The organism is Pseudomonas frederiksbergensis (genome assembly GCF_001874645.1).
GTDB classification, from domain to species: Bacteria; Pseudomonadota; Gammaproteobacteria; order Pseudomonadales; family Pseudomonadaceae; genus Aquipseudomonas; species Aquipseudomonas frederiksbergensis_B.
Genome location: NZ_CP017887.1, coordinates 115,344 through 169,794 on the forward strand (window position 1 = coordinate 115,344; position 54,451 = coordinate 169,794).

Consider the following 54,451-nt stretch of genomic DNA (forward strand, 5'->3'; position numbering starts at 1 on the left):
TTTGGCTTCGCACATAGCCCAGATTCGCCAGACCACCCACCGACGCCACGGTATCAAACAACCCGACAAAGCCCATGCGGATATCGTGCTGGTATTCACCACTGAAGGTTTCATGGAAAGCTCGACGGAACATCTTGATGGTTTGCCCCAAGGGGCCTTGCTGACCTAGAGCCACTTCGTTGGCAAAGTGGCGTGCAGCTGCTGCGCCCCTACTGAAACCAAAGGCATCGAAAGTAAGACTGATGATTTTAGAGTCAGGATTGGTCTGGAAAAGTCGGAAAATTCTTTTTGAGATTTCACGAAAAGACTCCTCTACTTTGCCACTCACGCCCGTTGCGCCGCGTCCCATGCCAGCGCCCATCATGCTATCTGCTTGACCGGATGAAGTTCCTATCCCATCAACGTAAAGCATCCGGAACACTTCGCCTTGTAGCTTGGATTCTTCCGTTTCTTCGGTGGAGTAGTACAAATCGCTGAGTTTTTTTATGTTCGACTCATCATTTGCATAGCTGCTATCCGGGTCAGCCATATACGGCCTGCAGCTGGCGTCCAGGTCTTCAGGCTTGATGGCATGAGTTGCGCCGCACAATTGCCCCAGCGCGCTGTTGTTCGCGTTGTTCAACGTACCGTCGAAGAACACGCCGATGCGCAAGGTGATACCCACGGGCTTTTCTTCGTCCAGTTCCTCTTCTTCTTCCTCTTCTTCTAAAACCGAGTCGTCAGCGGCAGTGGCCGGTGTGCGCGCAGTTGCCGCACCAGGGGGTAGGTAGCTGGAAGGTTCAACCTGATGAACAGGCATCGGACTGACAGGGGCAACAGGTGCAGGAGTGAAGCTGTTGCCGATGATGATGGTCGACGACCCACCGGTGATGGTGTCGCCATGAGTGCCTTGCGAGCCAGTGACCAGGGCGGCCTGACCATTGATCTTCACCGAGGACATGGCCCCCATCGTCAGCACACTGCCGCAGGTGGTGCAGTCAGTTACGCGTGCTGCGGATAAACCATCGAAAAAGACATTAGGGGAACCTGAGTCGATTGCAGTTGCGCCACAGCGGGGACAACTGACGGTATCGGTCTTGCGGGCAGCGGGTTTGCCGGACATTGCCGACCTCCATATCAGCACATTGAAGGGCTTGGACCATGCCGACAACCAAAAGTCCCAACAATCAGATAATTCTGAAAATAACAAAACCGAGTGCAACAATTTGTTTCCGGCGTACTGCTTCGATCCACTCCTTAAGAATGTGCTCTGTGAACACTCCAAGCCCTGATAGTGGCGGTTTCGTGGTTGCAGCACTGAACTATTGATAACGAGGGCAGCGAGGCGCTTGATCGCAGGCTGCACAAACCTGAAGGACAGCTACCCTCGGGCTCGCAGCACCTCGACGGGTTTTCAGCTCCCAGTATCGATTCCAAAGCGCAACAACTTGTGTTGTCGCCAAGAGTTTTACCGGTAGATAGGTGGTAGCACCGTAGCCGGTGACTCTGATGTAACCGACGGGCGAAACTGGGCGCCGATAGCCCAAGAGTGTTTGTGATTCGCGCTCCAGGATCACCCTGTACACAGAGAGCTGAATAACATCGCGCATGTACGCCGCAGCCTTCTTGCGACGCTTCGTGTCAACAACAAACAGAAACCGGCCGTTATCGAAAACCTGATCGCAGCGCCCATGCAAAGGTACGGGCATGGTGGTACTGAGATCTCTCTCCGACATGACCACAGATGCGCTCCGCAGCTCAGCGGGCAGCGGCTCTCTCCAATTGGTCAGGCGTGAACTGTTTTCTTGTCTCATGCACCTATCATCCCACCCCCATGGACAATGCAAGCTTTCAAGGTCTAACACTTGGCTAGAACATTGGCAGGTAGTTGCGTTTTCCATGCAGATGCAATGATGAGGACGATTACCCACTGGATGGAACTGCTATGACCCAGACAAAACACCCACGCTCTGTATCAGCTACAAACCTATCGAAGCTTGGCCACTGCGAAATGCTCGTAGTCTTGGGTGAAGTCGCTGCACAGTCCGCAGCGTCTCGCGCTCGAACTCAAGCAGGTAACAAGGAGCACGATCGTTTCCATATTAGGGCCAGCGTGAACGCAGCCCCCCCTGTCAGGGGGCGGATTGGAGCGAAGAACATCGACTAGACGGGGCATCGTACCCTCCAAATTAGGAGGTGTACGTGACCCTGATGAACCTGTTGATCGTTGAAAGTCCGACCAAAGCGAAAAAGATAGAAAAGTTTATTGGCCCTGGCTGGATGGTCACGGCCTCCGCGGGGCACATTCGAGATCTGCCCTCGAACGAAATGGGCGTTTCAGCACCAGACTTCCAACCCGAATACGTCGTTTTGCCGGATAAGGTAAAGACCGTTGCATGGCTGCGAAAACTCGTCAAAGACGCTGGCACCGTTTATCTGGGTACCGACCTCGATCGCGAGGGCGAAGCGATAGCCTGGCACTTGCTTCAGGCACTCAAACCCAAGAAATATTGGCGAGTCACCTTCAACGAGATCACAAAAAAAGCGATCCTCGACGCTATCAAATCTCCCCGTGAAATCGACATCAACAGAGTCAAGGCCCAAGAAACCCGAAGGGTGCTTGACCGAATTTTCGGATACTACGTCTCCCCCTGGCTGACCAAAATCGCCGGGATTGGTAGGAGTCTTTCGTCAGGCCGCGTGCAGTCTTCTGCACTGCTGTTGATCGTGCTACGTGAAAGGGCCATTCGTGACCACGTCCAGATCGAGCATTACCGCCTCGACGTGAAGTTTCACATGAATCTCAGTGGGGCTCCCGGTGGATCATCTAAAACATGGACCGCGACATGGGAATACGGCCCCCTTTTCAAAATGCTCGAACAAGAACCACCGGCACACTTCACGGACAAAGCCTTCATCGACCGGTTGGCCATGGCCATTCAACAGCAACGAGGCTTTACCGTACAGAAAGTCGTTACTCGCAAGACTTACCGAAAGCCCCCTCCCCCATTTACGACGTCCACGCTGCAGCAGGCCGCATCCTCCCGGCTGAAAATGAATCCAGATGAAACCATGAAACTGGCACAGTCCCTGTTCGACTCCGGGGCGATCACCTATCACCGCACTGACAGTCTGAACCTCAGCGATGAAGCATTGGCCGCGATTCGCGATTTTTTAACGAGTTCTGGGCAAGCTATTCCCGACTCTCCAAATACTTGGGAGTCAAAGGAAAGTGCCCAAGAGGCGCACGAAGCGATCCGCCCCAGTGACATCGAAATGCGCCAGTTTGGTGATGATCCATACTCGCCCGACGCCCAGCTCTACCGCCTAATCTGGATGCGCGCTGTCGCTAGCCAGATGAACCCTGCTGTCTATGATTCGACAAAGGCTGTGCTGCTGAGCGATGTTGCGCTCAAGGGTCACCAACAACCGTTTCTGGCCAAGGGACGAGTTCTGCTTGATCCCGGCTGGATGGCCCTCACTAAAGGGGATGAGACAGAGGAGGAAGGTACCGTCCAGGACAATGAATCGACAGCGCCTCTTCCCGCGTTGGTCGATGGCCAGCGCTTGACGGCACTTTTACCATCAGTCGAAACGCAAAAAACACAGCCCCCTGCCCGCTTGTCCTTGGCCGGACTCGTTAAGGAGATGGAGCGCCTCGGTATCGGGCGGCCAGCTACCTACGCAGCCACCCAGGCAGTCCTTGAAAAAGGGGCTACATGGAAGTAAAGGCCAGGATGATCTACGCGACAGCACTTGGCGAAGCTGTCGCAGATGTCTTGCAAGACTACTTCTCTTTCATCGAGCTCAATTTTACGCGGCAAATGGAGGATGGCCTCGATCAGATCGCAGCGGGCAAAGCAGGTTACAAAGCTGTCGTGTCCTATCAGTACAACATCCTGCAGGCCGAGCTGGCAGCCGCCTCTAATGCTGGATCGACTCAGGCCTTTGTCGATATGCGCGCGGATCTCATCCCCTGTCCTGTGTGCTCCGATGGAGTGTTTGTTCGTAAGAAGGGCGGAACCGGCCACTTCTATTCCTGCAGCCGCTATCCCGACTGCAGCGCCACAGCACCTGAAGCCAAGGGGAAACGTGGTGAACCGCACAGCCCTGACTTGGACCGCCTGAAAACCGGAAATGAGCCCAAGGCAGAGGTGGTACTCAGCGAACAGAACTGCCCTAAATGCGACAAACACAAATTGGCCCTCAGAGAAGGGACTCGGGGGCCATTCTGGGGATGCACCGGTTTCAAATCACGCCCAGCGTGCAAAGCCATTGTCCAAGATCTGGATGGCATCCCAGATATCGAGAATTGGGTTGAGAAACCCAAGCAACCGCGCAGAACCTCAAGAGGTGCCGGACGTTGAAACTGGAGGTCGAGATTTGCCTTGAGGCTTCAAGCAGCGTCGGCATTGGAAAAAATGACATCGCTCGCAAGGCCACATCTCTCGGGGGCACAGTCCGAGAAGTCCTCGATCTCTGGGAGCGGCTGGAAAGGCGGTCGCTCGGACTGTCCATCATTCAGGCGATAGTAGGAAACCACCTGTACCTGATGGTCCCAGGCACAGGCTTGTCTATCGCCATGGATGGGGTTGGCATTCGGTTACCATCCCCGGAAGAGAGGGCTGCATTTGAGACGGCTCTCCAATTGGGACAGGTCCAGATCGCCGTGATCCATCACATGACACAGAGCCATCTGATCCTACACCAGGCAACGGGGATTCCTCTGGCAGGGATGGACGGGTTTAGCTCCGAACGGAGTTAACCAGCCAACTCCTGCCACTGGTAATTCTGCCAGTCCATTATTTGGCATCCCTGACCAGGTTGGTGGGATTCAGGGGCTGGAGACGCCTTCCAGAATCGACCTTTGTCATCCGCACGGTCAAATACGAACCGGACACGGCCACATTTCCCCATGGTCACGTAGGTATCACTCCAGCGTTTCAACTTCCCACCGCTTTTAGAGATGTCACCAGCAGCGACTCTCTGCCCCTGTCCGGATACGACGACAGCCTCTAGGACTACCGCCCCAGTCCCAATTTTGTCGAACCTCAAAAATGCCCCGTCACGCTGCGGAACATTAGGAGTCGGTTGAGTGCAACCTGCTATTGAAAATCCAATGGGGATCGCCAGAAGAATCTTCAGGTTCATCACTGCTCTCGTCAATGCGGAACAAAAGCGACCATGGTCGCCAGTATCCCAGGAGGTCGCAGTTTGAGTTGAACAACGATTCAAGAAGCACCGTAACTGCCCCTCTCAAGGGGGGAGCACCTCCAGGTCGGGGGGCGTTGCGCAGTTGCGTTTTTGAGGGCGCTGATAGGCTTTGAGTATTACGAGCTAATAGGCAGATGAACATGAAAAAGCAGATCACGCTGACCCAGGAACAAGCTGCAATCAGGGAGTATCGAGGTCGGCGCCTGCGCATCCGTGCCTTTGCCGGTGCTGCAAAGACCACGACCCTGGCTGAATATGCGGAGGCGAATCCGAGAGAGCGGATTCTCTATGTCGCTTACAACAGGGCGATCCGTGACGAAGCGGCAACCAAATTTCCAAAAGGGGTGGACTGTAAAACTGCCCACCAACTGGCGTACCACAGCATCGGTCGAAGCTATTCTGGAAAGCTGACCCAGAATCTCCGGCTGACGGACATCGCGAACGCCGTGGACACACGTAACTGGACAGCCGTCAAAGACATCCAGGAGACGCTGACCAACTACCTGAACAGTGCTGACCTCGATATCGGAGAGCAACATTTCAATCGCGTCGAAGCCGGTACTGAACTGTCCGGCAAAAAAGCACAGTACCGCTCCTCGGTAGTCGCTGGCGCCAGCATGTTGTGGCAGCGAATGATCGACCTCAACGACAAAGAAGTAAAAATAACCCGACGGGTATTTCAAGTTGTGGCAAACATCGTACCCAGACTTGTCCAATCGCTATACGACAATCCTCGTCGATGAAGGTCAGGACCTGAATGCGTGCTTGATTGATGTAATTTTCAGACAGAAAGCCAAGGTGATCATTTGCGGCGACTCGCACCAGCAAATCTATCGCTTTCGGGGTGCGGTAAACGCCCTGGACCACTCGGCGATGGATGGCGTTGACGAGATGTACTTGACCAGCTCTTTTCGCTTCGGCCCAGCCGTGGCTCATACCGCAAATATCATCCTCTCCTACAAAGGTGAGGAGCTCGAAATCTTCGGCGCGGGACCGGCCACCAAGGTGACGCGCAAACTTCCTGATGATATCGATCACCATGCCGTGCTGCACCGTACGGTGATGGGCGTTATCGAGAACGCCCTGATGCTTGCTGCCCATGGGCACAAAATATTCTGGGTTGGTGGCTTGGAAGCCTACAAGTTTTCCGAGCTCGAGGACCTCTATCGCTTTAGCAAGGGCGAGAACAGTGAGATTCGTCGGCGCCAACTGCTCGATGAGTACCGGGACTTCCAAGAGTACCGGGTCATTGCGGAGGAATCGAATGATCGCGAGATGGAGCGCTCGGTCAAACTCATCGACACCTACGACGATCTGCTTGAGCGCCTGGCTGAGCTTCGTCAATGCTCAGTAAAAGAAGAGTTCGACGCAACCGTCACCCTAACCACCGCTCACAAAGCGAAGGGCCTGGAGTGGGACGCTGTGAAACTGTACGAGGACTTTGCGGATCCGCTCGATCCAAAAATGGAACCCGAGGAGCGGGATGATGAGCTGAACTTGCTTTATGTGGCGATTACACGCGCCATGCAGATCCTGGCGCTCAATACCGTTGTGATCGGACTTATGGCGGATTTCGTTCAGAAAAGGGATCGACGAGCTCCTGTTGCTTCACTCGGGTAACCGGTTTTCGTATCCGCGATAATCTACCCCAAATGCAGGGCGGGTAATCCCGACATGTCTCTGCATATCAAACCTGGCCATAAAAACTCAGGGCTCCAGTAGACTAGAAACACTTGACCCTACGGAGCTTTAGAGTGGCGTCCTTACGACCTTCGCAACTGAGCTATGAAACACGGGCCGACGGCGGGCCCTTTCTTGATTTTCAGTTCTACACTGAGGACCAATTCCCGACAGAACATGCCGAGGAGGCGCACTCGGCTGATGTCTATTTTAGCGACCTAGCACCTTCCGATAACTCTTCACCTGATTCCTGGCATCGGATACTTACGGTGAACGCTGATACGGTTAGGATCTGGCCGATCCATCAACATGCTGGGTCGGCGAATTATGGCCTTCCGAAATACGGTTCTATCACAGAGATCTGGCTCACGAGACCGGTCGTTTCCCCCTACATCATCCCAACGTCAGAAGACACGCTAAACGCTCTTCTTGAAGCGCTACCTGAGGGGTTTTACCAGGATTGGCGCTCTGGGTTGGGGCTTCAGTGGGAATATCGATTTATCCTTGAGTCTATTGCCAGTATCCATGGTGTTACAGCTCTATGTATTCACGGGGGAAACGGACGAAGAGATGCAAAAATCGATGGAGTTTTCTACATCCTGGGTATTGAACGGTACCAGGATATTCGGCAGAAATTATCCCGTCTGACAAGGCGGTATCAGCGAGAAGCCCGTGAAAATAAGCAACTCGTTTGTTACGGCGGATTGGTTCACGCTGCGGATCCTACCAAGTACCCAGCAAAAGCTAAAAAGCTCCCCCCTGATCTACTAAGTGAGTTGCTAAACCAAGGGAATAGAGCTGTACCGCTGTCTGCAAAAGACCGGCAAACAGCGACTGCGTTAGTACGACATAACGCACGAGAGATTTCGAAATCCGAGCCGAGAGTACTTCTCCAGCTCCAAGCTGAGATTGAGCTAGTCACCCTTGGCGATCTGATTGAGCAGTTCAAGAGCCTCATGGCCACAAGACACATCGAGGGTAAGTGGCAACGCTTCCTTGGCGACAACCCATTCATACTGAATATGGCATTTGCCTATCCAATCAAAATAATCTGTGAGCGCCCCTACGTCGGAAACAAAAGCTTCAACGATAAGGGAGGAAACTACAGCGATTTCCTTATCGCAGCTCGCTCGACCGGGAATCTAGCTCTAATCGAAATAAAACGTCCCGATACGGATCTCTTAGCCGGAAAGCCTTATCGCGGAGGTGACACGTATGCACCATCAACTGAGCTAAGTGGTTCTGTGGCACAGATCATTGCCCAGCGCGCGAGCGCGCAGCGGGAAATCTTCCAGCTCAAGGATGGCCTCGAAGATGAGGTTCATGATCACTCCATTTCAGCAATCATCATCGTGGGCACTACCCCCGCCAAGAAGGTCGAGAGACGCTCATTTGAGCAATATCGGAATTGCCTAAGGGATGTGAGGATAGTGACATTCGATGAGCTGCAGCAGCGCCTGGTGGATGTACATAAGGCCCTAGCAGCGGAGAACCAGCATGCCCCAAGGACGTATCAGGAACACTTGCCGTTCTAACGCATACTTCTTGCCCGATCATTGACGATGAGAGTTATGGGGGAATCACATATGCAAGATGCAGCTGCCGCCTTTGTCAAAGCCAAAGACCTTTTCGATGAAGAGGGCCGAAAATACGTTCCAGGCAATTGGAGAGAACGGCTGATCAGAAAGCTGAAGGGGTTTGATCCTCCTCCCAGAAGATGGACAGCAGTGCACCCAGCAAAATTTGTCATGCAGGTACTCCCATTTTCTCTGACCTATTACGACTACGAGAGGATGCAGCCTAGGAACCTGAATCCGGACACAATTGTGAGCGGAACCTACAATGATTACTCCCCAAATGACCACTTCAGGCCAACACCACCCGACGAAGTCATGGACAAATCTGATGAGCTCGCCACTCTGGAGGAACGGCACCATCACAACTCGCCCAGGGTTTGCAGAGTCGGCACCCTCCCCCTTTTCATTGCTCTGGAGGGTAAAAATAGGGTTGAGCTGTTCAAGAACGCCGGGCGACAGATGAAGGCGCTAGTCACTGATGTTTTCTACCCGGCAGCTGACCAGCTTACGTTGCACCGTTCGTGGCCGTTTGGAATTTACAGCCTGAGCTACAAGGGTGAGCGCAAGGTCCTGCCGCTACCCGACGCCGTATTGCCACTTTTGGAAAAATATGGGGTAAATCCAGCACCGAAGCCACTGGTGTCGTTAAAGGATTATTTTGAATTAGTCGATGCGCGCCAAAATATCTGCCGTGATCAGATGTCAAATTGACTGCGATAGTGACGTTGCCGTTTCCCGATCTTGCTACTTGCTTTTCTTCACAAGCTTTATTTAGCCATGACAACATAAAAATGCGCCCTGGTATCGGCCAGAGCGCCTTACAGCTGTAAGCTGGATCCCTACAAGTTACTGACCGTTAGCCGAGGGCAAACCTGCCTCTACCGTCGCGGCTTGAGCACTAGCCGATGCACTTCCGGCTTCAGGCTGTGCGTCTGCCGAGCCCTCAACCGGTTGGGACTTACGCTGCTCGTGTGCATCGATCATTCCAGAGATCGTCGCAATAAGCTTCTGAATCGGCAATGCACCGGATACCAGTTTTTCCTCACCGGTCAGGCTGTCGATGATCAATGTTGCCGGTGTACCAGTCACCTTGTACTTCTCGGCCAGCTTCATATCCGCCTGGATCCGCTGGTCATACCGCCCACTTTTCAGGCAGTCCTGGAACTTGTCTGTATCGAGGCCAATCCCCGCGGCAAATTCGTCGACGTCAGGGATACCCTGACCGTTACCGCGCGTCTTGTTGAACATTTCTTCCGCGGCCACCCAGAAGCCCGCGGCCCCACGTTGCTCCGCTGCACACTCAGTCATCACCGCTTCGCGTGTGGCGGCTGGGTTATGGAAATCGAGAGGCATGTGCCGCCATTCCCACTTAACGTGGTCTGGAGCCTGATCGACTAACTTTTTCGGGGTCTCATGGTAGCGCTTGCAGTAAGGGCACTCGAAGTCGGAAAACTCCATGAGGGTAAAACGCGCATCGAGCTTTCCGTAGATCCGGCGCCCTTCCGGTGCGTCGTTTACGGCCAGGTCCTCGTATTTGGCGAGCTTCTTGTTGACCTCAGCGGCGAACTGATCAGCCCGATTGAGCTTGATACTCTTGGCCACCATTTCGTTGAATTGAGTCTGGTTGTTCGCGATGAACGGTGCAGTCGATTTCCAATAGAGAAAGGCGCAAGCAGCGGTAGACAACGAGATCACCACCGACACACATGCCGTTCCGAGAAGGGCTTTGAAGGTCATATCGAAAGATCCATGATTAGGTGCAGGAAGAGTAAGAGCCAGACTCCTGTTCCACTCAGGCAATTGACCCCCGCCGTGGGGGCAAACCGCCCTCTCCTGCCCAATTCACTGGGTACAATCAAAGGGGGCACAAAGCTGAGCGACCCATTTCGGGTAACTCACTCAGAGGAAGCGCGAATGAACAAAGCTGAACTGATCAATGCAATCGCACAAAGTGCGGACCTATCCAAAGCGGTGGCGGGTCGTGCGCTGGACGGACTGACCGAGACCATTACCAATGCCTTGAAGGCGGGCGATACCGTAACCCTGGTCGGATTTGGTTCGTTCCAGGTGAAAAGCCGCGCGGAACGAGAAGGCCGTAATCCAAGCACAGGTGAACCGATTACAATCGCTGCGGCACAAAAACCAAGCTTCAAAGCTGGCAAGGGCCTGAAAGACAGCGTCAACTGAATACCTGGGGGCCTTGATCAACCTGGGCCCCCGACCTATCGATCTACGCCACCCTCAAATGTTTCTCGCGCAGCTCCTGACGTTGTTTGGCTTCAATACACAGGGTAGCTGCAGGTCGAGCAAGCAGACGTTTAATCCCAATCGGCTCCCCGGACTCCTCGCAATAACCAAAGCTGCGATCATCGATCCTCTCCATTGCCTTGCGCAGCTTCGGAAGGTTCATGCGGTCACGATCGAGCATTCGAAGCATCTTTTGCCGCTCCTCCTCGACCGACGCCTGATCAACGTCATCAACAGGCTTCTCCAACGCAGATAGAGCCTTCAACCCACTGCTGACCCGCTCGTTACACTCCTGCAGCTGGGATTGGAGTAACGCCTTGAAAAAGACAAGGTGAGCGTCGTTCATGTAATTTGCCTCACCAGACGTCAATAGCTCTTCTCGTGTCATGACAGACTCCACACATGGAAAACCAGCACTGATCGTAGGGGGAAGCGATTCCTGGCCAGGTGTTGAATTGCCCCCAGGGAGGGGGACGTTTGAGCCGGTGGTCTTTGAGAAAGGTCGCGAACATTGGTGCATTGTTCGGGAAGGCTATTGGAGTCGTAATGGTGCTCAAAGCGAAGTTTGCAGTCGTCTGGCTGAGTGTTGCAGTGCTGGGAGGCTGTGCCTCATCCATCAAAAATTTCTCAACTGAAATTACCTTGGCAGGTGGCCGTGCGACAGTTCTGCAGACGTCCCCCTTCCCCCTTTTGGCGGCATTCAAAGAACATGCAGAAGAATCATCGACGCTCCGCGTCTACATCGAAGATAACGGCATCACGGCATCAGAATCAAAGAGAGCAATCAACCCTACCCCCAAAAGACTGATGCTGGTAAAGCTGGCCCTTACCGATCCAGCCCCCTCTGCGTATATCGCAAGACCCTGTCAGTACGTCTGGAGCGAACGTTGCGCACCAGCGGAATGGTCAGAAAGGCGCTTCAGCTCAAGCGTCATCACCAGCTACCAGGAAGCGCTGGAGTTTCTGAAAGGTATCCATCACAACCAAACATTCGAGCTGGTGGGCTATGGGGGAGGCGGGACTGTAGCGTTACTGCTGGCAGCGACCAGAACTGATGTGATCCGGGTCCAGACATTGGGGGGAAACCTTACTCCCACAACCTGGAGCAGGCTCCACCAGATGGCCCCTCTAAAGGGCTCTGTCGATCCGATAAAATTCGCGAAAAAGCTGCAGATCATCCCACAGCGCCATCTGGTGGGGAAAACCGACTTGGAAGTCCCCCAGGCGGTCGCTGAGGCCTACATGATTGCACTTCCGGAGGCGGACTGCCTGGACGTCACCTTGGTAGAAGCAGATCACTCTCAGGGGTGGGAAGAAGCTTGGGGACGATTCCGGGACCAGCCTATCAGATGCCTGAAGCCCGATTTCGTCCCTCCCACTGCTTCGGTGCCAGACCAGGAAAGCCAGGCCGATGAGGGTGAGCCCTTCAAGAGTGACCTCAGCTTCGAATGAGGATGGGGTCGCCATTCAGTGAGCGTAAAACTTCAGCTTTGGACGTTTTGGCAGTTGTCTTCGCAGTTTCGATGAGGCTCAAGCGGAACTTGTCGAATAGCCAGGTGGGAATCAACCCCGTCATGAAGGTACAAGCAACATTGAACTGCTCAATCAGCCTACCTTTGAGCACCTGACGTCCCGAAGGGGAGATAATTCGGCCTTCATCGGGATCGAAGACAAAGAAAGCGAAGCCCTCTTTGTTGGCGATCTCGAACCGTTCCTTGAACGCGTTCAGCGCGGCTTCAGCTGAATCCGCCGAATTGAGCCCCGCCTCGACCTGGGCTTGGTAGATACCCGGTACCAGCAAATCCTCTTCCATTGGCTCGCCAATCGGAAGTACCGCGATGTGCAGAGTCTTTTCCTTTCTTGCGTTCATATCCTTGACTACCTTTACGAGTTAATCGGACAGTTGCGATGGGTCTCAAACCTAGAATGACATCATCAAAAAAAACGCAAGCGAGATGATTCAAATGCCACAAAAAACCCCACTGTCAGAGTGTGACGGTGGGATTAAGTGCTTATTGTTTCGTTACGACGGCCTTTACTTTCACTGGCACATTTTCCCTCGCTTCGATCTTAAGCGGGGATCTGAGCGCTGGAACATCATTGATTGGGTTAACGGTAATCTGCACCGTCGCAGGGAGGGACCATCCGCCTTCTTTATCCATAGCCCGATATGACAAGGCCGTGGTTCCGTTCCAATCTTTATATGGCGTAAATGTCAAAATATCACCATCAATTTTACCAGTACCTTTCAATGTTGGTGATTGACTAACCATCTCAAATGTGAAAGGTGGCGAGCTATCAATATCTGTAGCAGTCAATTTCACTGTGCCTGGCGTGTCTTCATCAGTCGCCAGGAAAATATTATTTACTACAGGCACATCATTAACAGGTGTAACGGTAATAGTAACTGTTGCAACATTGGACTCTGCGCCTGCTCTATCTCTTATCTTATAGGTGAGATAGGTCGTACCAAACCAGTCAGGTGCTGGAGTAAAAGTTAATCTATCCCCAGTAATCGTCGCACTTCCGTGCGCAGAGTTTGGAGGCGTAACGATGTGCCAGGTGTGACTATCACCTTCAAAGCTAAGATCAACATCAGAAACAGGTAGGGTTATCGTTGCAGATGTATCCTCAAGCAGCGACATGGTTTGGTCGGACGCCGATGGAGCATCATTAACTGGTGAAACAGAGATAGGTATCGAGTAAGTTAGTGAACCCCCACCACCAGCATAAACAGCATTATAATTTAGGGAGGTTGAACCGTTCCAGTTCGCGTTAGGAGTAAACACTATGGAGCTGCCGCTCACGTATGCGCTGCCATTAGCTGGCTGCTGAGTAATCTGGTAAGTAAGCCCTGGGTAAGACCCAATATCTACTGCTTTAGGGGTGTCTTCTTGCGTGCTTAATGCTACTTGAGCTCCGACATAAACACTCACATACCCCATGTTTGCCGAAACCAAGAATGGGTAGTTGTCCCTTGTGCACGCATACGTAAACCCTGTTGTACCAATGAATGGTCCGTTTGGATTATATACTAACAAATTCGCCCAATATGAAGCAGAGCCAACGGAGGGCTGAGAGTAAACAGCAGCAACAGGAGTCCCTGGGGTATTTGCGCATAATGCACCGCCCCACCCTTGTTGTCCTTGGACTGTATAGATGTATGTATTGCTAGTTATCGGGTGTCCTGCCGGGTTCATTGAACCATTAATGCTGAAATTGTATGTTACCGGCCCAGATGCAGCACCGGTCGAGTCATAAGCTTGAACAACAATCGAGTCATTCCCGGTAAAGCCATGTAACGGGATATAATAAATTGAGCCTGCCAGGGCAGTAACCTTGCCATATGTTGGTCCCCTTAAAATCGATACATTATCTTGAATCGCACCTCCGTCTGGATCTCGAAATAGTGCTGGAACAGGGCCAACCCAGTTTTCAAACCGCCCCATCTGAATATTCGCCGGATTCCCGAGGGTGCTCACTGGTGGTTGGTTCGCAGACGCTTGTGAACTCAATGTCGAAACCAACAGTAAACCTAAAACAGAAAGCACGCCTAGCGGTTTCGATGCAGTTATAGGGTATTTGATCATAAGGCGAACCAATGGCTAGTTTAGGATTAAGTAAATTTCAGACGTTCATAAACATGATGATGAAGGCTCGCCTAACCAATTAGCGCCTGTGATTGCCCCCTCGACGGGGGTTAAAGCACCTCTAATCTATTACCGGTTCGGGTCAAGCTGCCTGCATCGGGCACCGTGATCGGAAGGTTTTCGATCCGGAGCAAAATAAATGAGGGGCCAAATGGTGAATAGCAAAAAAACCGAAATCTGGATTCACAGTTACAACGCAGAAGGTGGCCTCAGACACGCCTCAAAGGTTCATCCTCGCGCATTCAATTCTGTTAACACCAAGGATCTTCAATACCGTCGTTGGCTGCAGGAACTGTTGCGCGGAGCCCCTGAGTCCCCGTTGGCTCTGTACATAAAATGCACTCGGTTTGTTGATCTCGCGAAGACTGAACACCGTGAGAAGGCGCTGACTCCATTGCCGTTTGTTTTTCTGCACTACCTTCGGGAATCCAGAGGGTGGACCGTTCCTCAACCAGGCTTGCCAGTCCTTAATCTGATCGCGTTCGATTGGCAGACAGCCGGAGGAAGCCAGATGGTTATTCCTCACTCGGTTCAAAGCTCAAAAGCACTCGACCAAATTGAAGTGGCTGGCCTTTTGACCGAAATATTTGAAGATCTCAAAAGCGCTCGACCCGACTTATTACCGAAGACCCTCGCTGAAACCGCCTGACAAAGGCCCCTCATTCACCCTGCCTTGCGTTTTCCTCGCTCCGCGTACCTTGAGTCAGATTTCTCCCACCACTCCTGATCACCAATAGCCCCCGACACGGGGGCTAACAGATCGCTACGCAGGGGGGGATCGATATTCAGAATAAACATTGTCGGCTCTCCAGCAGTGTCACGCAGCCGAGCGACAGCAACCTCAAGTTCTACGGAAGCAATGCCTATGAGTGAGATCTTTTCGACACAGCGACCTGTCATGGCTGCCATGCATGCATTGCAGCAAATGACCAATGCCAGCGGTTGTTTCTCTATTTGCTCGGACCCGCAACGCCGCGGCGATTTTGAACAATCTCTCGGCACAATTTATACCGAGCTTGGGCATCTGTTTTTTGAGGAAACCGGTCCATCTGAACTCGGCCATTTCACAAACGAGACGATTCGCCAGGGCATTTGCAACCCAGGGATCTTGCTGACCGAACTGATCAGAAATTTCATGCTGGCCTACGCCGATAACGACCATCAGGGATCGGCACGGGCTGTATTCGAGGAGCTCGATGCCATTGCCCAGTCTGTCAGGGAACGTCGTGCCCCCGCTTTGAAAGTTGCGTTGTCCGAGTTGGACGATCGGCCACCGACGCCCCCCTCACCGACGGCAAAGATCCTGCCGTTTAAAACACGTCCAGTTGGGAGTTGAGCAGTTATGACGGTCCAAGAAATCGGTTTGCTTTTTACCATCGCAGTGCTTTCAGTCCTTTTGAGGCGTGTTTACAGCAGGTTGGTCGCGCAGAAGATGCTCTGCGATCAGTTCTCGCTCGAAAGACAGCACTTACGTGAACACCTGACCGAGATCGTTATGCACGTAGAGCGTTTCAACGGAGGAGTTCATTACCGAATTCACGAATGTCGTGAAACCACCGAGGCCGTACTCAAGCGCGCCCCGCATGTATTCCGCGAGGAAACAGGTTTGGTCCATTGGTTAAGTGCTGCTGACCAGTTCCTTACAGAACTTGACCGAATCGTGCTCATCGATGGCCCCCTGGCCTCTGATATCGCCAAACGGTCGGAGCTACCGACTGAAAGACACCCGGCGACGATTTACGACCGAATCAAATACGGACCCGCGCTCGTTGCCGGTGATCGGTAGCACTTGCGTTTTTTCAGCTGGATGGATGATCGCAGTGGTTCACTCCACCCACGCTAAAGGGACAATCTATGCCTATCAAACACGCTGTGATCCACCAGATCGACAAGAAACCAGATGGTACTCCGTCAGTGCTTCATGCTCGGCAAACTGAACTGCCTGAGTCCGCTGCAATGGAAAACCTGCTAGGTGATCTCAATCAAGCCTACAACGCCAAAACTGGTAAGGGATGGGGCTTCTTCCACGCAGAGTCGGGTGCATATCCATTTCGCTCCTGGCTCGCCGCCTACTTGGATGGACACTCGAACTTCATCGCTTTCAGCCGGCTAGCTGTAGAGCATCTACAAAAGCTCATGGAAGAGTCCAACCTGACGGTAGGTGGCCATGTGCTTTTTGCTCACTATCAACAGGGTATGACCGACTACCTGACCGTCGCGATTTTGCATAACCGCGAAAGCATGGCCATGACGGAAGTTCTCGACGTCACCGAAGTCCGACATGTCGATCTTGATCAGTTGCACCTCGCCAGCCGGATCAACCTGTCCGAGTGGCATAGCAACAATGAATCCAGACAGTACATTTCCTTCGTAAAGGGAAAAAAAGGCAGAAAAGTCTCCGAGTATTTTCGAGACTTCATCGGCTGCCAGGAAGGTATCGACTCACCTTCTGAAACTCGGACGCTGCTCAAGGCCGTTTCGGACTACGTCGTCAAACAGGAACTGTCAGCGGACGAGGTCAGTGAGATCACTCACACAGTCATCAACTACTCCAATAGCCAAAACAAGCTCAGCGAGCCCGTTTCCCTTTCTGAGCTATCACCGCTGATCAATGAATACGAACCCCAGGCATTTTCCGAGCACATCTCTACGGGTGACTACGGCCTGTCACAACAGATCCCCGTCGACAAGAAGACACTGGACAAATATGCCCGCTTCGCTGGCCGCGCTGGCGGACTCTCGATTGCGTTCGAATCTTCCATGCTGGGCAACCAAGTCGAATTTGACCCAGAACAAAACACCCTACTGATACGAAAGCTCCCCAGCGCCCTCGCTGACCAGCTTCGACGCAGTACCTCAAAAAAATAACGCTTTAAAATTTCCATCAATCGCCAAGAGAGATCATCAATGGCTACTAAAGTGCCTCAAACTCAACTGTTTCAGCATCGCAAGCAGCAACTTTACGTTCCTAGTTTGATTTACCTCTTGGGCACTGCAGGTGCCCTGGCTGCCACCTGGTTGCTGAAGCATCACCTCGAATCGGTTCTACCAATTATTCCGTTCTTCCTGGCGCTATTTATCCAGCAGAGCGGAGCTCGTGAGGATCTGACACTGAAGGCGCGGGTCGGAAACGCCATCGCGCTTACTATTCTGGCAATTGCCTGTGAGATTTTTTACCAGGCAGCAATCGGTGTCGATACACCCACTGCATACTTTTTTTACCCCTTCCTCTGTGCAATTGGGCTTCTTGGTGACACCGCATGCCGCTGGATCGACCAGGCTGAACAAAACGACAGTCCATTTGTAAAGATACTCGGCATCGCCATCTTTCTGACTGGAATCGGGATTGGCCTATACGCGCTGTACCTGAAAAACGTCTGAATCTGAGCTAACGACATAAGAGGGCCTTCGGGCCCTCTTGCGCTTTCTGCATGCCCAATATGCTTTCTCACGAAGATCCACATACAGAGAACAGACGGCAGCCATGAACGACATCATTAAGCCTCAGCAACCCAAGGATGCCTTTGAGCGCCTGGAGAAATTTCAGTCTCTGTCGGCTGGCCAGTTCTGGCGGGCATTGATGGGTATACCGAAGTACGCAATTCAGCAAGACATGGTCCTGCTGATCGAATCGATCGCCTGGGTAGACAATCAGCCTCATACCATTTCTGTCCGTGCGCATCCTGATCAGTACGGTCAGCATGTGAAAGTGGAGTGGACTGATGAGCAGGGTCAAAATCGCCAAGGCTACGTCACATGTGAAACTCATGAGTTTCGCATATCGAGCTTCCTTCAAAAGTTTGAATTCGAACCAGCCCACGAGCAGATTCGCCAGCGAGAGTTAGCCGCCGCACAAGGTCGCGTTTTCGCTCTGCAGCAGGATCTGGTGGACACGCAGTCGAGCCCGGAAAAGATGGCAAAACTCATCGCTGCAGGGCTTGAGGAGTCCGCGCGCAAATCTGCAAATTCAAACCCTGCAGGTCAACTACCTATCGCAATTGACCATACCGCTCGTGTTCCACAGAACCTCTCCAGCTTCCTCTCCTCCGGCATCACTGAAAGCTCGATCGCAGTAATGAAGGCTCAGGCTGAAAGGTCCCACGCGATTGCAACGATTCAGGGGAACTGGATCACTACCAAAACAAAAGAAATCGAGCAGGCCATCAAGCGCATGACCCCGTACTTTGATGAGTATGGGGCCGCTGCGCTGGCCCACACTGAAGAAGTGAGGGTCTACGTCGACAAAATCATGGCAGGCATCAAGAGCCTCGATCTGTACATTGGCAAAGACGTTGAAGTGACGACTCTTCGCAAAGGCGCCAGCGCCTGTAGTTCGAATCCTCTGACCATCATGCAACGAAAGCTGATCATGGTTGAAGAAATAGCCGTATTCACCCACGTCGATGAAAGCTCTGATCACCGAGACTTCAAAGGCATGAGCCTGCTGCTGGGGTCTAATCCTGAATTTGTGGCTCAGATCTTTCCCACCGAACGCTGCATCGTCTGTATGTGCAGCACCCGACGTGATGTCTATTACGAAAACACCTACGAGAGCCTGCAGCGCAATCGCACCAACCACGAGGTTTTTCTTCTGGTCAGGGATGGCGAAAACATTCATTGCGTGGACTCCCCGGTAACGACACATCTTGGTGCCTCACGGCTGTTCCCATCGAAAAATGAAATTGATGGGCTGTTCACGGGCGTGGGAGGTGAACAGATCACCTTCGACTCGCTGAAATACACTAAATCGCTCAGTGCATTCGAAGCTCAATCGCTCCACTACAAACGGTTCCTGATCCTGATGGCGGGACTGGATCACCGGCTGCAGCTGTTTGGTCAGTTTTATTCCGAGCCTCAGGGCCTGGATTTCGTGACCCTTCCCTTCCAGGAAAAGTATCTACGGTTCATTCACGACGAAGATGGGGAGTCCATGCTGCCTCGTGAGCGCCTGCAGCACGTCTCCAAGTGGATCGAGGAGATGAACAGTTACCTCGCGCCGGGTTCACGGGTTTTCTGTCTCTGGTGGCGCTTGAGAGACGAGGAGGCTTCCCCTGGCCTGCATCACTTTAAGGCCGATCCTGTGCGTCGCAGGGGGATTGCGTTGGCATATGGCGATGGGAATGACATCTGCGTCGATGTCGACGCCAAGAGGTCAAGCTGGCACGACAACCAAAACGTATTTCAATCGAAGGTTTTTCTGACCCGAACCGGCAGTCTCACTCCGGGCGCGGAGCCCTATCTGGTTCTTGATGCGGTACAACCCGATCAGCTTCGCCGCTACATCTACGATCGAGAGTCTCGCGTACATTCCGTCGAGTACATCGAGCTGTTCAAACAAACTCTCAAATTTGTACAGCAGGAAAGGGCGTTTGAAGAACCCATGCGTTCGCGGATGCGCCAGGCCCTCATTGAGGGCGGCATTAGTGGGGAGTCTGAAGCTGACACCCTGGTCGATAAAGCAGTCATTCGCTGGAGGGCTGCGAACAAAGGTGCATCACTACCTAGGTTCCAGGGCTCTACCCCACCCGAAGAATGGTCAGTCTTGCTCAATCTACTGTTCATGCTGCAGCACGGCTCCGCAGCGAGGCAGCACGCAATCGGGTCCTTTGCCCAAGACCGATGCTACAGCCCTCTTCGACTGGTCCTGACGGGGAAATCCCAGTTAGTACTCTACGCCGCTCCCTCCACCGCAGAGCGCGATGATCGAGTCTGCCCTTTTGTGTGGGTTCATCGAATTGTTCTGCGTGTAGGAAAGCGCTCGATCGGTGAACTTTCGCGTAAATGGGTGCTGCTCCAAAAGAAAAGCGCAGCGGAACTTGTCCAGTATGAGTGGCCAGAATCGAAAGAATGGGAGTCCCTCGAATCTCCCTTTAAAAGCCCCCAGGCCAAGGTAGATGTCTTCAACCAGTTGACCTTAAACGCTGACCTGTTCAACGAAATTCTCGGAAGCGAGAACGCTTTTGCCGAGGTTTCGAAAGCCTGGCGCCGCGAACATCGCCTGTCCAATGCAGGTCCACAGCGCACAATCTATCGCCCGTCGTTCTTCCTTCCCATCGGGTTGATTGGCCGTGGCTCGACCTTGAATTACCTGGGGTTCGGATGCCAGAACGGCGCATTCGCCCTGGCGAATTGCTCCGCTGCGCCAGAAATGTGGGCTGAGGTGGTTTCGGAGTATTTGCGTTTGAACAATTCGGCGCACATCGACAATGAATTGCGCTCTCACCGCAATGGACGAAGGGACTTGAGCGTTTTTCGAATTCATGAGATGCCGGTAACGTCATCGCCGCACTGTTCGTTACCACTCTTTCTGGGACGCAATAGCCCCCAGGAACATCAAGAAGCGCAACCTCGGACCTCGGTGGCAAACCCAGTGTCGTTTGATCAACGACTCCGCGCGCTTTACCCAAAGGACGACACAGGGCGATCCCGATTGGTCTGGATAGCCCCACCGCTTCGTGCCGGAGGAGAATCTTCCGAAGACTCCTCCAATGTGCGCGTGGATGAATGGCTGGGGCTTGAGAAAGTATTGGCAACCGTTGCGATGAAGACCATCGTCACCGTGACATTCAGAAGCGAAGACGCCAGCTTTCCTTACAAGAGGATGATGTGGGCATTTGACGGCAAGGTCGATACGTCTTCGGCGTCACTGTATGACTTTAAAGGTTGGAGCGGAGCTTCTACGTGCCACGAGTTCTATCGGTACCAGGACGAATACGACGCGGCACTTCAGAAACTGAAACATCAAGCGATACCAATGGATAACGCTCCTCCCGAATACCCTCAGCCGAAGAGACCAGACAAGCTTTTAGCCTGCTTGTATGTGCCTGTCTGAAGCGTCCTTCCCACTGAAACGAGACACCTGAAAATGAAAGTAAACCCGCTTTTTGCCCTATCAGCGCCAGCCGTGATTATTGGCGCTTTCGTGCTGTGGCGCGTATTCCATCACGATGTAAGTGATCTCGCTGCCGTCGACGCACAACCGCCTGGAAAATACTTCCTACTGCTGAAGGAAACAGGATCCGGACAACACGACGCGGCAATTGTCGTTAAGAGTGCAGACGGCAAACAAACCATTCTCCCTGGTGTTGCAAAGGGCGATATCAACAGCCCGGTCGGAAACCAACGACTGATCACCTATTCGCCAACGAGTAAAGGTTGTGAAGGGATTGTCATCGAGCTGCTGCAGTTTGGCGGTTCAGTCAAAGCCATGGGGTTAGGCCGCATCGATCCAGGTTGCGCCCTGAATCAAGAGTTGACCGAAGGTACCGTTCTGAAAAAACTGTAAGCAGCTGCCCACAATGTTTACCCATGACAGCCCAAAACGGAACCTCAATGTCAGACCAAAAAACTAAGTCGTCCGGACCATCATGGGTGATGGTCCTGGTGATCATTCCCGTTGCCGCCTATTTCCTATTGGGACCATTCACACATGATTGGTTTTTACGACAGGAAGCATCGCCATCAGGCTACGCGATCGTGGCAAAACACTACCCCCACCTTTCTCCTCAAGCTCAGGAAACTATCTCAAGCAGGATCGCCAAGGGCTACCTGTCGAATGAGGACTTGGACCGTCTGATGTCGGTGATGGTGCAAGAGACACCAGGCGGGATCCAGACCTCACCAGCTCCTGATTTTGGGGATGAGCGTGAATCAGCACTCGCTCAAACAATACGAAACCTGTGGGGGCAGCCGAGGGAGTCAAAAGCAAAAGATATGCTGCTGAGCCTTACCAGTCGTTAACCCACCATCCCTCTCAGCGTCTCCCCCGCTAATTCAAGTGGGGGTATGCGAACCAAGACGTTTCGCAACATACGTTTCAGCCTTTCGGCAAAGCGCCTTAATTCGCTCGTCAGACTCCTTGTATGCTCGATCAACTGCCTCGAGACCATGTGTGGCAATTGCATCTTTACGAGCCTGTATAACCACAGGGTGATCCTTGAGCCGGGACATGTCCATGACAGGCATCACCATGTCGGCAGGGGCCGGGGTAGAGGACATTTGGACCTGACTGTTTCGCGCCGTCTCTACTTTGAACCCCATCCGCTCATAAAGCGGAACGCTCTCTACAAAGCAGGTCAGTGTGGCTGAGGGGTATCGTCGAAGCATATGGTGGATCAATGCGGAATAGACGCCCCTACCTCGGAACCCCTCATGAACCGCACCGTAGTTGACCCCACAGTGCTCTTGAGAACCGGTAAGCGGCATGTAGAGCAGAAACCCAATTAGTAAGCCAGGATGCTCATCCTCATCAAACGCTACCAGCACCTCCCCATTCCCACCACCAGGCTGGCCGATCGCACTTAGGTATGCGTGAATTTCGAATTGCAGGTAGATCTGTGAGATCAGGTAGAGCAGATGGTCGGGCGGGCACGCATCCATGGCGAGGTCAGTCGCGTAACGAGCCGACGTGCCGATAATTTGTTGTGCAAGAGCCTCTGGTACCGCGTCGTTATAAAGACCAATCCGAATCATGAAAAGTGCCTGTCAGAGACGTGTGAGTTTTTTGCTTGAGTCGGTCGAGTATACCGTCGGGAGAATGTTGCTTCGATACAACCAGTGGTTGAAGTTCACCGTTGCCGCCACATCGTTACCTGAGTAGCGAGATTCACGTTCACCTCGTACAACCGCAAAAAAATAGGGGCCGCAAATTAGCGGCCCCTATTTGTTGTTCACAGCATGATCCCTGGTACCCGCTGAACCATGTTCACCGCAGGCTGGGAAACGCGTTTTTCTTCAAGTGGCGCTATCCAGTTACAGACCGATGCCTCACCAACCATCTGGCAGTTAGGTACGACTCGGGGTAGCGGGAGAGGCGCGTAAGCCTGATCAGTACTCGCAGAGCGGTCGGGGTGCCCAGAGCATCCCAAAAGAACCACGAACACCAGATAAAGGCCGATATCACGTGCATTGATTGCAAAGGTCATGTGTGTCTCCAAGCAGAGGAGGCACGACTACCCCGACGGGGCAATAGCGCCCCGTATAGGTAAGGATTGGTGGGTGTTTGTTTTGAGTGATCACCGGTCACTATCAAACGATCAGTCTCAAGACTGAACGCAAGAATCTGCTTTCGTCGGCGCCGACGCCGCGGAAGAAGACTCGGAAATCAGTGTAGCAAAAAACCTTATCGCCACTACGCGATCGGTTGAAAAATTCCGTCGAGAATTCGGCCCCAGTTTGCGTTTTTCTGGCGACTGGCATGATGGATTTCAAGAGGCAGGCGTAACCCAAGGTTAATGACCGGCCAATAAATCCAGACGTCCAGAAGGCGGTCCCTGCCACAAGTGGGATAGAGCCTGCAGAAGGTGCTCTCGGTGTTGATGCCGGTAAAACAGCTGCAGTCTGTGATGGTTCGCGGACCTGTATCACCGGAATTGGGTTTTCCCCTACGAGGGTACGAGCAGGTCACCTCCAGCAGGTCGATTCGGTTTCATCCGGTAGATCTGTCCTGACGCTACTTGTAGCGTTGGCCCCAACGGGAGAACCAGGCATAACCGTAGCCCCGCGTTAAGGGGTACCTATTCAATGGCCTAGCAATGCTGGGCCTTTTCTTTTACGGATTCGAAACGCTCTTGTTCGTCGGAAACGCCCACACCAGCCCAATCAGCCGGTGACGACGCAAGCAGTATGTGAATTGGGCCTTTGTCTTGCTCGTAGAGCTAGCAACTTCAAAGGTGAACTGATCTCCTGGCCGAGCCATCCTTTGCCCCTTGCAAGGGCCGTCGATGACCGGCAATTTCACTGCAACGTCGCGTTCGAGCATCAATCCTTCCTACTTAATCCGTAATCTCTATGTGGTCCATACTGCCTTTCCAGCGCGCCCCGGTGTCTTTTTCTAGCACGGTTACAACATCCTGGGCTTCGTGAACCTCAATGACTTGACCTTCACCATAGCTGGTATGGTCAGTCTGGAAATAAACGGACTTACCAATCAGGTCATGTGCTTCCGTAACTAATTTCATGGGTTACAGATCCTTCTTAACTGGCGTTATGCGCTTCGCACGCCTCGGTATGTTCGGAACGGTCGGGTTGCTCAAGTACGAATTCGTGATAATCCATCAACCCGACCTCAGACACATAACTGTCAAAACGAGCACTCATTGCTAAGCGCGTCTCGTATAGGTGCTGGAAGACAACTGCCAGCGACGCATCACCAAACGCCTTAGCGATTGAATCAACCTGGGCAAGATGCTCGCGGTAGCGCTGGGTAAAGGTATGGCCGTTCGAAGCACAATATGAGTCGGAATGCAGAGTTATGCGGTACTCGGCATTGATAACCGGTAGCGAACCACCACGCCAATGCATCACGGCAAGAGTAGCTAGGCCATCTTCGACCAGCACGTTTGGGAATTGCGGGAATCCAGCACGAGGCGCCACGACCAACACGCTGCCATAAAACGCAACGTAGTTTTCTAGAGTCACGGTGCGCTCAAGAAAGGCCCTTACCACTGCTCGATCTCTTACATAAACGCTACGCAACGCAAAGGCTTGATGACGTTCTAGAGCCTTGAACAACGTGGCTATGAACAAACCTGACACGCTGTCGTCTGCATCCATCATACAAACGTGGCTCCCGGTAGCTCGCGCCAAGGCTCGATTGCGTGCGGCGGCAGGACCAGTGTGCAGCCCCGGAGCGGCGTAAACGACCCTTGGATCATCAGGCAGAATACTGCTGTAGTCGAAACCATCATCAGAGCTGACGACAATCTGGATGGGGGTAAGGTCAGAACACTGGTCAAGTAACCGCACTACCAGCGGGGGCAAACATTTATGAGCGCTATGGGCCGGCACTAGCAGCGACAGCATATGCAAGGTGATTATCCTTTTGGCTTTTCGTGGATACGGAACTGTGCCACTTCCATTGATCCTGCCCCGCATCTGAGCGAGGCTTGGGGTTGAACCTGGGGCGTGTTTGCCTTTCAGTACCACCGCCCCTGCGGACCCGGCTGAATGATTTTGAGTGGTACAAAACCGTCACCAGCACAGGTCGAGCAAACCGGCTCAGAAATTATTACTGGTCGTCCTTGGCAGCTTGGGCAGTCACCAAATGGCGACGCATTGACCCAGGCGCGGAGAACCGTGGCGAGCTTCTGCTGACCGCTGGCTTCTGCTTTCACGCAAGCCCCCAAGGTGGCCCGGTAAACGTCGATTTCGGTGATTGGTTCCGTCTTCATGCCGCATTTCCTTGATTATGTAGTCGCATTGGAAGAGCGCTCACCGACTGTTCCCTGACACCTGTTGCAAGCAAATGGGCAATGAGCGCTCTACCAATACAGCCCAGGTCCACTGGGCTACGAATTTCCCGTTAACTCCGGAAAGCAGAGCAGTTGTGCCGCGTTGATACCTGCGAAGCACCATTGTTCTGTTTGTACAACTCACAGACTTTCTATGTCGAAACAGTTTCCACGGTGCAACTCACAAAGGTGCTGAGGTGCTGGTACTCGGCTGGGATCTGGTCACGAGAGGTGATTTCGCCACTGGCGATCCGATAAAGCAGCTCAGTGGCCACGGCTGGCCCAACTCCCAGTCCAGGGTATTGGGCCTTCGCTGCAGTAATTGACACCTGACAAAAGGGGTTCAGATCTTTAAATGTGGGGCTGATAGTCATGACTCCTCCTACTGATTCCTCGGACGCCGCTTAAACCCCATTCATGGGTCGGTGGTGGTCATTAGCTTTCCGCCAAAGACCAGAATGATCTTCCCACGAAGATATAAACTGCGAGCTTGAAGACTGCCCCCACATAGGGAGCAACTAACGCGCAAGAAGATCCCCCATTTATTGCAGCCGAATCCCAGAAACCCCAACTATCTGCGAAAGCTCGTTCGCAACCGACGCACCAAGCTTGCTTGCAAATCGATCAAATGGATTTTCCTTGCGTGTAAAATCGACGACTTTTTCCTGCTGAATCACATCGCGCGCCACCAGGTCGGTATCGCCCAGTTGATCAATCAGTCCCAGCTGCAAAGCCTGTTCACCAGTCCAGATTAAACCGGAGAACAGCTCAGGGTGTTCTGCTGACTTAAGCCGATCGCCCCGGCCATTTTTCACCGCTGTGATGAACTGCTGATGGGTCGTACCGAGAACGCCTTGCCAAAACAATGTCTCCCCCTCATTTCTGGGCTGGAACTGATCCAGAAACGCCTTGTGTTCTCCTGAAGTGTACGCACGTCGCTCGACACCTAGCTTGCTCATCAGATCGACGAACCCAAAGGTCGCCGCCGTTACACCGATTGAGCCGACCAGACTGGCCTTGTCCGCGTAAATCTGGTCGGCAGCACTCGCGATGTAGTACGCCCCTGATGCCCCTAGGTCACCAATAACGGCATACACCTTGATGTCAGGATGAAGCGCTCGTTGTCGTTTTATTTCATCGTAAATGAGCCCCGCGGCCACGGGGCTCCCCCCTGGGCTATTGATTTCAAGTACGACACCACGGGTTTTGGTGTCTTTGAAGGCGGCGGCTAGGCTTCGCTTCACATTGTCAGCACTGGCCCCAGATCTATCCCCAATTGGTCCGTTCAACTCGATCTTGGCGGTTTGGGCACGACCATCACTCTCCCCTACCAGGTCTAACGGACTGTTCAGCACCAAGGCGCCCACAACCACTGCTAAGGTCATGAAGCGAAAGGCAATCTTCCAGCGCCTGGTACGACGCTGTTCTGTAACCGATGCCAGAAGCGCGCGCTCCAGGACTTCCATCTTATCCATTGTTCACCTTGAGGTAAGTCAGACCAAAATGAGGTCGGGAAACATCCACGCCGCACACAACAGGCTGGAGATGTTGAGGATCACCACCAAGGCGAACCTGTTACGAAATCCATTTTTGAGGGAGCTGTACCCGACAAACCCTCTCGCGATCAGACCGCCACTCCATCCGCCAAATGCATCGAAACTGAGCAGTTGCCACTCAGGGAGCCGCTTAAGCCCCGCTATAGCTTTCCGCTTGTCCAACACGTGAATCGTGAAAGATGCCGCGCTCGCTAGCAGTATGTAGAGCAGCAGGCCATGGTTCGTTTTCACCAGAACCCAGTTGATAAAGAAGGCGCTGGCTAAGGCCATCACCCCCAGGAAGATTCGATTCAGTCTCGTCATGCACAGGCTCCAGACACTGTTCTTTTCCCGGAAGAATCTTCTGCCGTCACTCTGGAACAGGCAGCCGGAAGGTAGGTAAAGCGTAAATGGCGGGCTGCTTTCATATGACTCCAATCTGCCCCCCGCCCAGGGGGAATCAATTGATGCTCATCCGCTCACAAACGCTGGCTAGTCGGTTTGCAGTGGTGCTCTGCACGCGCCACTAATCGTCGCTATCAAATCCCGTAATTGCCCCCTGATAGGGGGTGGATTCGACGCTCCCTTCCGGGGATCGGATGAAACCATCTCACCATCACTCGAATGGCAGGGATGACAACTTTATGAAACCCGCAACCCACCTCCTCCACGCTTTTTCTCCAGCGAACACACCACTTGGGTTGTTCTGCACCCACACCTAACCCCTTGCATTTTCCAAGGGTCAGGAAAACTGGAAACGCAGAACCCGAATCGAAACGCTCGCAGCCAATACCAGCGAGCCACCTTTAGCACCGTGGCCGTTGCTGAGAAATCTCAGCGAAAGGTATTCGAGAATGCTATCGACGATCTCGATTACAAAATAATCCAGGAAATGAGCGTTAGCCGCGACCAACAAAGCATGGCTATACGGTATTTGGTTGCTCAGATGTCTGTAGTCATCGCGTTGAGGGACGCTGGTAAGGGGGATGCAACGGCTAAACGTGATCAAGCAAAGTCTGACGTCGCTAACCTATTTGCCGTCGATAAAGGGGTTTTCAAGGACCTCGACGCCAAATCACAGGTTCTCTATGCGCTGGACTCATTCGCTCACGACAAGGCGATCAGTCCACGAGCTCAAGCGTACGAGGCAGATCGGCTGTCCGCAGTTGCGGCTGCCGAATCTGTACGGAAGCTCAGCACAAGCACCACCTGGTCGTTAGCCGGATTGGCCACGGTTCTTATGGCGATAGCGAGTTACCTGGGTGCCCGAGTACGACGAATCAAGTATCTACTTGAACCAGGCAGCTTCGATGATCGTCCAGGAAAGACGTCAAAACGCTGGATCCCAATGAAATGAAAACAAACCCCAGCCTCGAGTCTGGGGCTTTTCGTTTCGCCCCCCCTCAGTTTGTAGACGCCACCGTCAGATGCTTACCGCAGTACCCAATGACCACCACGCCATCAATAATCTCGAAGTAGATACGCATTCCACGAGCAGAACCAGTGCAGTTTCCAATGCCGAGGTGCTTTTCAAAATACAGCGACTCACCGTCGACCTGGAACATTCTTTCTGAACGCATCGAAGGCACCAAGCTGACACTCTGTGATTCCTTGGCGCTGTACGCTGATCCAAGAATGTTCCTCGCCTCCGAGTCAGGTCGCCCACTTCTTAGCGCATCGCAATAGTCAAATACAAGCTTGTCCAGCAGCTCCAACATCCGCGCTGAATACTCAAACCTTTCCGACTCTTTGGCAGATCTCCAAGCTGAAGGCAGGACTCTTAATCTGCCCTGCGCCAGCGTAGAAAAGCAGGTCAGAATCTCAGTGGGTGTGAGTTGTTCAGGATCGTTTATCAGCTTGCGTATTATCGCGGTCGGGATCTGAGCAATCCCATCATTTGCCCGTCCTTCATCCACTGCCAGGTGAGCAGCCTTTACTCGAACATGGTGAGTATCGCGCTTGAGCTTCTTCAGCTCGGCGCTCAACGCTGAAACCTCCTGCAGAGCCAGCTCCAGTACTTGGGTGTCCTCGTCTCCCCCCGGTTGCTTGTTATCCAGGTGAAATCCACTGATGAGATGCGTCCAGCCCGCCATCACCGAGGAAAGCAATTCAGAAGGGCCGGACAACTTGCGAGCCGCTTCCGTTATCAGACGCTCAATGTCGTGTGTCCCGGCAGAAACCAACAATGCCTCACTCGAAATCGCCTGAACATCCAGGTGAGTTTTCTGCGAAAGGCTCAAGATGCTTGCACGCCTCTGTACGATTTCCCGCGAGCGCTCTTCGATAATGGCGACTTGCGTTTCCAGATCCTTAAAGTAGGTGGCGAAATCAAATTTGGACCACAGAGGTGACAGCACCGCAACATGCGCCTCAACCAATGGTCCCTTATGCTCCTGGAGCTTGAACTCGTCGACTAATGACAACAACTCCAAGTCCTGTCGGTCACCTTGAAAAGATGCACTCTCTGCCTTTTCGAGTCGTCCGAATAAATCTTTGAGCTTTGGCAAAAGGTAAGCATTGGCGACCTCCTCCACGGCGATCGTGAAGCCGGCTTTTCCATCACCCCACATTGCGTGAAGCCTCGCCATCACACGAAGCAGATCCGTAGGGTCAGACCAGTCTACGTCGAGTCGTCGGGTCTGGGCCCCCAACGCTCCTCTCAAAGAGCTTGCCGACGTTAATGGCAGACCGCCTTCAGCTCGACGCTGCTTCTCAATGGACAGCTTGTGGGCCAACACACCATTCAGTGCATTTCCTACCTTTTCGCTGGCATTCAGTTGCGCAAGTGGAACATGGGTTTCAATCAGTTCCGACATACAAGCATATGCCGCGAAGCAGGCTTGGTAAAAACGCTCACCCTCTTCCGACTCGATCAGCTCTAGGACGTCCGGTAGCACCATCAGGGGGCTATAGAGTGAATCGCTCCAGCCAAAGCTGAAGGCATACCGCGAAGCCGGAAAACGCTTGCAAATCGCAGCCTCCACTGCAGACGGATTGCCGCTGTTCAGAACCGACAGCTGCAGCTCTGATTTCTCCTGCCCTATCAGGTTTTCAATGAAGGACGTGACGATCGACATTGGGTGGAACTGGTGAAGTTGCTGCAGAGGCAGTTGCTTGGCTAACTGATTTAACAGGTCAGGCTCTGAAAAATAGGCCGTAAGAACATGCGCGTCCTCCTGGATCTTCATCTGTTTTCTGCTGACCCAGGTACTTCGGATTTTCACTTTACGGAGTTTATCCGCAAGGTCCTTTACCCGCTTATGCGAGCCCAAGACAGCTGCCCAAGCTTCTGCAGCATCGTCCGTGACAAAGCACAACGGTAATGGGGGAACATCCAGTGATACCGCTGAAGGGGGCGCAAGATTTTCTGTAAAACCTGACTGCCAAAAAGGAGAGGTACGGCCGCCAGTGGCAGCGTCCTGTACAGAAATTGCCATATAAATCATTGCTCCATGTCTGGGTGGTTACGAACGCCGCCCACCTTACAATTCAAGCTTCCATTCCAAACTTCTAGTTTGCCCCTTGTCGAGGGGCTCACTTTTATCGGCATATACACAGGTATCTAAACCCCACGTCCTACTCCATCCACAAAGTTGCATTTTCCAGAGGCGCTGGATACTCCCTTTATCGAAATGGGAGTTCTCCATGATGAGCATTACGAAAGAAATCCGAAGCGTCCCCTGCGGCCTGCAGTGGTCAGTTAGAAACCTCGACATGACGCGTCAACTCCGCTGGGGATTCAGCGTTTCACTGGAACGCAGCGAGGATCAAACCTCTGGTGGACGCAGTCTCCTGAGGGTGTACTTGCAAGCTGAGATTCATGGGGAATGCCAACAGGTTCTCGACACTCACCTCTTTGGCCAGGACAGCTATTGGGAGGCCTGCTGTCAGGCGAAGGCATTCATTCGAAACAATGTGAAGCCCCTTATTCCGGAGCTCATCGCTAACCTGTTTATACCACCTGACGATGTAAACGCCCGAGCTGTAGACACCCCCGTTCCTCCCTGCACGGCGATTTGCCTGCAATGACTTTTTCCAGCTCAGGAGCTTCCTCAGTGGACATCCTCTACCCCAACATTCCATGGGCGCTTCGGTGGGAAGCGATCAAGAGAGCTTTGCAGGACGCCAACACATCGCTTGAGCGGATTGCACGCGAAACCGGCGTTACAGCGCCCGCCATGGTGAAAACTAAACACTACCCCTCCGGACAACAAGCCATCGCCGACGCGCTGGGAGTGGCACCTGAAACGCTGTTTCCGGAGCGTTACAAAACCGTCTGGAGTGACCACCACCAGCAGCAGATCAATCGGGTGATGGGGCCATTGTTAGGTCTAAGTGTGGGTGAATCTCAGAGCCAGTTCCGGGACACGATAGAAGCTTGGTCAAGCCATCCAGTGGATGTCAGTACGATGCCGACAGAAGCTAAGGCGAAATGGGCCTGGATAAAGGACCACCTCAAAAAACGTGGCTTGGGAATCAAACAGCTGGCCAACGAGTTGAGCCTGCGCCGTAGCGCAATTTACAATCTCGCGCATCACGCTTACAAAAAACCTCAGACGCTTATTGCCAAGTGCCTGGGTGTTGCACCCCGGTTGATATGGCCTGATCGCTATAACGCGGACGGTACCCCCCTAAAAGCCCGTGGCGGCAACCCTGCCTTTGCAACGCAACGAATAATTGACCCGCGGCATATGCTCGATCTCGTTGAAGGGCTTTGGCTACCCATCAAAACGATTGAAGGGCTTCCCGGCATCGCGTCAAGGAAGGAGTATGTGAGCACTCAAGCTGAGCGCGAGAACTGGAATCTTCGAGAGCGAGAAGGTCTCATCGAGGTGGCCTTTGAAAGCCTTCCCAACCTGACCAAGCTGCACCTGACCAGAGGTTGGACGCCAAAGGCTTTGGAAACGTCGGCCCCTGATGTCGCCCAATCAGGGAGCCCCTTGTATCGCAGCGTGGAACTGAGCCGCGATCCACCGACTGATCGTCATTTCGTGTTGAGGATGGCGACCTTTGGCCCCAACACTCTCGCCGAACTTTCTCTCACCTGCTTGAGGTCGAGTACCGGCGAGGTTTTGAATGGGCTGACAAGCGTCGTGTCCGCCAATAGCCTGAGTGAACTTTCCAGGATCCTGAACGACGCGAGCGGACTTGTGGATCGGTAAGGTGGTCAGCTTCACTCTTTCGCTTCAAGATCCACAAAGCTGCTCTTGAACTGGCCGATAGCGACACCTAGCTCCGCGCTTGTGCCTTCGGTGTAGTCAGGCCACGGCACAAACGGGGCACCGCGGAACTGGTTCATGATAAACCCGTTCGGACAACGGTATTGGGTGGGCTGGCCTTCAATATATTTAGCCAGAATCAGGTCACTGCCACACTTCATGTCAGTGACTGATTCTCTGAAAAATCCGAAATTCACCATGCCAGAATTATTATCGACAAAGCTTAATTGTTTTATCGCCGCAATCACGCCTACCCCACCTAAAACAGTACTCAGGACCAAAGCGCCCATCGACCAGAACCTAATCTGCTTTTTAAGCATTAGGGGCTTGAGAAGGCCATACAGAGCCTGAATCACTACCAGCATCGCGCCGATCAGAGATAGTGCTACGACAAGACCTCCCTGGGAAGGCTTGACCCCAGCGCCGGATCTGTACATAGCAGCGTCATAGAAGGTGGTGATTACTGGTGCAGCCATCAACAACGGAGCCGCAAGCCAAAAGAACGTTCGGATGCTCGACCGAAAATCGCTGGTACAGAGCACCCTGATGTGATTCGCCATTGCAAAAAGAAGGAGCGCCGTGCAGGCCAATACAAACATGTCGATTCCATTGTCAAAAAAGGTTGCCAGATTTTATCTGGTCCAAGGTGTGCGGCAAGCCAAAAGACCTATGGAAATTTCAGTAACGCATCGCATCGACGTCCCAATAGGTCGCTTAAAAACTCAGCGTCATTGGCGACGTCAACAGGATCACGAACCAGGGCTGTCTGCAGGGCAGCTCGAAGCCAATGGCTGGTCGACGGGGACGCAACCAGGACGCGGATTTCCTCATCCAGTTTTGCCAAACCGTTTTGTTCACTTGGCATCTCAGACCTCACCATCAATTGAAGAACGTGGCCTCATTATCCTTTGCGTGTCTGCTGGTCTCGCCAATGATTAACCCCTGGCCAGGGGACGGTTATAGGCCCTCACAGGACTCCTTGCCGCCCCGCGCGACAATGCCACTGGTTCGAAGACTACTATCAGCCCCCGTGCAGGGGCTCAACGCGGGATCAATCCAATCGATCATCATGGAAGAATCTGTCCTGTCTGCCAGACCATTCCTCCCCCGCGGCAATTTCAAAGCTCGGGCAACTCAACATCAAGGAACTGAGCCCCATGCATAGCTCATCACGGATCAACAAACAGTGGTCGACAGGTATTTCAGGGCACAATTGGGTCGGTGAAACCGACGTGATCAAAACCGCAACTATTGGCGGTCAGCAAATGACGGCGATGCAATGGTCGGAGGATGGATCTGAGTACGCTCTGATCTACCTGGGACAGACGTCTACCGGGTTTGGATCTCTCAGTGCTGCACAGGGGGTTGCATCCAGCTTCGCAATTTCGGTGCTTGCAAAGATGAGCGCCTCAATCTCAGCCGTAGCTTGATCCCCGGCGCCATTCTACAATCAGGCTTTGCCCGGACCCGGAAGCCTCATGCCCCACCTCGACCCTTCAGCTCTATTCACGCTTGGTGACTTCAAAGCTGACATCACTAAGCTTTTACAATCGTCTCCCGTCATCTACGTCTGCGAACAAAGCCCCGAAGGGGTCTACGTTGTCCAGTTGGATAAAGCCAAACACCTTGTCGTCGACGACAAACAGGGGCTGGCAGTATCTCTCGGGGATCTGACCGCAAAGGTTAAACCAACACGGGATGGCGGACGCATAGAACTACGGTTTCGCGCAGTGGAGCTAGACGTGTATGGAAGTGGTGACCACGCACAGGTGAGCTCGGAGCATGGTAAGGGGATCGTTTTTAAAGAAGGCGTCAAGGTCGTGCTGATTTTTGGTGCCGAAACCCCTATCGAGTCTGGCCTGACTACCGTGCTGAAAAGCGCAATCGGTAGTGTTGCGAAATGGCGAGGCGGTGTCCTGAAATTTAAAGCGGCATAACAGGGTTGCCCCCAGTTCCGAGAGAAGAATCTTCCAGGCACCAAGTAATTGCCTCCACCGGCAGGACCGATCGCTATGCCTCCATTCTGCTGAGTTAGCCCCGCAACCGGGGCATGTAGTCCAGTTAGGATTTCTGGCTTTGGTAGCCTTCAACAAGTTCAAGCTTACCTGCCCCTGCAAGACGTTCACCAAACAGCCTGTTCGCAATCGACCGTGGTCCGCGAAGGACCTGGGCCCCATGACGCACAAGATCCAGCAGCCGGAACACCTCGGCGTCGGGATCTGCCTCACCTGCTGATACAACCTCAAGCGCATGCGTGAGTTGTTCCAACTGACCCAAGGTGAGGGGTGGCAATTGATAGCGCGGCTCGTTCATGGTCGATTCATCCTTTGTGTCGTTGCTGCATTGGAAAGCGCTCAATGACTGTCCCTGGCCAGCTTGATTGGGCAATGAACGCTTTCCGGTGCAGCCCCGAGGGGCTGGTCGGAATTTCCTGGAACAGATGGATCGTTGTTGGAGGTCGGGTTACTAGCCCCCAGCGCCGTCCGAGATGGCCCGCAAGAAGGCTTCGGCGCGGGCGATCACCGGATTGACCGTGGCCGAAACGTCCACCTCGGATCTGATGCTGACAAATCGACCGGGATAGTCAGGTTCCCCGCTGGCATCCGTCAGATACGTGATGATGTCCAGCAAGTCGCTCACAAGCTCGCCGGCAGCCGCCGTATTATCTAGTTCAGCGGCGACCACTTCGGCGCCGCACTGGGAACAACCCGTCCTGATTTCCGACGCAGATCCGTCCAGATGCACCTGACCGGTGTGGCCGCATATGGCACAGTCGTATACATACAGCGCGGTCTGATTGCTTCGTGTCGACATGGTGAATTTCCTAGTCGGGCTGGTTGCCGCCGAGAACTATGGTGTGGCGTGCCTCAGAAACATCCACCGTTCCAAGGCGCCCATCCTGATAACGCACATCAACATTGATGGGCGGGGATGATTCGCTCTCTGCTGGCCATGGCACAGCGGCTGCGTGTTCAGCCTCGATTTCCAGCAGTTCGGCTTTCGCCTCGGTTCCAATACCACTGTCGGAAATGTGGCCAAGCTCAAGCAACGCGAAAAGAGCCCCATGATCGCCCATGTAATCGGCCTCGGCCTCTTCGCTATTATCCCCTGCACTGTGCGCTTCGTAGTAACTGAGCACAGAGTTCAGGTGCGAACGCGCCAGATTGATGAGAGTGTTTTCCAGCTTGGTCATGCTCATTGGGTAATTTCCGAGGTCAATTACTGGTGGAAGATGGACGCTGCTCACCAACAAGCGGTTGCCAACTCAGTACCCGAAAGTTGGAACAGCCAAACGTGTTGCTGTGCTGCTCGGCCAGCCATTGCTCGATACCTTCCAGATCGCTGGCATACTCGATTTCCACCGGAAACCCAATGGTGATGCGGGCATGACGCTCGACTGTCTTGAGGCTTTCGCTGGCCATTACACTTTCAATTGTTCCCGGCCCAGGGACGATCACGTCAAAGCAATAGTGCAGACTGTAGTGGGGCATGGCATTCACTCCTTAGTTTCTTTGTAGACGCGACAACCGCGCTTCACCTACGGCCTTAGCCCGCGACGGCGGGCTTGAGGGTGCAGCGAATTCCTCGAAGATTTCCCGTTACATCTTCACTGCGCAAATGAATTGGCCCGTTTTGTAGGTAGTCGAGGCGGGGTCTAAAGGTTTCATATCCTTGAGCGTCCAGATTTGCTTGGTGCGATCAAAATCCCCGACGGATGTCATAAGCGGGACCATATCACTGTCAAAAATCATCTGACTTGCGGTTCCCCAACTGAGGTCGTTGCAATTGACCATAACGTCAGAAACTGTCGATGCTGCGGAGCGTCCATCCCCTAACGGAACCGGAGGCGTAAAGGTCGTCTTCACGAACGCGGTCCGGTAGTTCCCCCTAATCAACTTAATGCTATTTTTCACCACATACTCAGTTGTAATCGCTGCCTCGAAACCGTCCGAATCGTCTTTCCCGGTGGACGTTTGAGTCCAAGAGCCAGCGGCGCTGGCGAACGAGGTGATGCCGCACAACACAGCGATTGCCAAAACATTCTTAGAAAACATCGGTACGCTCATGAGATTCGGCATCTGTCTTCGCGGACGCGAAAATCGCGCCGCTCCTACTGCCTCGGCCCAGCAATGGCTGGGCTTGGGCGTTCCTTGGATTTTCCTTGAGAGATTGATGCTCCGGCTTACTTGTCGTAATCAACCATTACGGAGGCGGGGAAAGCGACGTTATGAGCAAGGTCACAGAGGTAGCGCTTCCATTCCTGCCAGCCGGGTGTACCGCCGCCAGACTGGATGATCAGATCTGCTTCATGGTGACAAGTCTTACCATCAATGCTGCCTTTGTGGACATGTAGGGTCTTCACACGCTCTCCATTTGGACGGAAGCTTTCAAATACGACGGCTGCTTTGCCAGCGTCTTCAATGCGTTCGCCGCATACGTCACAAAACAGCATCGGTGTGCTGTGACCGTCCACCATTTGAATTTCGACCATCGTATGAGTCCTCCGGCTACCGGCCGTATCGGTGACACCACCGGGCGCCTACTTTCCTACCAGTCCGAACGGTTTAGGCGGTACGTGCCTGGAAGGGAGTCTTTAGCGTTCCGCAATTTAGCCTCGGCCTCTTCTTGGTCATCCGCTCGGTCAATGGCAAGCCAGTCACCATTCAGTTGACGCTCTTCAACAAACCAGACCGGCTCGACTGCTTGAGCATTTTTGCCCGAAGTCGATTTTCCATCGCCGCCCTTGGGGTAAAGCCGTTCCAACTGCGTTACGTCCTGAGTGATTATCACAAGACGCGGCGGAAACTTTTTGAGTACCAGTGCCGCTGCTTCGGCAAATGCGTCTTTAGGAGCGACCTGGTTATGTTCGATGGACGCCTTGATATCGACGCACGCGTTCTCGTTGATTACCCACACAGGCAACTCCATCAAAGCAAGTAGACCTGCCTCGCTTTCCTTGGCCCACGCCAGCACATCGTCGATGGTTTTCAGGTGCCCACCTTCGATGGCCATTTTCAGATCGCACGCCTCGTACATACGGCCTGCCATTTCGCTCTTGTCGTCCGCCTCTGGCGTTCTCAATTTCATCACTTTTTCCTTTGACTCGTAGCTGCATTGGTAGAGCGGTCTGGTCTGACGTTTGATTTCCATCTGACGGCGTGGCCATCGCTGGCAATCGGTACTCCAGACCGCTCTCCAATGCAGCCCCGTGGGGCTGGTCGGATTTTCCATGATTACGCAGGAGTTTTAGAGAATGCCGAAATCCAAGAATGAGCGATGAGCCAGACAAGGAGAACGGCAACGGTTCCGGCAATCAAACCGGCGATCATCTTGCTTTTGAAGACCCGCCATTCTTCATGCTGCACCTGCTTGTCCATCAGTTCCCGGCAAAGCCGTATTTCATCACCCGTAGCCTCACCCTGCCGCCACTTCTCGCGTAACTCTGGAATCTGCAAAAATAGGTCCTGATGTACTCGTTTCATGTTCGCCATATATTTCCTCGATCAAGTCAGGGTGACGACAGGACCACCCATACGGTCGATCAGAACCGCACTATCCGAGGCTGTTACGGATGCAACCGGGCCAGCCATTTCATCCTGGGAGTGGTCGTGGTCCTGAATGACGACTTCAGCGTCAGGGTTCATCTTTTTCAGCTTGCCGATCAACTCTTTGACTTTCATGTGGCCTACCTTTCCCATCAATGCGAGATACGGGAAATAATCGCTTCCCAACCGGGCCAATCACTGGTGCCAAAATCTCCGCTGCCAGTGACATTTGTTTTTTCCCACTCGGCCAACGCGACTTTTTCCTGCTTGCTCATGACCGTAGCCGCCTTAATGATTCGCTCAAAACGTGCTATCTGAGCGTCGATGCTTTCGTTTGTCATGCTGAAATTCCCTCAACTTTTGAGTGCGAACATAGGGTGCAAAATTTCGCGCATACCGCTCGCGTCACAAGCACGAATGTAGCCGTCATGCTTGAAAAGCTCTGAGCGGCGCGCTGCATCCAACACCGCTTTGATCTTGTTCAACGGATGCATTACTCGACCCGCTGACCGCTGATAGGCAGAGATACACAAGTCAGGATCACCCGCCCAAGCGCTGTTTGCCTTGCGCTCTAGCATTTCATCCCGTAGGTGTTCGGCTAGGGTCAATTTCTTTGCCATGGCACGTTTCCTATTTATTTTGACTGCCGCTCCATAGCGCGCCGATTCAGGTCAATCCGAGAGCAATAGTCCAGCAAGTCGCTGGCCTGCTGGTAAGTCAGTTCGTCGCGTTGCCCTGCCGCCTCAATGAATCCTCGGCATCGCCCAAACCGGTAATTACGATCCGTTCCCGCTGTGGCAAGACGGTGCAACTCCATCGCCAGACCATCAGCGCAGCGCTCGGACAAGCTTTCAACAAGAGAACGCGCCTCTGCGGTCAAACTGGCCCACGCGATGACAAGTTCGGAGCGGTAGTTTTTAGAAGAAGGGGTCATGTTTTCCATTGCGCGTTTCCTATGACTGAGGATGATCAGCGCGGGCTACCGCGTTGAAACCGTACACCTCATGCCCAATGTCATCGCTTACGGCATGCAACCACTGAAAGGCACCTTCGTCCCAAAGCAAATCGCCTGACTGCACCTTTGCATTTTTGTCGTCTTCACCGACAAGGGTGAATCCGGCAGGGGCATCTACATTCATGTTCGATTTTCCTACATCAATTTGAGTTCACGCGCAGCCTCGGCCCAGGCCCAAGATTCGCGCTGTCCCCAACCAGTAACCTTGCGCGAATTGGGTGTAATCAAAATCTTGTATCGCACCTTCCCACCCGCAAATGTCCCAGTCTCTTTCACCGCTGTTGCTTCGGGATATTCACGAATGACCAAATCCTTCGCTTTCATGCGGATTTTCCTATGCGTCTGGAGTCGTGTTGCGAACCTGCGCTGCGAGCCACTGCTTGCGCTTTTTCAGCGCATCCCCGCCGATCACCAAGGCATCCCATTTGTAACCCGCGCTCGATGCCCATGCAGCGGTGCAGGAGCCTTCAAGAATCATCTGTTCAATCGTTACCGGCGTTTTCATGGCGCTTTTCCCTGTTATTCAAAGAGTGCTTGGACGCGGGCCAGCACATCGTCAATCACCACCTCGGGAACAGACTCAACGCGCTTGGCGCCTCGTGCCTCAAGGTCAACGGTGCGGATCTGGTTACACAGAACAACGCCCTGTGTCTCGGTGCCTGAACCGCTCAACGGCACCGCAAAACCGGCATACCGGGCAAAGTCGCCGCCCTGTGTGATCGGTGCAATCACTGCGAGCCCCGAGGCGTTGTAGGCCGCAGTCGTGAGAATCAGCGCCGGACGAAAATCGCCCTGCTGCTCACGGCCAGCAGTTGGATTCAGGTTCAGGCGCACAATGTCGGCCCGGTTGAATTTGGCTCGCTTCACGCTTCACGACCTACAGGCTGCATTGCATTCCAGGCAGCCAGATCAGCGGGTTCCGGTGCGGTTAAATCGCACTGCGCCATCAGGTCGGCCAGCCGGTAATGCGGCTTTGCTTTCGCAAGCTTGAGAATCAAGGACTCGGTAGCAGCATCAACATCAAGAACCAGAACATCGCCACTGACCAAGCTCATTTGCTTGAGCACTGCGGACGGCAGACGGATAGCTGCGCTGTTGCCCCACTGCTGAATTTTGACTTGCATGAACACCTCCAGAACGTAGAAACATTGTAGATACTTGCAATGTGGTGCGCAAGTGATTTGTATAAACATAGTATCTACAATGCCAGTTCATAGGCCCGCCGTATAGTGCCCTGATCCACGGTTAGATAAGGCTTGCTGTGATCGAGCTTCGTGTCCGAGAATGGTCTGTACTGTCTCAACGTCGCCGGTTGCGGCCAGGACTTTTGCAGCAAGCGAGCGCCTACCACTGTGAGACGATCCCAGCTTGATGCCGGCCTGCCTGTAGAGCCTGCTGATGGTCTGTTGGAGCGAATCGCACGCCCGGTAAACCTCCGGCCCACTGTCCAGCTCGCGGTGCTTGAACGCCAGTTCAAAGGCCTGGCCCTTGTGTGTGGTGACCAGCTTTGAACCTGGGCGCAGGCCCCGGTATTCGTCAGCGCCGGAAAGGCCCCAGCGGCGCTGCAAGCGAACCTCGATCCAGCCGTCCAGGGCGGCAAGGCATCGAGCATGGGTCAGGTAAACATTGGCGGCAGCCCTTTGTGATGTCTGCACGTAGATACACCTCGGGCTTGATGGCTCCGCTGGGGTACAGCACGTCTGCAACCTCCAGCAAGGCCAGCTCGGTGACGCGAATGCCCGTGGTGTGTGTGAGCCACAACAGCATCACGTCGCGCTCTGGCAGACGGCCAGTGACGGATGCAACGCGGATCAGGTGCTTGAATTGTCCAGGGCGAAGGGATGTTGCGCGGCGGATGGAGGCAGTCATGGGGCTCTCTGTCAGGATTGGTGACGAATCGCGGACGATCCTGAGAGAGGGGGCAGCGGGCCTCCTGAATAGCTTACAGGCCCGCGTGCCGTGGTGTTCACGGAAAATCGCATAGGGCGTGGTTAGTCGATCCGTGAGGGGCAGTTTTTGACTTATGAAACTGGGGTGTCTTCTGCGCCCCCTAAATACAGACGATGCGATTTCGCGATTTCATCAATCATCCTGGGATTTACACCAACCGATTCAGCGATCTCAGGCCAGCGCTTCACTGCCTCGTAAACCTCAGAAATCATCTTCTTCGCATCGAGCCCTCGGACCTGAGTGGCCACCTCTTCCAGATCCAAAACCTCAAACTTGTCTCGCTTACCGTTTATCGTCATCTGGTGACTGCCAAACCAAGGCGGGCTTTAGACATCACTGTGAGCGACGATATTCCCAAGGTGCAGTTGGATTATGGTCTCGCCACAAACCAAGCTGATCCCGACGAGCCTTCTCCTCCAATGCTGGAAGTTTGCTGTCACGGTTGTACCGCGTATACACCCAGGCGAGCCCAGCCTTGACCTGCTCAGCGTTCACGTCCAAGCCGTCAACAGAAATCGTACCTACCGTTCGACCGTACTGGTCACGGCCTTGATCAATGACTTCCACTGACTTTCCAGCGACCATTGCGGCCAAATTCTGTTTGGCTTTTTGGCCGTACGCCTGGCTTTTCTCGGGCGCATCGATACCCGCCAAACGAACACGTATTTTCTCATGCTGATCCGTGAGCACTTCGACAGTGTCCCCATCGAGCACCGCTACAGTCAGGCCGTGGAAATTGTCCCCGGCCCAGCCAACCAAAGGACTGCCAAGAGAGGTGCAGAACATCAGGATTGCAAGAGAACGCTTAAAGATCATGGCGAAGGCCTTGAGACTTTGGTCGTGTTGGAAAATGAGCCTGAGGTGCCAAGCATTCTAGGTTGACGCTGGTTCGAACAATGGACGCCGACTCTCCCAGAACTGGGCGTAATCTGGCTCTGATAAATCTCGAACCCAAGGGTTGGACCCAAGACGCTGACTGATTTTTCTTAAAGTCGACTCGAACTGGTCGTAATTTTCAGAGCAGATCCTAACCTTCACAGCGGACAAGATGCCTGGAGAGACATACCGGCGTTGTAAAACCTCAGCCCTACCCAAGAGTTCATCAAACCATTCTTCGGGCATACCCGCGGCTGGAAACTCTGCCGAGAAGGAGAGACGCTCAGGATCGCCCGTCAAATCTTCAAACCAGATGCCAAGTTCCCTAACACTGCGCGCTTGTTCCTGGAAATCAGGCAACGGTGCACTGGTTATCGGGATAATTTTCACCGACATCGCCCCTGCAACAAATCCAGCCTTCTCCAGCGTTTCAGTTTCTAAGAGAGTCAGGCTGCATCCATCAGGTCGCCGAGCGATGATTTCAATCGCAGGGCGGATAGTGAGGGAACTACTACGTTGTAGATGATTGAGCACATGGATCAGATGGGTACTTAATGCCTCCGCATCCGCAATAAGGTCCTTCCCCCAAGAGAAAGGTGGCAGCAAAGACGTGTCAATAATCTCGGAATTACCCGTAATCTTGTTCGCCTCGATCTCTATCTTGATGGGGTTATTCACTTGCCTGCGGAAAATGAACGGGCCGACGAACCCCATGCCAAGAGATAAAAAAAGGAGTACTGCGAACAGCAGATTATTAGCGCTGTGCAAAACCTCCTGCCCCATGAACTGCATGGGAAAAATCAGGTGAGTAAAATTGTTATCAATGATCCCGGCCAGGGAAATCAGCATCAACAAAGCAGCACTATATTTCCCCATCTTTGGGATCCCCTTTGGCAGGTAGTTTGTGTGTTATGGCAACTTTCACAGGCAGTTCGAGAGGGACGCAGAAAAGGCCCCAGGCAATCAACCGCTGGAGTGACCGTCTTACCCAATCCCTCTTCGGACGGTTGTCTTCAACCATCACCGCATACGCCCCAGACGCTATCAATCGGGCAGACCAGTACCGGGACCAAACGCGCGGAAGGTACATGAAAAACCAGCGGTTCATTGCAGACGGTTGATCACCATCCGCAGCTACTGATATGAGGTCAGCGCCCTCCTCAGTACTCACTTCGAATCTCGCCCAAGAGAACATCTGGTTGGCGCAAAGGCACCCGCTCTAAAATCCGATCGATGATTTCAGAAAGCGGCACTTTCGGTTGACTGGCGCAAATTTCAAGTTCAGAGAGTCGGCGTGCTACGCGCGATTTCCTGTGTTCCGTTGACGGGATCTGGGCATGTATCAGGCTCGGGTTGTAAAAAACCAAGCTGTAGTCATCCCAAGACACCACGCTATAGATCAGTCCAGCAGCACCTGGTGCGGTACGACCTGGCAACGCGGAGTCCCACGCCTCTTGGCGCGAAACCCATTCATCCTCGGAAATATCTTCTGGTCGATCAGTGGAGTTCTGGTAGTGGTAGTCCTTGAAGCCGACGCTAAGCAGTGCTTCGCGGTAACCAAGATCCGACTCAACGGAGTAGATCGCCAGGACGTTACCGTTCGCAGGGATCAAGCAAACATCGAACGTGAAATCCCACTCGGTATTACGTACGCCTTTACCGAGCACAGACACCTTGGGCAAGTCGAATTTTTCGATGAGCTTCCATGTTCTATACGGTTGGATCTTTTCGCCCAGTACGCAGAAGTTTGCAGCCAGATCGACTGAGAAGGTCATCTCACGGGCACACACCTTGGCAGCTGCTTTCTCGGCAGCATCGACACACCGTGGCTTGATGGAAACGAGATGCTTCAGCGCTTGCTCAATAGAGCTGTCTTGGAGAATCAACCCGTTGTAGATCTTGGTGCTCATAGCCGGATTCCTTAGTCGATGCATGTCAGTTGCAGTGCCTCGACTCATGGTTTCATGCGAAACCTGATTCGTTGCACGGGGTTCAACCCCGTTGAGGGGGCAGTTTGTTAAATTCGTGATGATCAGTAAGCCGTGGCCACGCAATGGCCGTGACTCATGCGGTATTCCCTGACTCGCTCATCCGACCAGTCCCCGAACTTTGCCGCGGCTTCCTGAATCTTATTGGGGCAGCAGGTCCAGACCAAACACGCCATAGTTCCGATTGGCCACCTTCGAGCCGTGTTTAGTGGTGACAATCACGCTCTCCTGGTTTCGGTGTTTTTCGATTTTTGCAGCTTCAAGATTGACCCACATATCCAGGTGCTTTGGTTCAAAGCGTCTCAAGTATTCAAGCTCCTCCAGGCTGAGCCAGGGGCAGCTGCGGCAGTTAGACGGAGGGGGAACGGCCTGGCCCGAACTGACGATGTACTGCTGACACGCTGTACGGTCCATACCGAGCTCAATCAAGGGGTACAGGTTCGAAATGCTTTCTCGGTACCAGCGACTGGGGTTGCGATCAGGCAATGCGACCCGGCGCTCTTCGCCCTTGGCAATGCCAAGCATTACCTGGATTTTTCCGTAGCACGCGGCGAACTCGCGAATACCCTGCTTCCTGTTGCAGACAACCCCATACCTTTTACTCAGCCACTGTTCGAGAAACCGGTAGATCGGTTGGATTTTCAGTCGGTCAGTACAGGTCTTCGGATAGGCCTTGCTGCCGATCGTCCCTTTTGTCCGGTAAAAGTGCGTGAGTGATCGCCAACTCTCGGAATGAAAGCCCATATCTGCGGTGAGAAAGTGAAACTCGATACCGTGACTCAGGCATCGACGCCGAACATTTTCGACATGCAGGTAGGTCTCTGGATACTCGTCGCCTGTGTCACTCATGACCACCATGAAGTCGCGCGGCGCATACTTTTTACGAAAAGCAGTATCCTGAATGTACAACTCAAGGAGCGCGGTCGAATCCTGCCCTCCTCCAAAGCTGAGCACTGTGAGGCGGGACTCACTGGGTTGGAACAGGTCAAGGTTCAGAGGGGTCTTCATTTCGCAGGCACCGGATATTTAGATCCAGTCTCCTACGCCCCCAGAAAATGCAACCGCTCATGCGCACTCAGCTTGCGGGTGGGGTATGGCCCAACAATGACGCCAACTCCTGCTGCTTCGAGGTCAACGCAGGCCAAAACGTATGGACATGGCTTGTGACCATTTCCCTCAATTCTTCCTGAAGCTGCACGGACTTGAGGTTCACTTTGAACGCAGTGGGGTTGTGGTCAATTCGATGGCTGCGCAAGCGCCAGAAAATACTGTAAGCATGCTTGGGGGAAAGCATGTTGTGCTGTCTGTAGTATTCCAGCGCCAGCTGCAGAATGGAGCTTCCTTCAGACCCAGCCAGTCTCTGCAGCGCCGCCAGACATGAATCCATCTGCATTTTTTTCATCAGATGATTCAGGTGTTTTTTGGCGTCGACATCCGAGACTGCGTTTCCTTGCTCGAAGATGGGGACCTGGTATTTGAGTATGCACTGCGAGCCCACCCAGAGCGTTTTCTGAGTAAACCGATTGCGAATTTCAAAGTGGTACCGGAGCGACTCCTGTTCGCAAAGCTCACAGGTTTTTGTAGGTTTTCCGTAGTCGTAAGCGCGCTCCGTAAACATCCACTCAGTAAAAACCTCAGGGAGCGTGTCCCCTACGGAAAGCGGCAGAATATTGTCTTGAACTCGTTGCGGGAAGGAAGCCATCTCATTTGTTCTCTGGCCAGGGGCTTCATCAGACTTTGGCACTCGACAGCTCGTAAGCGGCCCGGATCTACCCCCTTCATGGTGGTCCCGGAGGCAGAACAATCTACTGCTCGCACCAACAGATCTTAAAAATTCGACAACTGGAATCTAGCGTTCTTCCAGCTGCAATTACGTGAGCTGAAATTCCTCTTCACTTTTTCCCCTAACCAGGTTTGAAGTACAGCTCTATTGGTCTTGAGCATCAGGACGACGTGGCCACCTATCGAACCCTTTGCCCCCTCCTGAGGAGGCAACTGAAGCCCGGAATTTGTAGTCGAAAGGTCTCTTAGTCCAGCATTGGTGTCGCAGTCAGAATAACCACTGACACAGTGGACCCGCAAACTCGTTGGCGTACACCTGCGACCATTCCAGATTGAAGCCAGGCAGTAAGTTTTTGCCTTTGGCGCTTGCAGGAAGAATTGCCACGAGTCGGCCCTTTCGGGTGAGCATTGTTGACGCGTGCTCAAGATGGGCCTGCCAGCGTGACTCGCTATACGGAGGATTCATCGCAATGCGATCGAACATTCCGAACACTGGTTTCCACTTCAGAAAATCAGCCTGTTCAACCCGGTAGCCCTTCGCCTTGAGGATCTGGCAATGAAGGGGGCTGATCTCGATGCAGAACGTCCTTTCCTTCGGCATGAGGTCAGCTAAGCCACCCTGCCCTGCTTCTGGCTCAAACCAACTCATTTCCGGCTCGGCGTCGACCATAGCCTGAGCGATCGCCGCCTCACCCACATTGACAGGGGTCGGATAGAACTGGTGAGACTTCTGGTCAGGGATACAGCCGGAGCAAACGACCTGGTCAAGGACATCACCAGGGTTATAGTCGAACTGCCAATAGTGTTTCTCTCGAACGCCGCCGATCGCAGTCAGTACCCTCTCACCTTCTGCCAGTACCGCCTTGTCGTGGTCACCATAGTCGAACTTTCGCGCCATCGGTATCGAGCGGTAACGCTCGGGCCATGACGGCTCGATGCGCACACTCACCTCTCGCATACCTGCGAGCAGAGCAATGACCGCGAAGGGCAGTGGCCGATCAAAGAGCTCAAAGTCTTTAAGCTTCTTCTTGGTCTTGGGTCTTTCACGAAAGGCAGCAGGAATCGCTGCTGGGTGCATGCTGGCGAGTATTGCGTTTAATCGCCACGCCATTTCTGGGTGCACTTGCAGGTGAGCAGTACCAACCCCACCGTAGACACGAATCCGAAGCGCGCCGCCATCAACTGCCATCCACTCGCCATTCTGGCGACTTGCTGCTTTGATGACTGGGCCCGTGGCGCTGTGTTTGGGCTCATCCCGCCCCATAAATTTTGCGATCACACATCGCAAATCATTGATTACACCTTCGGTGTGAGATCCGAAAACCCCTTGAATAATAAGCTTTTTTCGAAATCCTTGAGGTTGATTTGTAACATGATCGCGGCTCAGGGATCGGAAAATGCCGTCGACTCGCTCACCGAGAAACCTCGCCCTGCTAGCGAGTAAACTCCCCAAAGTTGAGCGCACAGTGTCATCTTCGAAATCAGGGAGAGCCTCTATCTCCCACTCATCCGGTTCGTTTCGATTCCAGCTATTTCTCGGTTTTTTCTTACCAAGGGGATTCCGGATCTGCTCAAACCACTCTTCCCGCCGCTTTTGGGGCATGTAGTCGAGCACATCGGTCAACCTCAAGGCCTTGTTCCAGAATTGAGCGTTGAGTTGTGCAACCGCACCGTCCACCTGGAACAACCCGGCGACGGTGCTGGGCATGCTGTGACGCTGCTCCTTCACGTTGCCTTCAACAAAGTAGTGCAAAACACACGAAAATTGCTCAGCGTTCATTGCTGCAGCAAGGGCATGAATTCGAACGCGGATTGCGTTGTATTCGCCGACGAGACTGTCCACTAGGTCTGATGCCATCGGAGCAAAAAATTCGCCCGCATCTTCGACCAGGACACACCCGCTTGTATCGATTTCCAAGGCTTGCATTGTTGACCTCAATCACATGACTACAGGGGAAAGCCCCTACACACGATTGAATTTTCCAACGGCCAGAAATAATGCAAGCCCTGTCGAGATCGCTTCAAGAATCCAAAATCTTCACCAGAAGAATGTTCTTCATCGTTGGTCAAAACTGAATTGATACCGTCAAATGCAGACAATGAGGAGCAGCGTCTATCAGCGTTCATTCGCAAGTGTTTACTTGCGTTCCTGCGTTTGCGTGATGACCTGATGGGTCACAACGGGTACTCAGCGCCCTGGTCTAAGATCGATATCGTCCAGTTCTTCAAGAGTATGAACGACATCCTCGACCCACTCGGCGTCGAAGTCGTCCCGATCCGCCTCTTCGTGAGTCCCCTTGTTCAGGTAGGTCCAAACGAGATTGGTCGCCGGTATGCCGAGAATTCGGCGAAAGGCGACCAACAGCGGGGTCTTGTTCGCATGGTTGAATGTCGCCGCTTCGTTGAGTTTCTTAAACAGGGCATCGCAGAGGTTGCGCAGGCTGGGTTCAGCACCGACACCGGGGAGTTGCAAACCGATCATGCCGAGATCATGGCTGGCGAGCCAGCGCCACATTTTCTCTGACAGCATTTCGAGCGCCTGGCGCGCCGATGCCAAGGCCGCACGATCATCCAGCTCGTCCTTTGCCGCTCGCGCCTTGACGATGTAATTCTTGGTGGGAATGTTGCCTCTGACCCTGGGCTGGTAGTCGCCGGTATGATGACGGAACAGATAGACCGTACAGTCACCGCGCCGCTTCGGAGGAAGATGCTGCTGAATGTCCTTAATGAACTCGTTGCTATGGCAGGTGACGATGAGTTGCATCTGAAGGAAGTTGTCGCTCTCGAAAATCGCTTCTCGGATACCGCCGCGATGATCGTGGTCGATCGCGTTGATGGCATCGTCAAAGACGACCAATGGGCTTTCAATGCTTTGGGCCTTGGCAAGTAGGATCGCCAACCCCAAGCATCGGATGTGGCCCTCACTCAGGATATGCAAGGCATCGACGCGCGCCTCAGGATTGCCCCGGAAAGCAATCTCGATCTTTTCATCACCAGTCAGGGGCAGATGCAGCGCCGCGAGCTTGTCGACGTCAAGATCATTCCGGTTGAACTCGTTGTAGAGGTTCATGGCTGTCTCGTTAAGACCGGCCAAGAGGCTGCCAGGCAACTTGTCGCGATAGTCTCTGAGCTCGGTCAAGAAGAGGTCATAAGCAGCCTTAATGGGGGCGTCGCGTTCTATGTTCCGCTTTTCCTGCGCGACTTGCTCGATCAGCTCGGCATTGGTGACATCAAAGGCTGCGATCCTGGTTCTCGCTTCCGCGATACTGTCGACGCATTGTTGTCGCTTCAGATCATGGGCTTGGATCAGGAGTTGGAATCGATTCAGGCCATCTCGCTCTTCGATATGTTTCTGCCGTTCCTGTTGCGCGAGCAGCGAAGCGGCGTCTTGCTCGGCCACACGATCGGCGACAATAAGAAGATGTTCGAGTACGAACGCTTCTGGATTAGGATCGAGCTGCGCCGGGTAAAGGTTCGTCCACCAATCGCCAGCGGGCTCTATGGCCAAGTCAGCAAGGTAGCGGCCCACAGAGGTGTCCTGTTCCTGCAGAGCCACGATGAACTTGCTCATGTCCGCGAGTAGCTGTCGAAGTTCGCGTGAAGCGGTTGCCGCTTCTGACTGCCTGGTCCTCAAGCTCTCTTGGAGATCGCCAAGATCCTTCAGTTGCGCGAGACCTGCCTTCGCCTTTTCGTAAGGGTTGGTAACGACATGGATCGGCCCCTCAAGGGGCGTGTTGCAGGCAGGGCAATGGTCTCCTTCGGCTTCCTGGAGTGCGCTTACAGAGGTGTATAGATCCTTGAACGACACCTGACTGCTTCGCTCCGCGAGCGCCGCCGAAACTTCACCAACCAGCCCGTGTAACTTGTGAACCTTCTCGAAGGCTTGCAGCAGACCAGGACGTGTCAGGCCAATGTTCCCAGGGGGGACAGCGTTTAGAATGCCCTCCAGTTCCTGTAGTCGGCAAGGAGCGTCGGCGCTGCCGATTAGTTGCTTCAGGCCCGCATAGGTCATTTCTGCTGAATGCGTCTGGCCAAGTTGGACTTCTTCGTTCACCAGGTCCTGAAGCGCCTTCGCTTCACCATCAACCGTCACCTGATCGGTCGCCAGCGCATCGCGACGCGCCGTCAAGACAACCTGCTTGTCTACTTCTAGCACGAGTTGACGGTCAACGGTCTCATTGAAGTGAGCTACGAACTCATTGAACTGGTCCATACCAAACAAGGTGGCAATGAGTTCAGATCGCTGGCCCGCGGGCCTGGCCGCGATACGGGAAAAGGCATCGATGCGATTCTTCTCGATGAAACAGAATCGATAGGTCTCTGCATTCGAGACCACATCCACTTCGCGACCCTGTTGGTCAGTTGCCTTCAGGATGGGCGGTACAAATCGCTGTGCATGGGAATTGGTGAGATAGGTTTTCGCATCGATGCGCTTGCTACCAGCCTCTTCGACCTCGCCTAGAAGGGCGTACTCCAAGCTTTCGCAAAAGCTGGTTTTACCGCTGCCATTTGGTCCGTAGAACAAAATGATAGGCTTCTGGAGATCAAACGGTTCGGGGTTACGAAAGCCCCGGAACGGTCCCAAGGTTAAATGTCGCAACCTTTTCCAAGGCCAGGCCCCATTGGCAGCTACAGCTTGAAAGGCGGGTGGCGCGTCCGACGTTAGCGCCAGCGTTGCTCGAATTAGGTCGACCAGATAGATCGACCGCTGACTTCGATTGCGGGAGGTCGCAGCCAGGGAGTCAAAATTGGCCAATGAGAGATTCGCCAGCCGCCGCACCTCCGATGGAATGTTCTTCTCCTGCAGATGGAGCCATTCAACGAACCGTTCGAAATCTTGCTTGGCTGACGCCATATCTCCCCCAATTGTCAGGTCGCTTGTCATCCCCCAGTTCCTTTTCGCACAGGCTGAAGCGACGACACGCACCACTTGTCAATTTTCTAAATAAACCCCGAACTATCCAATGCTGGGCGCATGGCCCCCGCTTGCGAAGCGGTTCAAAGACGAAGATCGCCTTCAAGCGGAAATCTTGGGCTTGTCGGTCTTGGTGATAATGATCATGGCCATAGGCATTCCGTCCTGACCGGACGCGATATGCATTCTCGAGCGACCAGCATGGTTCATCATCTGCATCTAAGCAATCTGTCCGTACCATTGCTCAACAGTCCATCCAAGGGCTTTCGCCATCTCAATATCGCAGAAGGCCGACGCGCATTCGGCTTGTGACGGAAAACACGGCTCTGGTGCTTGAAATGCTCTGGGCGAAAGGATGTAAGTCAAATGTCCACTGCGCTCCCTCTGTCAGGGTTGAACTGTGATCGTTCTCGATCCCGAAAGAAGGCGCCCTAGACATTTGAAGGACCTATCGGAAGACCCTGCGTGTCGTGCATAGAAGATTCTTCCACAACGCATCTCACCTAAAACAACCATTTGGGGCCAGATGCAAAGCTTGCATTTTCCCGGCGTGCGTAAGACTGGGTGCAAGTCAGTGCTGTTTAGCAGCTACCGGCCATCTGCAGACCGATCGCCACCTCGGGCCAATGTTCGCCCCAAGAAACCGATCCGGTACCGCACCCTTCACTCCAGAACTACAGGTGACTCCAATGGCTCTTACCCCCCGCTCTTTCAACAAGGTGATGTTCCGGATCGTGGAAGTAATCAGCTACGTGCCGATGAGCATCGAGGCGCTTCATGAGTCCTGCGCCGTGTCCTTCAAGAGCATCACCGTCGAAGACATTAAAGAGGTGCTAGACGGAATGATCAGAATCGGGGCCGTTTCGATCGATCCTTGTGGCATGTACTTCGACTGTACCGCCTACACCCTTGGCGACATCCACCGCGGAAAGCGAGCAGCTGTTTAAACTCACATACCAAATTAAAAAGCCCCGATTTTCGGGGCGAACTCAGTAGAATCACGTACATTTCGCGTCGGCGAAACCAATTCAAAAGTCTGAGAAAGTTATGAAAGTTAAACCTATGGCGTTAGCCGGTGTGCTACTCGCCACCACTGCGATTGGGTCAATGGCAGATCGCATTCATTGGGCGGGGCAGATTGTTGGCAGCATCAATCTGACGAATGTTTCAATCAGCGACGCCAACTGCGGTCCCAACGACTGGATGGAAGTTGCAGGAGGAAAAGGCAAAACAAACGTCATGCGGTACCGCTGCGGCATGCTGTTTTGGCCTTTTTACAAGTCGGGTGAGTCAGCGCTTGCGGCAACCTATTTCAGCAACAAACCGGCCAGCACCAACTGATTAGATAATGGAACGGATGACACATTCACGCCTGGCCCTGACTCGGCCATCGGCGGTTTGTCACAAGGACTGAATCAATGAAATTAATCAAAACCATATCAATTCTGACGGTGCCAATCGTTCTCTCCGGGTGTGAAGAAGCTCAAAAATCCATGCTTGTACTCAATGAGAACAAGCAAGCAACGGTGATTTCGAACAGCGGCTATCACACCGTCACGGTTTCAGGAACCTATACAATTCAGACTGCAGATCCACAGGGTCATTATTTTTTAGTAGATGCCCCATGCGGGAGGCTTAGTTTTTCTTATCCAAGTTCAAACGTCCTTCGATATGAGAACGGTCACGCCCTCAGCAGCAACACAGCGGAGTGTGGTCTTCATTCACAGGCTGCAGATCAAGAATGGCACCTGGTCTTGAAGTCAGTAACAGGGTTCACCGCGCGCCCACCTAACGACTGGCCCTACTAGTCACCCTTCTGGTCAAGAACGCACACAGGCCAGTAGCACAGCAGCCGAAGATCTCGGCGCCTGTCGGCCATCACTAGAAGAATTAGAGAAAATTCGATGAGCAGTAGTAAAAATTGGGAAATTGAGTTCTTGCGGGGTGCCGCCATTCTGATGACGTTGGTGACCCACGTGAATCAGATGCTGCCTTTCCACGCTGAGTTTTTGGCCAAAGTTTTTAACGTCTACTCGCCTTGGTCTGGGGTGGACCTGTTCTTTTGCATTTCTGGATTTGTCGTTAGCAAAAGCTATTTGGACTATTTCGATAAACATCGTACGCAGGGCAATTTCGGTATCGCTGCGATTTCGTTCTGGATCCGCCGTGCTTATCGACTTTTGCCGACTGCCTGGCTGTGGATACTAATCCCGCTGGTCTTCTCGATTCTTTTTAACCAGTCGAATGCATTTGACTCCTGGTACAACAACCTACGCAGCTTTACGGCTGTAGCTACCTTCAGTGGCAACCTTGCAAATCAGTTTGGTGTGCTTCTGGGCCCCAACTCTGTGTACTGGAGCTTGGCCTTGGAGGAGCAATTTTACTTCATATTCCCCCTTTTCCTGCTGCTGGTGACTTCGCCGAAGTGGAGAGTAATCGCTCTGCTGTTGCTAATCGCAGCCCAGTTCGGCTTCGACCGTAACGCCTTCGCTCCTCCCCCTGCAGGTCTACTATTTTCCTTCCGACTGGATGCGATGATGTGGGGAGTTCTGCTGTGCATTTTTACTCGAACGGACCTCTACAAGCAGGTTGAGCCAACGACGCTTAATGATAGTCTTCTCCCAAGGATCCTGGTCACGCTGTTCCTGCTTTACATGCTCGGGGCCATAGCTGGACAACTGATTCTGACCCCAATAGCCGTGGGATTAATCGCAATCGTCTCTGCTCTCATTGTGTGGCTCGCGAGCTACCAAAAAGGCTACATCTTCTGCCCGTTATTTCTGACCGGACCGCTTAAGTGGTTAGGCTCAAGGTCGTACGCCCTTTATGTCATCCATATGTTCGCTTATCACTTGAGCACCGAGATCTGGAGCCGCGTGGCAGCTGGAAACGACTCTACCCTCACAAGCAGCTACACAACTGAGCTGCTACTGACCTCCGCAGTCATCATGCTCGTAATGAGTGAACTCAATTATCGATATGTCGAGCAACCGTTGCGAAAGCGCGGGGCCGAAATCGCCAAACGGAAACTGGCTCAGGTAGGAGAGAACAAAACCGAGCTGGCAGGCTCTCCAGCCGAACTGATTGGTGTTCCAGATAGTGCTAAATGACGCTGGGTTAGTGGTCTAGCCTCCCTTGGGGATAATCGCAGCTTGTCTCGACAGGCAAGCTGCTCCCCCCTCTGCATTCCCTCTCGAACGACAAGGAAGAACCCATGAAGGACACCCTGATACCAGATCACTACTCCACCCTTTTCGCGCGGCGCCTCCTGAACTTCACCCTGGAGTCGACCAAGGCACATTTTGAGGAGAATCCACCCACTCAAGGCCAGATCCTCATCTTGTCAATGCAGCAGCACAACATGAACCGCTACCGGTTGGTAAAGGTGATCAATCCGGCGAGCGGGCGCCGACGGAGGATCATTATCAGTCATGGGGAGGCGTTCGGTGGAGCGTCCTACTACCGTAGCGGAAAGAGCTGTTTCGCCCCAACGGGACAGACGAAACTCCTCCCGCCGGTACCGGCTGTTGCAGAACGACTGTCTTTTGACCATGACACCACGTTGTCAGATGAGGACCTTGCGGAGCTACTGGCTTCTGGCTAAACCACTATCCCCCTTTATTCGAGCCAACTCAGTTCGTTGCGCCGACAAGAGTCGGTTCAGCTCTTCAGCCTTTCGAACCTCAAAAGGACTAAACCAGAAAGAATTCCCTGGTAAGGGAAGGATGTCTGGCGTAGGCAATTTATTTCGAACCTCCGCATACCACGGCGCCCAGTATCCATTCTTTCTCATAGCATCTTGATACATGGACGGTGCATCGGTTGAGTCCAGGCCAAGCATCTGTCTGCATTCTCGCCCCTCAAAACTGAAGCAACCTATCCTGGCGACACCGTCTAACGCAGCGCTACGAAACATTGCCTCCGAATCGGTAAACACGAGTAAGCAAATGCCGATTGGCAGGTGAATGATGAGAGGCTTGAAGCTCTCTTGCATCAGGACTATAAGGAGCCCCAGTGCGACGAGCATTCCACCAATCATCTTTGGCA

Annotated in this window: 67 protein-coding genes and 1 pseudogene (2 of these 68 only partly in view); 25 read left to right on the forward strand and 43 right to left on the reverse strand. The window is 53.3% G+C overall.

All coding sequences use genetic code 11. The annotated features are described in order from the left end of the window. On the reverse strand, positions 1–1,102 hold the 5' portion of the coding sequence (locus BLL42_RS27950) for a phospholipase effector Tle1 domain-containing protein (RefSeq protein ID WP_071555960.1). It extends 746 nt beyond the left edge of the window; the window shows 1,102 of its 1,848 coding nt (coding positions 1–1,102); the start codon lies at positions 1,100–1,102; its stop codon lies off the left edge, out of view. A gap of 199 nt (positions 1,103–1,301) precedes the next feature. Next, positions 1,302–1,880, reverse strand: coding sequence for a PD-(D/E)XK nuclease family protein (locus BLL42_RS31200; RefSeq protein ID WP_129587031.1), 579 nt, complete (start codon positions 1,878–1,880; stop codon positions 1,302–1,304). Positions 1,881–2,190: 310 nt separating this feature from the next. Here BLL42_RS31200 and BLL42_RS27960 point away from each other — a divergent pair, with 310 nt between their 5' ends. The 6 genes from BLL42_RS27960 to BLL42_RS27990 all read left to right on the forward strand — a co-directional run bounded on the left by BLL42_RS27960 (position 2,191) and on the right by BLL42_RS27990 (position 9,161). Continuing rightward, a complete protein-coding gene (locus BLL42_RS27960) occupies positions 2,191–3,708 on the forward strand; it encodes a type IA DNA topoisomerase (RefSeq protein WP_269086220.1) in 1,518 nt (505 codons plus the stop codon). Then, complete coding sequence (locus BLL42_RS30835; protein WP_071555963.1) at positions 3,699–4,346, forward strand: topoisomerase DNA-binding C4 zinc finger domain-containing protein; 648 nt, start codon at positions 3,699–3,701, stop codon at positions 4,344–4,346. The genes BLL42_RS27960 and BLL42_RS30835 overlap by 10 nt, the downstream gene beginning before the upstream one ends. A gap of 987 nt (positions 4,347–5,333) precedes the next feature. Then, positions 5,334–5,936 (forward strand): DEAD/DEAH box helicase family protein, encoded by a 603-nt coding sequence (locus BLL42_RS31205; RefSeq protein ID WP_408004045.1) that lies wholly within the window; start codon positions 5,334–5,336, stop codon positions 5,934–5,936. Continuing rightward, positions 5,902–6,813: a 3'-5' exonuclease gene (locus tag BLL42_RS31210; protein ID WP_408004046.1), complete on the forward strand. Its 912-nt coding sequence runs from the start codon at positions 5,902–5,904 to the stop codon at positions 6,811–6,813. Before BLL42_RS31205 ends, BLL42_RS31210 begins: the two co-directional genes overlap by 35 nt. Before the next feature lie 134 nt (positions 6,814–6,947). After that, the gene (locus BLL42_RS27985; protein WP_071555966.1) at positions 6,948–8,408 is read left to right on the forward strand and encodes a Shedu immune nuclease family protein; all 1,461 of its coding nucleotides are present in this window, start codon (positions 6,948–6,950) and stop codon (positions 8,406–8,408) included. 51 nt (positions 8,409–8,459) lie between these two features. Next, entirely contained in the window at positions 8,460–9,161 is a 702-nt protein-coding gene (locus tag BLL42_RS27990) for a hypothetical protein (RefSeq protein ID WP_071555967.1), read from the forward strand. 135 nt (positions 9,162–9,296) lie between these two features. Here the strand turns inward: BLL42_RS27990 and BLL42_RS27995 are convergent, their stop codons facing one another. Then, positions 9,297–10,187 (reverse strand): DsbA family protein, encoded by an 891-nt coding sequence (locus tag BLL42_RS27995; RefSeq protein ID WP_071555968.1) that lies wholly within the window; start codon positions 10,185–10,187, stop codon positions 9,297–9,299. 177 nt (positions 10,188–10,364) lie between these two features. Here BLL42_RS27995 and BLL42_RS30635 point away from each other — a divergent pair, with 177 nt between their 5' ends. Then, positions 10,365–10,637 (forward strand): HU family DNA-binding protein, encoded by a 273-nt coding sequence (locus BLL42_RS30635; RefSeq protein ID WP_071555969.1) that lies wholly within the window; start codon positions 10,365–10,367, stop codon positions 10,635–10,637. Positions 10,638–10,680: 43 nt separating this feature from the next. Here the strand turns inward: BLL42_RS30635 and BLL42_RS28005 are convergent, their stop codons facing one another. Next, positions 10,681–11,085, reverse strand: a complete 405-nt coding sequence (locus BLL42_RS28005; RefSeq protein ID WP_071555970.1) for a TraR/DksA family transcriptional regulator — start codon at positions 11,083–11,085, stop codon at positions 10,681–10,683. A gap of 158 nt (positions 11,086–11,243) precedes the next feature. On the opposite strand from BLL42_RS28005, the gene BLL42_RS28010 reads away from it, so the two are divergent. Further along, positions 11,244–12,149 (forward strand): hypothetical protein, encoded by a 906-nt coding sequence (locus BLL42_RS28010; RefSeq protein ID WP_071555971.1) that lies wholly within the window; start codon positions 11,244–11,246, stop codon positions 12,147–12,149. Here BLL42_RS28010 and BLL42_RS28015 read toward each other — a convergent pair. Beyond that, complete coding sequence (locus BLL42_RS28015) at positions 12,136–12,567, reverse strand: hypothetical protein (protein ID WP_071555972.1); 432 nt, start codon at positions 12,565–12,567, stop codon at positions 12,136–12,138. The genes BLL42_RS28010 and BLL42_RS28015 overlap by 14 nt on opposite strands. A gap of 142 nt (positions 12,568–12,709) precedes the next feature. Then, positions 12,710–14,287, reverse strand: coding sequence for a tandem-95 repeat protein (locus tag BLL42_RS29355; RefSeq protein WP_081427380.1), 1,578 nt, complete (start codon positions 14,285–14,287; stop codon positions 12,710–12,712). Between the two features lie 211 nt (positions 14,288–14,498). Between BLL42_RS29355 and BLL42_RS28020 the strand changes: the two genes are divergently transcribed. The 8 genes from BLL42_RS28020 (at position 14,499) to BLL42_RS28055 (ending at position 22,087) form a co-directional block, all read left to right on the forward strand. Next, on the forward strand, positions 14,499–14,996 hold the full coding sequence (locus tag BLL42_RS28020; protein ID WP_071555973.1) for a hypothetical protein: 498 nt from the start codon (positions 14,499–14,501) through the stop codon (positions 14,994–14,996). A 216-nt stretch (positions 14,997–15,212) separates the two neighbouring features. Further along, positions 15,213–15,683 carry a hypothetical protein gene (locus BLL42_RS28025; protein WP_071555974.1) on the forward strand — a complete coding sequence of 157 codons (471 nt, stop codon included), beginning with the start codon at positions 15,213–15,215 and terminating at the stop codon, positions 15,681–15,683. A gap of 6 nt (positions 15,684–15,689) precedes the next feature. Beyond that, positions 15,690–16,133 (forward strand): hypothetical protein, encoded by a 444-nt coding sequence (locus BLL42_RS28030; protein WP_071555975.1) that lies wholly within the window; start codon positions 15,690–15,692, stop codon positions 16,131–16,133. A 68-nt stretch (positions 16,134–16,201) separates the two neighbouring features. Next, positions 16,202–17,215, forward strand: a complete 1,014-nt coding sequence (yejK, locus tag BLL42_RS28035; protein WP_071555976.1) for a nucleoid-associated protein YejK — start codon at positions 16,202–16,204, stop codon at positions 17,213–17,215. Between the two features lie 39 nt (positions 17,216–17,254). Further along, positions 17,255–17,728: a hypothetical protein gene (locus BLL42_RS28040; protein WP_071555977.1), complete on the forward strand. Its 474-nt coding sequence runs from the start codon at positions 17,255–17,257 to the stop codon at positions 17,726–17,728. Between the two features lie 103 nt (positions 17,729–17,831). Further along, positions 17,832–21,179: a hypothetical protein gene (locus BLL42_RS28045; RefSeq protein ID WP_071555978.1), complete on the forward strand. Its 3,348-nt coding sequence runs from the start codon at positions 17,832–17,834 to the stop codon at positions 21,177–21,179. A gap of 33 nt (positions 21,180–21,212) precedes the next feature. After that, positions 21,213–21,632: a hypothetical protein gene (locus BLL42_RS28050; protein WP_071555979.1), complete on the forward strand. Its 420-nt coding sequence runs from the start codon at positions 21,213–21,215 to the stop codon at positions 21,630–21,632. A gap of 47 nt (positions 21,633–21,679) precedes the next feature. Further along, complete coding sequence (locus tag BLL42_RS28055; RefSeq protein WP_071555980.1) at positions 21,680–22,087, forward strand: hypothetical protein; 408 nt, start codon at positions 21,680–21,682, stop codon at positions 22,085–22,087. A 33-nt stretch (positions 22,088–22,120) separates the two neighbouring features. Here BLL42_RS28055 and BLL42_RS28060 read toward each other — a convergent pair whose 3' ends face one another. The 7 genes from BLL42_RS28060 to BLL42_RS28095 all read right to left on the reverse strand — a co-directional run bounded on the left by BLL42_RS28060 (position 22,121) and on the right by BLL42_RS28095 (position 27,437). Continuing rightward, positions 22,121–22,819: a GNAT family N-acetyltransferase gene (locus tag BLL42_RS28060; RefSeq protein ID WP_071555981.1), complete on the reverse strand. Its 699-nt coding sequence runs from the start codon at positions 22,817–22,819 to the stop codon at positions 22,121–22,123. Between the two features lie 197 nt (positions 22,820–23,016). Then, a complete protein-coding gene (locus BLL42_RS29935; RefSeq protein ID WP_129587032.1) occupies positions 23,017–23,271 on the reverse strand; it encodes a hypothetical protein in 255 nt (84 codons plus the stop codon). Positions 23,272–24,120: 849 nt separating this feature from the next. Continuing rightward, the gene (locus BLL42_RS28070; RefSeq protein ID WP_071555983.1) at positions 24,121–24,306 is read right to left on the reverse strand and encodes a hypothetical protein; all 186 of its coding nucleotides are present in this window, start codon (positions 24,304–24,306) and stop codon (positions 24,121–24,123) included. Between the two features lie 16 nt (positions 24,307–24,322). Then, positions 24,323–25,222, reverse strand: coding sequence for a glycosyltransferase (locus BLL42_RS28075; RefSeq protein ID WP_081427381.1), 900 nt, complete (start codon positions 25,220–25,222; stop codon positions 24,323–24,325). A 41-nt stretch (positions 25,223–25,263) separates the two neighbouring features. Further along, a complete protein-coding gene (locus BLL42_RS28080) occupies positions 25,264–25,518 on the reverse strand; it encodes a hypothetical protein (protein WP_071555985.1) in 255 nt (84 codons plus the stop codon). Positions 25,519–26,120: 602 nt separating this feature from the next. Beyond that, complete coding sequence (locus BLL42_RS28090; RefSeq protein WP_071555987.1) at positions 26,121–27,053, reverse strand: S49 family peptidase; 933 nt, start codon at positions 27,051–27,053, stop codon at positions 26,121–26,123. An 18-nt stretch (positions 27,054–27,071) separates the two neighbouring features. Then, complete coding sequence (locus BLL42_RS28095; protein ID WP_071555988.1) at positions 27,072–27,437, reverse strand: DUF1294 domain-containing protein; 366 nt, start codon at positions 27,435–27,437, stop codon at positions 27,072–27,074. A 490-nt stretch (positions 27,438–27,927) separates the two neighbouring features. On the opposite strand from BLL42_RS28095, the gene BLL42_RS28100 reads away from it, so the two are divergent. After that, positions 27,928–28,470 (forward strand): hypothetical protein, encoded by a 543-nt coding sequence (locus tag BLL42_RS28100; protein WP_071555989.1) that lies wholly within the window; start codon positions 27,928–27,930, stop codon positions 28,468–28,470. Positions 28,471–28,516: 46 nt separating this feature from the next. On the opposite strand, the gene BLL42_RS28105 is transcribed toward BLL42_RS28100, so the two are convergent. After that, positions 28,517–30,550, reverse strand: a complete 2,034-nt coding sequence (locus BLL42_RS28105; protein WP_129587033.1) for a hypothetical protein — start codon at positions 30,548–30,550, stop codon at positions 28,517–28,519. A 618-nt stretch (positions 30,551–31,168) separates the two neighbouring features. Here BLL42_RS28105 and BLL42_RS28120 point away from each other — a divergent pair. Then, entirely contained in the window at positions 31,169–32,275 is a 1,107-nt protein-coding gene (locus tag BLL42_RS28120) for a helix-turn-helix domain-containing protein (protein ID WP_071555993.1), read from the forward strand. A gap of 11 nt (positions 32,276–32,286) precedes the next feature. Here BLL42_RS28120 and BLL42_RS29360 read toward each other — a convergent pair whose 3' ends face one another. Beyond that, positions 32,287–32,931, reverse strand: coding sequence for a hypothetical protein (locus BLL42_RS29360; protein ID WP_081427383.1), 645 nt, complete (start codon positions 32,929–32,931; stop codon positions 32,287–32,289). Positions 32,932–32,999: 68 nt separating this feature from the next. Further along, a complete protein-coding gene (locus tag BLL42_RS30640; RefSeq protein WP_071555994.1) occupies positions 33,000–33,197 on the reverse strand; it encodes a hypothetical protein in 198 nt (65 codons plus the stop codon). A 292-nt stretch (positions 33,198–33,489) separates the two neighbouring features. On the opposite strand from BLL42_RS30640, the gene BLL42_RS28135 reads away from it, so the two are divergent. Together BLL42_RS28135 and BLL42_RS28140 are read left to right on the forward strand one after the other, a co-directional pair. Then, the gene (locus tag BLL42_RS28135) at positions 33,490–33,762 is read left to right on the forward strand and encodes a hypothetical protein (protein ID WP_071555995.1); all 273 of its coding nucleotides are present in this window, start codon (positions 33,490–33,492) and stop codon (positions 33,760–33,762) included. Positions 33,763–33,810: 48 nt separating this feature from the next. After that, on the forward strand, positions 33,811–34,269 hold the full coding sequence (locus tag BLL42_RS28140) for a hypothetical protein (RefSeq protein ID WP_071555996.1): 459 nt from the start codon (positions 33,811–33,813) through the stop codon (positions 34,267–34,269). A gap of 124 nt (positions 34,270–34,393) precedes the next feature. Here BLL42_RS28140 and BLL42_RS28145 read toward each other — a convergent pair whose 3' ends face one another. The 26 genes and pseudogenes from BLL42_RS28145 to BLL42_RS28255 form a co-directional block, all read right to left on the reverse strand. Beyond that, positions 34,394–34,645 (reverse strand): hypothetical protein, encoded by a 252-nt coding sequence (locus BLL42_RS28145; RefSeq protein ID WP_071555997.1) that lies wholly within the window; start codon positions 34,643–34,645, stop codon positions 34,394–34,396. A 153-nt stretch (positions 34,646–34,798) separates the two neighbouring features. Next, positions 34,799–35,146 (reverse strand): hypothetical protein, encoded by a 348-nt coding sequence (locus tag BLL42_RS30285; protein ID WP_071555998.1) that lies wholly within the window; start codon positions 35,144–35,146, stop codon positions 34,799–34,801. A 10-nt stretch (positions 35,147–35,156) separates the two neighbouring features. Further along, complete coding sequence (locus tag BLL42_RS28155) at positions 35,157–35,531, reverse strand: hypothetical protein (RefSeq protein ID WP_071555999.1); 375 nt, start codon at positions 35,529–35,531, stop codon at positions 35,157–35,159. A 16-nt stretch (positions 35,532–35,547) separates the two neighbouring features. After that, positions 35,548–35,823, reverse strand: coding sequence for a hypothetical protein (locus BLL42_RS28160; RefSeq protein ID WP_129587034.1), 276 nt, complete (start codon positions 35,821–35,823; stop codon positions 35,548–35,550). 108 nt (positions 35,824–35,931) lie between these two features. Further along, entirely contained in the window at positions 35,932–36,387 is a 456-nt protein-coding gene (locus BLL42_RS28165) for a hypothetical protein (RefSeq protein ID WP_071556001.1), read from the reverse strand. 128 nt (positions 36,388–36,515) lie between these two features. Continuing rightward, positions 36,516–36,824 (reverse strand): hypothetical protein, encoded by a 309-nt coding sequence (locus BLL42_RS28170; protein WP_071556002.1) that lies wholly within the window; start codon positions 36,822–36,824, stop codon positions 36,516–36,518. A 56-nt stretch (positions 36,825–36,880) separates the two neighbouring features. Beyond that, positions 36,881–37,483 (reverse strand): hypothetical protein, encoded by a 603-nt coding sequence (locus tag BLL42_RS30645; protein ID WP_236722029.1) that lies wholly within the window; start codon positions 37,481–37,483, stop codon positions 36,881–36,883. 83 nt (positions 37,484–37,566) lie between these two features. Continuing rightward, positions 37,567–37,824, reverse strand: a complete 258-nt coding sequence (locus BLL42_RS29940; protein ID WP_129587035.1) for a hypothetical protein — start codon at positions 37,822–37,824, stop codon at positions 37,567–37,569. Between the two features lie 12 nt (positions 37,825–37,836). Further along, a complete protein-coding gene (locus tag BLL42_RS30125; protein WP_161492368.1) occupies positions 37,837–38,013 on the reverse strand; it encodes a hypothetical protein in 177 nt (58 codons plus the stop codon). A 17-nt stretch (positions 38,014–38,030) separates the two neighbouring features. Continuing rightward, positions 38,031–38,219: a hypothetical protein gene (locus tag BLL42_RS28180; protein ID WP_071556003.1), complete on the reverse strand. Its 189-nt coding sequence runs from the start codon at positions 38,217–38,219 to the stop codon at positions 38,031–38,033. A 12-nt stretch (positions 38,220–38,231) separates the two neighbouring features. Then, a complete protein-coding gene (locus BLL42_RS28185) occupies positions 38,232–38,498 on the reverse strand; it encodes a hypothetical protein (RefSeq protein ID WP_071556004.1) in 267 nt (88 codons plus the stop codon). A gap of 14 nt (positions 38,499–38,512) precedes the next feature. Then, entirely contained in the window at positions 38,513–38,821 is a 309-nt protein-coding gene (locus BLL42_RS28190; RefSeq protein WP_071556005.1) for a hypothetical protein, read from the reverse strand. 10 nt (positions 38,822–38,831) lie between these two features. Then, the gene (locus BLL42_RS28195; RefSeq protein ID WP_071556006.1) at positions 38,832–39,017 is read right to left on the reverse strand and encodes a hypothetical protein; all 186 of its coding nucleotides are present in this window, start codon (positions 39,015–39,017) and stop codon (positions 38,832–38,834) included. 11 nt (positions 39,018–39,028) lie between these two features. Beyond that, positions 39,029–39,217 (reverse strand): hypothetical protein, encoded by a 189-nt coding sequence (locus tag BLL42_RS28200; RefSeq protein ID WP_071556007.1) that lies wholly within the window; start codon positions 39,215–39,217, stop codon positions 39,029–39,031. A 10-nt stretch (positions 39,218–39,227) separates the two neighbouring features. Next, the gene (locus BLL42_RS30130) at positions 39,228–39,398 is read right to left on the reverse strand and encodes a hypothetical protein (RefSeq protein ID WP_161492369.1); all 171 of its coding nucleotides are present in this window, start codon (positions 39,396–39,398) and stop codon (positions 39,228–39,230) included. 14 nt (positions 39,399–39,412) lie between these two features. Continuing rightward, positions 39,413–39,760 (reverse strand): type II toxin-antitoxin system ChpB family toxin, encoded by a 348-nt coding sequence (locus BLL42_RS28205; protein WP_071556008.1) that lies wholly within the window; start codon positions 39,758–39,760, stop codon positions 39,413–39,415. Beyond that, on the reverse strand, positions 39,757–40,017 hold the full coding sequence (locus BLL42_RS28210) for an AbrB/MazE/SpoVT family DNA-binding domain-containing protein (protein ID WP_071556009.1): 261 nt from the start codon (positions 40,015–40,017) through the stop codon (positions 39,757–39,759). Before BLL42_RS28210 ends, BLL42_RS28205 begins: the two co-directional genes overlap by 4 nt. 74 nt (positions 40,018–40,091) lie before the next feature. Next, positions 40,092–40,762: pseudogene (locus BLL42_RS28215) on the reverse strand (tyrosine-type recombinase/integrase). A 152-nt stretch (positions 40,763–40,914) separates the two neighbouring features. Further along, a complete protein-coding gene (locus BLL42_RS28220) occupies positions 40,915–41,142 on the reverse strand; it encodes a hypothetical protein (RefSeq protein ID WP_071556010.1) in 228 nt (75 codons plus the stop codon). Between the two features lie 34 nt (positions 41,143–41,176). Further along, positions 41,177–41,659 carry a thermonuclease family protein gene (locus BLL42_RS28225; protein ID WP_071556011.1) on the reverse strand — a complete coding sequence of 161 codons (483 nt, stop codon included), beginning with the start codon at positions 41,657–41,659 and terminating at the stop codon, positions 41,177–41,179. A 57-nt stretch (positions 41,660–41,716) separates the two neighbouring features. Continuing rightward, positions 41,717–42,595: a hypothetical protein gene (locus BLL42_RS28230; RefSeq protein WP_071556012.1), complete on the reverse strand. Its 879-nt coding sequence runs from the start codon at positions 42,593–42,595 to the stop codon at positions 41,717–41,719. 284 nt (positions 42,596–42,879) lie between these two features. Beyond that, positions 42,880–43,629: a hypothetical protein gene (locus BLL42_RS28235; RefSeq protein ID WP_071556013.1), complete on the reverse strand. Its 750-nt coding sequence runs from the start codon at positions 43,627–43,629 to the stop codon at positions 42,880–42,882. Positions 43,630–43,848: 219 nt separating this feature from the next. Further along, entirely contained in the window at positions 43,849–44,715 is an 867-nt protein-coding gene (locus BLL42_RS28240; protein ID WP_071556014.1) for a phosphoadenosine phosphosulfate reductase domain-containing protein, read from the reverse strand. Between the two features lie 67 nt (positions 44,716–44,782). Continuing rightward, the gene (locus BLL42_RS28245) at positions 44,783–45,451 is read right to left on the reverse strand and encodes a hypothetical protein (RefSeq protein ID WP_330220796.1); all 669 of its coding nucleotides are present in this window, start codon (positions 45,449–45,451) and stop codon (positions 44,783–44,785) included. Between the two features lie 306 nt (positions 45,452–45,757). Continuing rightward, positions 45,758–47,416, reverse strand: coding sequence for a DUF4942 domain-containing protein (locus BLL42_RS28250; protein ID WP_236722030.1), 1,659 nt, complete (start codon positions 47,414–47,416; stop codon positions 45,758–45,760). A gap of 261 nt (positions 47,417–47,677) precedes the next feature. Next, positions 47,678–50,344: an AAA family ATPase gene (locus BLL42_RS28255; protein ID WP_071556150.1), complete on the reverse strand. Its 2,667-nt coding sequence runs from the start codon at positions 50,342–50,344 to the stop codon at positions 47,678–47,680. A 749-nt stretch (positions 50,345–51,093) separates the two neighbouring features. On the opposite strand from BLL42_RS28255, the gene BLL42_RS28260 reads away from it, so the two are divergent. The 5 genes from BLL42_RS28260 to BLL42_RS28275 all read left to right on the forward strand — a co-directional run bounded on the left by BLL42_RS28260 (position 51,094) and on the right by BLL42_RS28275 (position 54,008). Next, positions 51,094–51,351, forward strand: a complete 258-nt coding sequence (locus tag BLL42_RS28260; RefSeq protein ID WP_071556016.1) for a hypothetical protein — start codon at positions 51,094–51,096, stop codon at positions 51,349–51,351. A gap of 100 nt (positions 51,352–51,451) precedes the next feature. Beyond that, a complete protein-coding gene (locus BLL42_RS28265; protein WP_129587036.1) occupies positions 51,452–51,745 on the forward strand; it encodes a hypothetical protein in 294 nt (97 codons plus the stop codon). Between the two features lie 77 nt (positions 51,746–51,822). Beyond that, positions 51,823–52,212, forward strand: a complete 390-nt coding sequence (locus tag BLL42_RS29945) for a hypothetical protein (protein WP_129587037.1) — start codon at positions 51,823–51,825, stop codon at positions 52,210–52,212. A gap of 96 nt (positions 52,213–52,308) precedes the next feature. Then, positions 52,309–53,514 carry an acyltransferase family protein gene (locus tag BLL42_RS28270; RefSeq protein ID WP_081427384.1) on the forward strand — a complete coding sequence of 402 codons (1,206 nt, stop codon included), beginning with the start codon at positions 52,309–52,311 and terminating at the stop codon, positions 53,512–53,514. A 104-nt stretch (positions 53,515–53,618) separates the two neighbouring features. Continuing rightward, positions 53,619–54,008, forward strand: a complete 390-nt coding sequence (locus BLL42_RS28275) for a hypothetical protein (protein ID WP_071556018.1) — start codon at positions 53,619–53,621, stop codon at positions 54,006–54,008. On the opposite strand, the gene BLL42_RS28280 is transcribed toward BLL42_RS28275, so the two are convergent. After that, positions 53,991–54,451, reverse strand: the 3' portion of a protein-coding gene (locus tag BLL42_RS28280; protein ID WP_071556019.1) for a hypothetical protein. 226 nt of this gene lie beyond the right edge of the window; 461 of the gene's 687 nt are visible here — the last part of the coding sequence; its start codon lies off the right edge, out of view; the stop codon is at positions 53,991–53,993. The genes BLL42_RS28275 and BLL42_RS28280 overlap by 18 nt on opposite strands.

Excerpts from the sequence above, each read along its gene's own strand:
- BLL42_RS31200 (WP_129587031.1), bottom strand. The coding sequence starts at position 1,880 with ATGGAAAACGCAACTACCTGCCAATGTTCTAGCCAAGTGTTAGACCTT.
- BLL42_RS27960 (WP_269086220.1), top strand. The coding sequence starts at position 2,191 with ATGAACCTGTTGATCGTTGAAAGTCCGACCAAAGCGAAAAAGATAGAA.
- BLL42_RS30835 (WP_071555963.1), top strand. The coding sequence starts at position 3,699 with ATGGAAGTAAAGGCCAGGATGATCTACGCGACAGCACTTGGCGAAGCT.
- BLL42_RS31205 (WP_408004045.1), top strand. The coding sequence starts at position 5,334 with ATGAAAAAGCAGATCACGCTGACCCAGGAACAAGCTGCAATCAGGGAG.
- BLL42_RS27990 (WP_071555967.1), top strand. The coding sequence starts at position 8,460 with ATGCAAGATGCAGCTGCCGCCTTTGTCAAAGCCAAAGACCTTTTCGAT.
- BLL42_RS27995 (WP_071555968.1), bottom strand. The coding sequence starts at position 10,187 with ATGACCTTCAAAGCCCTTCTCGGAACGGCATGTGTGTCGGTGGTGATC.
- BLL42_RS30635 (WP_071555969.1), top strand. The coding sequence starts at position 10,365 with ATGAACAAAGCTGAACTGATCAATGCAATCGCACAAAGTGCGGACCTA.
- BLL42_RS28005 (WP_071555970.1), bottom strand. The coding sequence starts at position 11,085 with ATGACACGAGAAGAGCTATTGACGTCTGGTGAGGCAAATTACATGAAC.
- BLL42_RS28010 (WP_071555971.1), top strand. The coding sequence starts at position 11,244 with ATGGTGCTCAAAGCGAAGTTTGCAGTCGTCTGGCTGAGTGTTGCAGTG.
- BLL42_RS28015 (WP_071555972.1), bottom strand. The coding sequence starts at position 12,567 with ATGAACGCAAGAAAGGAAAAGACTCTGCACATCGCGGTACTTCCGATT.
- BLL42_RS29355 (WP_081427380.1), bottom strand. The coding sequence starts at position 14,287 with ATGATCAAATACCCTATAACTGCATCGAAACCGCTAGGCGTGCTTTCT.
- BLL42_RS28020 (WP_071555973.1), top strand. The coding sequence starts at position 14,499 with ATGGTGAATAGCAAAAAAACCGAAATCTGGATTCACAGTTACAACGCA.
- BLL42_RS28025 (WP_071555974.1), top strand. The coding sequence starts at position 15,213 with ATGAGTGAGATCTTTTCGACACAGCGACCTGTCATGGCTGCCATGCAT.
- BLL42_RS28030 (WP_071555975.1), top strand. The coding sequence starts at position 15,690 with ATGACGGTCCAAGAAATCGGTTTGCTTTTTACCATCGCAGTGCTTTCA.
- yejK (WP_071555976.1), top strand. The coding sequence starts at position 16,202 with ATGCCTATCAAACACGCTGTGATCCACCAGATCGACAAGAAACCAGAT.
- BLL42_RS28040 (WP_071555977.1), top strand. The coding sequence starts at position 17,255 with ATGGCTACTAAAGTGCCTCAAACTCAACTGTTTCAGCATCGCAAGCAG.
- BLL42_RS28045 (WP_071555978.1), top strand. The coding sequence starts at position 17,832 with ATGAACGACATCATTAAGCCTCAGCAACCCAAGGATGCCTTTGAGCGC.
- BLL42_RS28050 (WP_071555979.1), top strand. The coding sequence starts at position 21,213 with ATGAAAGTAAACCCGCTTTTTGCCCTATCAGCGCCAGCCGTGATTATT.
- BLL42_RS28055 (WP_071555980.1), top strand. The coding sequence starts at position 21,680 with ATGTCAGACCAAAAAACTAAGTCGTCCGGACCATCATGGGTGATGGTC.
- BLL42_RS28060 (WP_071555981.1), bottom strand. The coding sequence starts at position 22,819 with ATGATTCGGATTGGTCTTTATAACGACGCGGTACCAGAGGCTCTTGCA.
- BLL42_RS29935 (WP_129587032.1), bottom strand. The coding sequence starts at position 23,271 with ATGACCTTTGCAATCAATGCACGTGATATCGGCCTTTATCTGGTGTTC.
- BLL42_RS28070 (WP_071555983.1), bottom strand. The coding sequence starts at position 24,306 with ATGAAATTAGTTACGGAAGCACATGACCTGATTGGTAAGTCCGTTTAT.
- BLL42_RS28075 (WP_081427381.1), bottom strand. The coding sequence starts at position 25,222 with ATGCGGGGCAGGATCAATGGAAGTGGCACAGTTCCGTATCCACGAAAA.
- BLL42_RS28080 (WP_071555985.1), bottom strand. The coding sequence starts at position 25,518 with ATGAAGACGGAACCAATCACCGAAATCGACGTTTACCGGGCCACCTTG.
- BLL42_RS28090 (WP_071555987.1), bottom strand. The coding sequence starts at position 27,053 with ATGGATAAGATGGAAGTCCTGGAGCGCGCGCTTCTGGCATCGGTTACA.
- BLL42_RS28095 (WP_071555988.1), bottom strand. The coding sequence starts at position 27,437 with ATGACGAGACTGAATCGAATCTTCCTGGGGGTGATGGCCTTAGCCAGC.
- BLL42_RS28105 (WP_129587033.1), bottom strand. The coding sequence starts at position 30,550 with ATGGCAATTTCTGTACAGGACGCTGCCACTGGCGGCCGTACCTCTCCT.
- BLL42_RS29360 (WP_081427383.1), bottom strand. The coding sequence starts at position 32,931 with ATGTTTGTATTGGCCTGCACGGCGCTCCTTCTTTTTGCAATGGCGAAT.
- BLL42_RS30640 (WP_071555994.1), bottom strand. The coding sequence starts at position 33,197 with ATGCCAAGTGAACAAAACGGTTTGGCAAAACTGGATGAGGAAATCCGC.
- BLL42_RS28135 (WP_071555995.1), top strand. The coding sequence starts at position 33,490 with ATGCATAGCTCATCACGGATCAACAAACAGTGGTCGACAGGTATTTCA.
- BLL42_RS28140 (WP_071555996.1), top strand. The coding sequence starts at position 33,811 with ATGCCCCACCTCGACCCTTCAGCTCTATTCACGCTTGGTGACTTCAAA.
- BLL42_RS28145 (WP_071555997.1), bottom strand. The coding sequence starts at position 34,645 with ATGAACGAGCCGCGCTATCAATTGCCACCCCTCACCTTGGGTCAGTTG.
- BLL42_RS30285 (WP_071555998.1), bottom strand. The coding sequence starts at position 35,146 with ATGTCGACACGAAGCAATCAGACCGCGCTGTATGTATACGACTGTGCC.
- BLL42_RS28155 (WP_071555999.1), bottom strand. The coding sequence starts at position 35,531 with ATGAGCATGACCAAGCTGGAAAACACTCTCATCAATCTGGCGCGTTCG.
- BLL42_RS28160 (WP_129587034.1), bottom strand. The coding sequence starts at position 35,823 with ATGCCCCACTACAGTCTGCACTATTGCTTTGACGTGATCGTCCCTGGG.
- BLL42_RS28165 (WP_071556001.1), bottom strand. The coding sequence starts at position 36,387 with ATGTTTTCTAAGAATGTTTTGGCAATCGCTGTGTTGTGCGGCATCACC.
- BLL42_RS28170 (WP_071556002.1), bottom strand. The coding sequence starts at position 36,824 with ATGGTCGAAATTCAAATGGTGGACGGTCACAGCACACCGATGCTGTTT.
- BLL42_RS30645 (WP_236722029.1), bottom strand. The coding sequence starts at position 37,483 with ATGGAAATCAAACGTCAGACCAGACCGCTCTACCAATGCAGCTACGAG.
- BLL42_RS29940 (WP_129587035.1), bottom strand. The coding sequence starts at position 37,824 with ATGGCGAACATGAAACGAGTACATCAGGACCTATTTTTGCAGATTCCA.
- BLL42_RS30125 (WP_161492368.1), bottom strand. The coding sequence starts at position 38,013 with ATGAAAGTCAAAGAGTTGATCGGCAAGCTGAAAAAGATGAACCCTGAC.
- BLL42_RS28180 (WP_071556003.1), bottom strand. The coding sequence starts at position 38,219 with ATGACAAACGAAAGCATCGACGCTCAGATAGCACGTTTTGAGCGAATC.
- BLL42_RS28185 (WP_071556004.1), bottom strand. The coding sequence starts at position 38,498 with ATGGCAAAGAAATTGACCCTAGCCGAACACCTACGGGATGAAATGCTA.
- BLL42_RS28190 (WP_071556005.1), bottom strand. The coding sequence starts at position 38,821 with ATGGAAAACATGACCCCTTCTTCTAAAAACTACCGCTCCGAACTTGTC.
- BLL42_RS28195 (WP_071556006.1), bottom strand. The coding sequence starts at position 39,017 with ATGAATGTAGATGCCCCTGCCGGATTCACCCTTGTCGGTGAAGACGAC.
- BLL42_RS28200 (WP_071556007.1), bottom strand. The coding sequence starts at position 39,217 with ATGAAAGCGAAGGATTTGGTCATTCGTGAATATCCCGAAGCAACAGCG.
- BLL42_RS30130 (WP_161492369.1), bottom strand. The coding sequence starts at position 39,398 with ATGAAAACGCCGGTAACGATTGAACAGATGATTCTTGAAGGCTCCTGC.
- BLL42_RS28210 (WP_071556009.1), bottom strand. The coding sequence starts at position 40,017 with ATGCAAGTCAAAATTCAGCAGTGGGGCAACAGCGCAGCTATCCGTCTG.
- BLL42_RS28220 (WP_071556010.1), bottom strand. The coding sequence starts at position 41,142 with ATGACGATAAACGGTAAGCGAGACAAGTTTGAGGTTTTGGATCTGGAA.
- BLL42_RS28225 (WP_071556011.1), bottom strand. The coding sequence starts at position 41,659 with ATGATCTTTAAGCGTTCTCTTGCAATCCTGATGTTCTGCACCTCTCTT.
- BLL42_RS28230 (WP_071556012.1), bottom strand. The coding sequence starts at position 42,595 with ATGGGGAAATATAGTGCTGCTTTGTTGATGCTGATTTCCCTGGCCGGG.
- BLL42_RS28235 (WP_071556013.1), bottom strand. The coding sequence starts at position 43,629 with ATGAGCACCAAGATCTACAACGGGTTGATTCTCCAAGACAGCTCTATT.
- BLL42_RS28240 (WP_071556014.1), bottom strand. The coding sequence starts at position 44,715 with ATGAAGACCCCTCTGAACCTTGACCTGTTCCAACCCAGTGAGTCCCGC.
- BLL42_RS28250 (WP_236722030.1), bottom strand. The coding sequence starts at position 47,416 with ATGCAAGCCTTGGAAATCGATACAAGCGGGTGTGTCCTGGTCGAAGAT.
- BLL42_RS28255 (WP_071556150.1), bottom strand. The coding sequence starts at position 50,344 with ATGGCGTCAGCCAAGCAAGATTTCGAACGGTTCGTTGAATGGCTCCAT.
- BLL42_RS28260 (WP_071556016.1), top strand. The coding sequence starts at position 51,094 with ATGGCTCTTACCCCCCGCTCTTTCAACAAGGTGATGTTCCGGATCGTG.
- BLL42_RS28265 (WP_129587036.1), top strand. The coding sequence starts at position 51,452 with ATGAAAGTTAAACCTATGGCGTTAGCCGGTGTGCTACTCGCCACCACT.
- BLL42_RS29945 (WP_129587037.1), top strand. The coding sequence starts at position 51,823 with ATGAAATTAATCAAAACCATATCAATTCTGACGGTGCCAATCGTTCTC.
- BLL42_RS28270 (WP_081427384.1), top strand. The coding sequence starts at position 52,309 with ATGAGCAGTAGTAAAAATTGGGAAATTGAGTTCTTGCGGGGTGCCGCC.
- BLL42_RS28275 (WP_071556018.1), top strand. The coding sequence starts at position 53,619 with ATGAAGGACACCCTGATACCAGATCACTACTCCACCCTTTTCGCGCGG.